The organism is Luteibacter jiangsuensis (genome assembly GCF_030812295.1).
GTDB classification, from domain to species: Bacteria; Pseudomonadota; Gammaproteobacteria; order Xanthomonadales; family Rhodanobacteraceae; genus Luteibacter; species Luteibacter jiangsuensis_A.
Window position 1 is genome coordinate 453,344 of the sequence record NZ_JAUSSK010000005.1, and the last position, 57,671, is coordinate 511,014.

General features: G+C 65.4%; 46 protein-coding genes (2 of these 46 running past the window's edge). 29 read left to right on the forward strand and 17 right to left on the reverse strand.

Going from position 1 to position 57,671, the window contains the following annotated elements; translation table 11 throughout:
- The 3 genes from secD to tgt form a co-directional block, all read right to left on the reverse strand.
- Nucleotides 1-1,661, reverse strand: the 5' portion of a protein-coding gene (gene secD / locus J2T07_RS18320) for a protein translocase subunit SecD (RefSeq protein WP_306852034.1). It extends 214 nt beyond the left edge of the window; 1,661 of the gene's 1,875 nt are visible here — the first part of the coding sequence; its start codon is at nt 1,659-1,661; its stop codon lies off the left edge, out of view.
- 61 nt (nt 1,662-1,722) lie between these two features.
- Complete coding sequence (gene yajC / locus J2T07_RS18325; protein ID WP_306852036.1) at nt 1,723-2,070, reverse strand: preprotein translocase subunit YajC; 348 nt, start codon at nt 2,068-2,070, stop codon at nt 1,723-1,725.
- Between the two features lie 175 nt (nt 2,071-2,245).
- Complete coding sequence (tgt, locus tag J2T07_RS18330; protein ID WP_306852038.1) at nt 2,246-3,376, reverse strand: tRNA guanosine(34) transglycosylase Tgt; 1,131 nt, start codon at nt 3,374-3,376, stop codon at nt 2,246-2,248.
- 128 nt (nt 3,377-3,504) lie between these two features.
- Here tgt and J2T07_RS18335 point away from each other — a divergent pair, with 128 nt between their 5' ends.
- The 3 genes from J2T07_RS18335 (at nt 3,505) to J2T07_RS18345 (ending at nt 14,816) form a co-directional block, all read left to right on the forward strand.
- Entirely contained in the window at nt 3,505-13,185 is a 9,681-nt protein-coding gene (locus J2T07_RS18335) for a Tc toxin subunit A (protein WP_306852039.1), read from the forward strand.
- Between the two features lie 213 nt (nt 13,186-13,398).
- The gene (locus tag J2T07_RS18340) at nt 13,399-14,556 is read left to right on the forward strand and encodes a flagellar hook-length control protein FliK (RefSeq protein ID WP_306852041.1); all 1,158 of its coding nucleotides are present in this window, start codon (nt 13,399-13,401) and stop codon (nt 14,554-14,556) included.
- Nucleotides 14,553-14,816, forward strand: a complete 264-nt coding sequence (locus J2T07_RS18345) for a flagellar biosynthesis protein (RefSeq protein ID WP_306852042.1) — start codon at nt 14,553-14,555, stop codon at nt 14,814-14,816. The genes J2T07_RS18340 and J2T07_RS18345 overlap by 4 nt, the downstream gene beginning before the upstream one ends.
- 106 nt (nt 14,817-14,922) lie before the next feature.
- Here the strand turns inward: J2T07_RS18345 and murD are convergent, their stop codons facing one another.
- From murD to J2T07_RS18365, 4 genes are all read right to left on the reverse strand, one after another.
- Nucleotides 14,923-16,275 carry a UDP-N-acetylmuramoyl-L-alanine--D-glutamate ligase gene (gene murD, locus J2T07_RS18350; protein ID WP_306852044.1) on the reverse strand — a complete coding sequence of 451 codons (1,353 nt, stop codon included), beginning with the start codon at nt 16,273-16,275 and terminating at the stop codon, nt 14,923-14,925.
- Entirely contained in the window at nt 16,262-17,611 is a 1,350-nt protein-coding gene (gene murL, locus J2T07_RS18355; protein ID WP_306852047.1) for a UDP-N-acetyl-alpha-D-muramoyl-L-alanyl-L-glutamate epimerase, read from the reverse strand. The genes murD and murL overlap by 14 nt, the downstream gene beginning before the upstream one ends.
- Complete coding sequence (locus J2T07_RS18360; protein WP_306852050.1) at nt 17,608-20,220, reverse strand: bifunctional aspartate kinase/diaminopimelate decarboxylase; 2,613 nt, start codon at nt 20,218-20,220, stop codon at nt 17,608-17,610. The genes murL and J2T07_RS18360 overlap by 4 nt, the downstream gene beginning before the upstream one ends.
- Before the next feature lie 86 nt (nt 20,221-20,306).
- On the reverse strand, nt 20,307-21,074 hold the full coding sequence (locus J2T07_RS18365; RefSeq protein ID WP_306852053.1) for an RNA methyltransferase: 768 nt from the start codon (nt 21,072-21,074) through the stop codon (nt 20,307-20,309).
- Between the two features lie 134 nt (nt 21,075-21,208).
- Here J2T07_RS18365 and J2T07_RS18370 point away from each other — a divergent pair, with 134 nt between their 5' ends.
- Nucleotides 21,209-22,012, forward strand: a complete 804-nt coding sequence (locus tag J2T07_RS18370) for an inositol monophosphatase family protein (RefSeq protein WP_306852055.1) — start codon at nt 21,209-21,211, stop codon at nt 22,010-22,012.
- A 137-nt stretch (nt 22,013-22,149) separates the two neighbouring features.
- Nucleotides 22,150-23,193: a metallophosphoesterase gene (locus J2T07_RS18375; RefSeq protein WP_306852056.1), complete on the forward strand. Its 1,044-nt coding sequence runs from the start codon at nt 22,150-22,152 to the stop codon at nt 23,191-23,193.
- A 2-nt stretch (nt 23,194-23,195) separates the two neighbouring features.
- Here J2T07_RS18375 and hda read toward each other — a convergent pair whose 3' ends face one another.
- The 3 genes from hda to J2T07_RS18390 all read right to left on the reverse strand — a co-directional run bounded on the left by hda (nt 23,196) and on the right by J2T07_RS18390 (nt 26,111).
- Nucleotides 23,196-23,891, reverse strand: coding sequence for a DnaA regulatory inactivator Hda (hda, locus tag J2T07_RS18380; RefSeq protein WP_306852058.1), 696 nt, complete (start codon nt 23,889-23,891; stop codon nt 23,196-23,198).
- Nucleotides 23,888-25,051, reverse strand: a complete 1,164-nt coding sequence (locus J2T07_RS18385) for an AI-2E family transporter (protein ID WP_306852060.1) — start codon at nt 25,049-25,051, stop codon at nt 23,888-23,890. Before J2T07_RS18385 ends, hda begins: the two co-directional genes overlap by 4 nt.
- A gap of 73 nt (nt 25,052-25,124) precedes the next feature.
- Nucleotides 25,125-26,111, reverse strand: a complete 987-nt coding sequence (locus J2T07_RS18390; protein WP_306852061.1) for a DUF2066 domain-containing protein — start codon at nt 26,109-26,111, stop codon at nt 25,125-25,127.
- Nucleotides 26,112-26,248: 137 nt separating this feature from the next.
- On the opposite strand from J2T07_RS18390, the gene purM reads away from it, so the two are divergent.
- The 3 genes from purM (at nt 26,249) to J2T07_RS18405 (ending at nt 28,850) form a co-directional block, all read left to right on the forward strand.
- Nucleotides 26,249-27,286, forward strand: a complete 1,038-nt coding sequence (purM, locus tag J2T07_RS18395; RefSeq protein ID WP_306852063.1) for a phosphoribosylformylglycinamidine cyclo-ligase — start codon at nt 26,249-26,251, stop codon at nt 27,284-27,286.
- Between the two features lie 8 nt (nt 27,287-27,294).
- Complete coding sequence (purN, locus tag J2T07_RS18400; RefSeq protein WP_306852065.1) at nt 27,295-27,942, forward strand: phosphoribosylglycinamide formyltransferase; 648 nt, start codon at nt 27,295-27,297, stop codon at nt 27,940-27,942.
- A 206-nt stretch (nt 27,943-28,148) separates the two neighbouring features.
- On the forward strand, nt 28,149-28,850 hold the full coding sequence (locus tag J2T07_RS18405) for a DUF3108 domain-containing protein (protein WP_306852067.1): 702 nt from the start codon (nt 28,149-28,151) through the stop codon (nt 28,848-28,850).
- A 103-nt stretch (nt 28,851-28,953) separates the two neighbouring features.
- Here the strand turns inward: J2T07_RS18405 and murA are convergent, their stop codons facing one another.
- Together murA and J2T07_RS18415 are read right to left on the reverse strand one after the other, a co-directional pair.
- The gene (murA, locus tag J2T07_RS18410) at nt 28,954-30,213 is read right to left on the reverse strand and encodes a UDP-N-acetylglucosamine 1-carboxyvinyltransferase (RefSeq protein ID WP_306852069.1); all 1,260 of its coding nucleotides are present in this window, start codon (nt 30,211-30,213) and stop codon (nt 28,954-28,956) included.
- Between the two features lie 56 nt (nt 30,214-30,269).
- Nucleotides 30,270-30,509 (reverse strand): BolA family protein, encoded by a 240-nt coding sequence (locus J2T07_RS18415; protein ID WP_306852072.1) that lies wholly within the window; start codon nt 30,507-30,509, stop codon nt 30,270-30,272.
- 177 nt (nt 30,510-30,686) lie between these two features.
- Between J2T07_RS18415 and J2T07_RS18420 the strand changes: the two genes are divergently transcribed.
- From J2T07_RS18420 to ptsP, 12 genes are all read left to right on the forward strand, one after another.
- Nucleotides 30,687-31,700 (forward strand): KpsF/GutQ family sugar-phosphate isomerase, encoded by a 1,014-nt coding sequence (locus tag J2T07_RS18420; RefSeq protein WP_306852074.1) that lies wholly within the window; start codon nt 30,687-30,689, stop codon nt 31,698-31,700.
- 55 nt (nt 31,701-31,755) lie between these two features.
- Nucleotides 31,756-32,304, forward strand: coding sequence for a KdsC family phosphatase (locus tag J2T07_RS18425; RefSeq protein ID WP_306852076.1), 549 nt, complete (start codon nt 31,756-31,758; stop codon nt 32,302-32,304).
- Nucleotides 32,301-32,900 (forward strand): LPS export ABC transporter periplasmic protein LptC, encoded by a 600-nt coding sequence (lptC, locus tag J2T07_RS18430; protein WP_306852078.1) that lies wholly within the window; start codon nt 32,301-32,303, stop codon nt 32,898-32,900. The genes J2T07_RS18425 and lptC overlap by 4 nt, the downstream gene beginning before the upstream one ends.
- Nucleotides 32,863-33,444: a lipopolysaccharide transport periplasmic protein LptA gene (gene lptA, locus J2T07_RS18435; protein WP_306852079.1), complete on the forward strand. Its 582-nt coding sequence runs from the start codon at nt 32,863-32,865 to the stop codon at nt 33,442-33,444. Before lptC ends, lptA begins: the two co-directional genes overlap by 38 nt.
- A gap of 4 nt (nt 33,445-33,448) precedes the next feature.
- Nucleotides 33,449-34,168 carry an LPS export ABC transporter ATP-binding protein gene (gene lptB / locus J2T07_RS18440; RefSeq protein WP_306852081.1) on the forward strand — a complete coding sequence of 240 codons (720 nt, stop codon included), beginning with the start codon at nt 33,449-33,451 and terminating at the stop codon, nt 34,166-34,168.
- 99 nt (nt 34,169-34,267) lie between these two features.
- Nucleotides 34,268-35,749 carry an RNA polymerase factor sigma-54 gene (locus J2T07_RS18445; RefSeq protein ID WP_306852083.1) on the forward strand — a complete coding sequence of 494 codons (1,482 nt, stop codon included), beginning with the start codon at nt 34,268-34,270 and terminating at the stop codon, nt 35,747-35,749.
- Between the two features lie 118 nt (nt 35,750-35,867).
- Nucleotides 35,868-36,218, forward strand: coding sequence for a ribosome hibernation-promoting factor, HPF/YfiA family (gene hpf / locus J2T07_RS18450; RefSeq protein WP_306852085.1), 351 nt, complete (start codon nt 35,868-35,870; stop codon nt 36,216-36,218).
- A 114-nt stretch (nt 36,219-36,332) separates the two neighbouring features.
- Entirely contained in the window at nt 36,333-37,283 is a 951-nt protein-coding gene (gene hprK, locus J2T07_RS18455; protein WP_306852087.1) for an HPr(Ser) kinase/phosphatase, read from the forward strand.
- A 19-nt stretch (nt 37,284-37,302) separates the two neighbouring features.
- On the forward strand, nt 37,303-38,184 hold the full coding sequence (gene rapZ, locus J2T07_RS18460; protein ID WP_306852194.1) for an RNase adapter RapZ: 882 nt from the start codon (nt 37,303-37,305) through the stop codon (nt 38,182-38,184).
- Nucleotides 38,185-38,221: 37 nt separating this feature from the next.
- Nucleotides 38,222-38,614, forward strand: coding sequence for a PTS sugar transporter subunit IIA (locus tag J2T07_RS18465; protein ID WP_306852089.1), 393 nt, complete (start codon nt 38,222-38,224; stop codon nt 38,612-38,614).
- A complete protein-coding gene (locus J2T07_RS18470; protein ID WP_306852091.1) occupies nt 38,607-38,876 on the forward strand; it encodes an HPr family phosphocarrier protein in 270 nt (89 codons plus the stop codon). Before J2T07_RS18465 ends, J2T07_RS18470 begins: the two co-directional genes overlap by 8 nt.
- Before the next feature lie 32 nt (nt 38,877-38,908).
- Nucleotides 38,909-40,663, forward strand: coding sequence for a phosphoenolpyruvate--protein phosphotransferase (ptsP, locus tag J2T07_RS18475; RefSeq protein WP_306852094.1), 1,755 nt, complete (start codon nt 38,909-38,911; stop codon nt 40,661-40,663).
- Between the two features lie 291 nt (nt 40,664-40,954).
- Here the strand turns inward: ptsP and J2T07_RS18480 are convergent, their stop codons facing one another.
- Nucleotides 40,955-43,426: an acyl-CoA dehydrogenase gene (locus tag J2T07_RS18480; protein WP_306852097.1), complete on the reverse strand. Its 2,472-nt coding sequence runs from the start codon at nt 43,424-43,426 to the stop codon at nt 40,955-40,957.
- 54 nt (nt 43,427-43,480) lie between these two features.
- On the reverse strand, nt 43,481-44,359 hold the full coding sequence (locus J2T07_RS18485; protein ID WP_306852100.1) for an alpha/beta fold hydrolase: 879 nt from the start codon (nt 44,357-44,359) through the stop codon (nt 43,481-43,483).
- 139 nt (nt 44,360-44,498) lie between these two features.
- Between J2T07_RS18485 and J2T07_RS18490 the strand changes: the two genes are divergently transcribed.
- From J2T07_RS18490 to J2T07_RS18510, 5 genes are all read left to right on the forward strand, one after another.
- On the forward strand, nt 44,499-45,089 hold the full coding sequence (locus J2T07_RS18490) for a TetR/AcrR family transcriptional regulator (protein ID WP_306852103.1): 591 nt from the start codon (nt 44,499-44,501) through the stop codon (nt 45,087-45,089).
- Nucleotides 45,090-45,187: 98 nt separating this feature from the next.
- Nucleotides 45,188-46,981, forward strand: a complete 1,794-nt coding sequence (locus tag J2T07_RS18495; RefSeq protein ID WP_306852105.1) for a phosphoenolpyruvate carboxykinase (GTP) — start codon at nt 45,188-45,190, stop codon at nt 46,979-46,981.
- A 154-nt stretch (nt 46,982-47,135) separates the two neighbouring features.
- Nucleotides 47,136-47,723, forward strand: coding sequence for an RNA polymerase sigma factor (locus J2T07_RS18500; RefSeq protein ID WP_430539377.1), 588 nt, complete (start codon nt 47,136-47,138; stop codon nt 47,721-47,723).
- The gene (locus J2T07_RS18505) at nt 47,720-48,139 is read left to right on the forward strand and encodes a hypothetical protein (RefSeq protein WP_306852108.1); all 420 of its coding nucleotides are present in this window, start codon (nt 47,720-47,722) and stop codon (nt 48,137-48,139) included. The genes J2T07_RS18500 and J2T07_RS18505 overlap by 4 nt, the downstream gene beginning before the upstream one ends.
- A 24-nt stretch (nt 48,140-48,163) precedes the next feature.
- A complete protein-coding gene (locus J2T07_RS18510) occupies nt 48,164-49,072 on the forward strand; it encodes a DUF4097 family beta strand repeat-containing protein (RefSeq protein ID WP_306852111.1) in 909 nt (302 codons plus the stop codon).
- Between the two features lie 58 nt (nt 49,073-49,130).
- Here the strand turns inward: J2T07_RS18510 and J2T07_RS18515 are convergent, their stop codons facing one another.
- A complete protein-coding gene (locus J2T07_RS18515; protein WP_306852113.1) occupies nt 49,131-50,084 on the reverse strand; it encodes a hypothetical protein in 954 nt (317 codons plus the stop codon).
- Between the two features lie 261 nt (nt 50,085-50,345).
- Here J2T07_RS18515 and J2T07_RS18520 point away from each other — a divergent pair, with 261 nt between their 5' ends.
- On the forward strand, nt 50,346-53,240 hold the full coding sequence (locus J2T07_RS18520) for a bifunctional diguanylate cyclase/phosphodiesterase (RefSeq protein ID WP_306852118.1): 2,895 nt from the start codon (nt 50,346-50,348) through the stop codon (nt 53,238-53,240).
- Between the two features lie 6 nt (nt 53,241-53,246).
- Here the strand turns inward: J2T07_RS18520 and J2T07_RS18525 are convergent, their stop codons facing one another.
- Nucleotides 53,247-54,167: an Hsp33 family molecular chaperone HslO gene (locus tag J2T07_RS18525; RefSeq protein ID WP_306852121.1), complete on the reverse strand. Its 921-nt coding sequence runs from the start codon at nt 54,165-54,167 to the stop codon at nt 53,247-53,249.
- A gap of 106 nt (nt 54,168-54,273) precedes the next feature.
- Between J2T07_RS18525 and mtgA the strand changes: the two genes are divergently transcribed.
- The 3 genes from mtgA (at nt 54,274) to J2T07_RS18540 (ending at nt 56,474) form a co-directional block, all read left to right on the forward strand.
- A complete protein-coding gene (gene mtgA / locus J2T07_RS18530) occupies nt 54,274-55,014 on the forward strand; it encodes a monofunctional biosynthetic peptidoglycan transglycosylase (protein WP_306852124.1) in 741 nt (246 codons plus the stop codon).
- Nucleotides 55,015-55,022: 8 nt separating this feature from the next.
- Nucleotides 55,023-55,967: a glycosyltransferase family 2 protein gene (locus J2T07_RS18535; RefSeq protein ID WP_306852126.1), complete on the forward strand. Its 945-nt coding sequence runs from the start codon at nt 55,023-55,025 to the stop codon at nt 55,965-55,967.
- A 78-nt stretch (nt 55,968-56,045) separates the two neighbouring features.
- A complete protein-coding gene (locus tag J2T07_RS18540) occupies nt 56,046-56,474 on the forward strand; it encodes a CBS domain-containing protein (protein WP_306852129.1) in 429 nt (142 codons plus the stop codon).
- On the opposite strand, the gene J2T07_RS18545 is transcribed toward J2T07_RS18540, so the two are convergent.
- Nucleotides 56,471-57,671, reverse strand: the 3' portion of a protein-coding gene (locus J2T07_RS18545; RefSeq protein WP_306852131.1) for an NTP/NDP exchange transporter. Its footprint extends 77 nt past the window's final position; 1,201 of the gene's 1,278 nt are visible here — the last part of the coding sequence; its start codon lies beyond the right edge, outside the window — the gene reads right to left on this strand; the stop codon is at nt 56,471-56,473. The genes J2T07_RS18540 and J2T07_RS18545 overlap by 4 nt on opposite strands.

Genomic DNA, 57,671 nt, shown 5'->3' on the forward strand with positions numbered 1-57,671 from the left:
CCGGTGCGGATGGCGGCCAAAGGCGATGAACCGTTGCGCAGTTCTTCGCGGATGCGTTCGCAGATCAGCACGTTGGCGTCGATCGCCATGCCGAGGGTGAGCACGATACCCGCGATGCCCGGCATCGTCAGCGTGACGCCGATCATCGACATCACGGCAACCAGCAGCACCAGGTTGAAGAACAACGCAACGTCGGCGACCAGGCCGAACAGCTTGTAGTAGATGGCCGCTGCCACCAGGACGAGGCCTAGGCCGAGCATCACCGCCTTGAAGCCCTTGTCGATATTGTCGGCGCCGAGGCTGGGGCCGATCACGCTCTCGCCGACGATGTCGACCGGCGCGGCGAGCGAGCCGCCGCGGAGCAACAACGCGAGTTCCGACGCCTCGGTATCGCTGGGCAGGCCGTTGGTCGAGAACTGCTTGCCGAACGGCGAGCTGATGTTGGCGTAGTTGATCACTTCCTCGGTGATCTTCGGCGTCTTCACTTCCTTGCCGTCGACCATCTTGGTCTCGACCGTGCGCGTGATATAGAGCACCGCCATTGGCTTGCCGACGTTGTCGTTGGTGAAGTCCTGCATCTTGCGCGCGCCGGCGCTGTTCAGCGTGACGCTGACGTTCGGCGTCCCGTTCTGCTGGTCGCGGCCGGACACCGCGCTGGTGAGTTCGTCACCCTTGGCGATGACCTTCTTGCTGAGCAGGTAGGGGCGCCCGTCGCGGCCGTAGTAGAGCTTGGCGTCAGGCGGCACACTGCCCGAGCGCGCGGCATCCACGGCTTGCTGCGGCGTGTACAGGCCCGCACGGTATTCGAGGGTCGCCGTGGCGCCGATCAGCTTCTTGGCCTCGGCGGTATCCTGCACGCCGGCGAGCTCGACGATGATCTGGTTCGCGCCCTGCTGCTGGATGAGCGGCTCGGACACGCCCAGCGCGTTCACGCGCTGGCGCAATGTGGTGACGTTCTGGGTGATCGTGCTCTGCGCCAGTTCACGCAGCTTGGCCGGTTTCACCGTGGCATTGAGGATGTAGCGGCTACCGGTGGTGGGGCCGTCGGCGACGGTGAGATCCGGATAATCCGTGGCGATGAGGGACGCCGCCTGCTGGCGATCGGCGTCCGAGCGAAGCACCACGCTGACGCCCTGGCCGCGCGCGTTGCGGTTCACGGCGTCGTAGGAGACATTCTTGTCGCGCAGCAACGAACGGATGTCGTCGGCATAGCGGGTTTCCTGCGCATCGATCACGGCGTTCTGATCCACTTCCATGAGGAAGTGCACACCGCCCTGCAAGTCGAGACCCAGCGGCATCGAGTTCGCGTTGATAGCGCGCAGCCATGAAGGGACCGTCGAGGCGAGGTTCAGCGCCACCGTATAGTTATCGCCGAGCCCCGCGCGCAGGACATCGGACGCCTTGGCCTGCGCATCGACATTGCCGAAGCGGGCCAGCAGGCGCGTGGCCTTCGCATCGATCTCGATCGACGACGGCGGCACCTTGGCCGCGGCAAGCATACCCTCGACCTTTGTCTTCAGCGAAGCGTCGACCGCGGAGCCACGATTGCCCGAGATCTGCACGGCGGGCTGTGGCGGGAAGACGTTCGGCAACGCGTACACGATGCCGAACAGCAACACGATCACGACCAGCGCGTACTTCCAGCGTGGAAAATCACTCATGCCTTACATTCCATGAAAGCGGCCGTGCCGGCCGCGGCTGACGCTATGGCGGTTGGAAACCTTACGACTTCTTCAGGCTGCCCTTCGGCAGCACCTGGGTGATCGAGCCCTTCTGCACCTGGACGACGGTACCAGGGGCGATCTCGACGCGGACGAACGACTCGCCCACCTCTTCGATGCGGCCCGCCAGACCGCCACCCATGACCACCTCATCACCCTTGGCGAGGGCGGCCAGCAGCGCGCGGTGCTCCTTCTGCCGCTTCATCTGCGGGCGGATCATCATGAAATAGAAGATGCCGAACAGCACCGCCATCATGATCAACGGCGAAAAGCCCAGGGCGCCCTGAGGGGCGGCTCCGGCGGCGGGAGCGGTGGCCTGTGCAATGGCGGCGAACGTCGGAAGGCTCATCGGATTTCTCGCAAGTCATGGAACAGCCAAGGAAAAGCGGCCGTTCACGGAAAAAGATCGTGGATTATGCCACGCACCCCGGCGGTTATGTACCGCGCCGCGCCAAGGGCGGCGACGCGGGACACGACGGCCCCGCCAAGGCTCTTGGGGCGGCGGGGGACGCCCGCAAGGGGGATCAGCCGTCGATGTCGGCCTTCCGCCTCGCCGAATAGAACGCCGCCACGAAGTCCTCCAGCCCGCCCGCCTCGATCGACGCACGCAGGCCGGCCATGAGCCGCTGGTAGTGACGCAGGTTGTGCATGGTGGCCAACTGGCTGCCGAGGATCTCGTTGCAACGGTCCAGATGGCGCAGATAGGCGCGGGAGAAGCCGCCCGCGCAGGCATAGCAGTCGCAGCCCTCCTCGATGACGCGGGTATCCATCGCGAATTTCGCGTTGCGGATACGCAGCGTACCCCCTGCGGTGAACAGGAAGCCGTTGCGGGCGTTACGCGTGGGCATGACGCAGTCGAACATGTCCACCCCTCGGCGCACCGCCTCCACGATATCTTCCGGCCGGCCCACGCCCATCAGGTAACGCGGGCGGTCCTTCGGCAGCATGGGCAAGGTGAAGTCCAGCGTGTGATTGCGCTCGGCCTCGGGCTCGCCGACAGCGAGACCGCCGACCGCATAGCCGTCGAAGCCGATCTCGACCAGCCGCTCGGCCGAGCGCTGGCGAAGATTCTCAAAAGTGCTGCCCTGGACAATCCCAAAGAGGGCATTGGGGTTCTTAAGGTCATCGAACGCCTGCCGCGACCGCTCGGCCCAGCGCAGGCTCAACTCCATGGAGTCGGAAGCGACCTTTTCCGTGGCCGGATAAGGGGTGCACTCATCGAAGATCATGGCGATATCGGAATCCAGCACCTTTTGGATCCGCATCGACTCCTCGGGCGAGAGAAATACTTTCGAGCCATCCACGGGAGAGGCGAACGTGACGCCTTCTTCGGTGATCTTGCGCTTATGTGCGAGTGAAAAGACCTGAAAACCACCCGAATCGGTCAGAATGGGCTTGTTCCAGCCAATGAATTTATGCAGTCCCCCGAATTCCCCGACGATCTCCAGTCCCGGACGCAGGAACAGGTGGAACGTGTTGCCGAGGATGATCTCGGCACCGATGTCGACGACATCGCGTGGGGTCATGGCCTTCACCGAGCCATAGGTACCCACCGGCATGAAGGCGGGCGTTTCGACGGTACCGCGGCCAAAGCGGAGACGGCCGCGCCGCGCCGCGCCGTCGGTGGCGAGGAGGTCAAAGGGAAGCTGGGTCATTTGCCTATTCTAGCGTTCAAGGCAGCCCGCCGCCTGCGTGCGCCTACAACCAACGGCCAGGTGCCCCCGCGCGCCCCGGGGGCGTAGCGTCGAAACAGCATGGAACGCGATGGCCTCGCCGGCCGGGTGTGCGTAAGCACAGACCCCCTGTCAGGCAGCGCACGCACTCAGCGGCTCATCGACAAGGAAGCGATGCTATGTCCAATCAGACCCTCTCCGGCGCCAACGCCGCGAACTACCTGACCCTGTTCACCTGGCCCAAGGCGGTGCAACCCGGGGCGCTCAACGACAACACGAACCCGCTCGCCTATGTTCACGAGCTTTTCCAGCTCGCAATGAAACTGGAGGCCGGCGCCGATGCCTCCCGGGCGCGGCCGCTCGGCCTGCGCCGTCCGGACATCGGCGACATGCCCATGGACGAACGATCCCTCAAGCAGACATTCCCCTCGTTGCGATTCGCCATCGACTGCCTTGAGGACACCGTTCGCAAAAGTGAATTCGCGCCTTCGTCGACCATCCACGAAACGATCGCAAGCTCGGTCTTTCCTGCTTCCCTGCCGTTCCACTTCGCCTGGGAGCAGGTCAAGGCCGTACTCCGCCATCGTAAATTGTTCATCTGGGACATCGTTCGCAAGTCGGATGCCGACTACCCCAACTTCACCTTCGGCAATGTCACGTCCACGTCGCTTCGTGCCGCCATGACGCTGAGCAGCGGGTTCGCACCGGAGTTGCGGGCACTGCTCACCGCCAACCCGTCCAAGGCTGCCGATAGCACGACATGGATAGCCACCACGGCCGGCGACAATACGACGCCCACGATCGGAGACCTGGCGGTCGCCGATCGCTTTCGTCGGCGCCTGGGACTCAGTCGCAAGCAGCTGCGCCAGATGCTCGCCGTGTACCAGCCGGGCAAGGCCACCGAAAAAGGCATCGTGGACCGCCAGCCCGCCGTCACACGCAGCGCCCATGTATCGAAGAGCGACGCGCCGGTGTCGAGCGCCGACTTTGGCGCAGCGTTCATCAACGATGGCGGCGAAGCGCTTTATCTTCGATATGAAGATGACGACGAATCCAATCCTCTCCGCATCGAGGGACTGACGAATGGCCACGTCGACCGGATACTTCGGATACTGCGTCTTCACCACGCGACGAAGCTCTCCTTCTCCGACATCGATATCCTCGTAACGACCGCCTTGCGCGCCGAAGGACAGAGCAAGGGCCTCCACCTGACAGACACCACGCTGCGTGCCCTGGGCCTCTTCCAGCACCTGCGCGAAAAATACTCCGTCACGGCATCTCAGTTCGCGTCGTTCATCGGCGACATACCCTCATCGGCGAGCGGGCGCGAGCGCGCCTTCTACGACACGCTGTTCAATCCCTCCGGCATCGAACCGCGCAGCGACTCCGAGTCGGTCTTCACCATCGACGGCACGACGTTCGACCCCGCCTCGGACGGTCGTCCCGACGCCATCGCCGTACGTCAGCTGAGCCAGGCATTCAGGGCCGATGAAGCGACCGTCCGCTGGGCCCTGGCGTGCGTCGTCGAAGCCCAGGCGCTGAGCGCCCCCACGCGGAGCCTTGCGGTCGTGTCCGCCTGCTATCGCCTGATAGCACTTCCGCGCGCGGTCGGCCTGAAGCCCAGCGAAGCACCGATGCTCGTGGCGGCACTCGATCGAGAGAATCCGAGTGTCCTGCGCCAGCTGGCCGGGGTTCCCTCGCTGGATGCCGCCGTGACCACGTCGACGGACGCGCTCGATGTCATCGCCATCGTCATGAACGCCGCGGAGTGGGCGACGAAACACAAGCACAGGATCGATGCACTGTGCCTGCCGCTATTCATCCCGTCACCCTCGCAGCCCACGGAGCCGTGGATCACCGCCACCAACGACGCGATTGCCGCGCTCGAACCGGTCAAGGGGGAGCGGGCCGATGACGACGACATCGTTGCAGCGGCGATCCAGCAAGGTCTTCAACTCAAGGACTCGGCGCTCTCGCTGCCTCTTCTCAAGTGGACCAATCGAACACCGGAAAGCTTCGCCGCGACGCTGCGCGCACTCGCCCTATCGAAAGAGGTGGTGCTGACAAGCGAGGGGACGAAGGACGTAAGGGCTTGCCTGGGACCCGACGATCTTCGGATATGGAGCGACCTCGAGCGGCATGCCGCCATCGCAAAACTCTTCGGGCTCAGCGTGGCCGCGCTCAGCGCCATGGTCGACCATCCCGCGCGGTTCAATCTTGCCAGCGCGCATGGGAACGCCATCCGCTCCCTGGACTTCACGACGCTCTATCAGGTCAGCCGCTACGCCGACTGGCTGGCGACCATGCCTGCCGGTAGCAACGAAGACGATGCGATCGACTATTTCCGCCAGGTACATGAAAGGCGAACCCTCGGGTCGAAAGAAAGCGCAGCCATGCTGGCAGGGCTCACCGGGTGGCAGCAGAGCGAGATCGAAACCATCGCGCGCCGGATCGACAGCAAGAACATCCCCGACACGGTGGAAGACCTTCGCGATGTCGACTTCACCATGCGCCTTCACGAACTCGCGATCGCCAGTGAGCTATCCGTCGATGCGTTGTTCGATATCAACGAGCTGAAAGTCGCCACGACTTACGCGGCATTCGAAAAAGCCGCGGCTGCACTCCTTGCAGCGTGCTCGGGACAGGACGCCCTGGCAGTCGAGGGTTCGCACGGGGAAGCCTGGCGCGATGCACTGGTCGCATGGATGCTTGAGCAGGAATCCACCGACTTCGACGTGGACGCGCTTTCGGACCAGGTCCTTCTGGATGTCATGGTCGGCCGAGAACCCACCACGTCCAGGGTGGCCTCGACCATCGCGAGCCTGCAGACCTATATCCATCGCATGCTGGCAGGACTGGAACCGGGGCATGAAGGCAGCGCAGCGATCACGCAAGACGTACGCGACACATGGAATGCGTCGCAAAGCCAGTACGGGCGTTGGCGCCTGCTGCGTCAACTGCGAAATTATCCCGAAAATCGCCTCGATCCCACGTCCCGATCACGCAAGACGAAGGCGTTCGCCGACCTCGAGAGCCTGCTCGCCCAGGGAAAGTTCAGTGGCGACGATATCGGCACGGCCATCCTTGCGTACATGACGGCGGCCGAAGCCACGAGCAATGTGCAACCCCTGACGGCATACCACGACGGCGTCGATCCGCTCAACGACACCTACCATTTCATCGGCAAGTCGAACGTTTCGCCTCCGCAGTACTACTGGCGCACGCTGGACATGTCCATGCGAGACGCCGACGACGCCTCCAGCATGCTTGGCTTTACCGCGTGGGAGGAAATCTCGGTTCCCCTCACCGGTGTCATCGCCACGACGCCGCTTCCACCCAGGGACACGAGCGCGCCCGCTGGTGTGCCCACGTCCACGGCGAAAGCCATGGGTGAGGACCTGCGAAGCGGCATCGACACGATCCGGCCGGTCGTCGTCGATGGCCGGCGCTATGTCGTGTGGGTGGAACGGGACACCACGGGCGTGCCCATGGGAAAGAACCAGAAGACCAGCCCCTACTTCGGGCTCCGCGTCTGTTACTGCTATCGGCAACTGGATGGGCTCTGGGGACCGCCAAATGTACTGATCTCACTCGATGGACTGGATAGCGACGGCAACTTCAGGGGCGACACCCCCAAGGTGGACGCCGAAACCTTCCCCGTCGTGGATGCCAACGAGAGTGCCACCGGCAACGCCTGGCTCAAGACAAGGAAGTTCGCACCGGGCCTCATCGTGATGGTCAACGCCAAGGGCGACCGCAAGGACGATCCCTGGTTCACCGTCCTGCTCGTCAGGGCGAACAAATGGTGGCATACCGGCACCCAGACATGGAATCGAGATAGCGACTACTTCATCGCGTCCAGGGACATGCTTCTTCTCGAGGAAAAGCAACTGGATCGCAGTACCGGCACCACGGCGACCGGCGACGCATGGCGAAAGGTGGAGAACGCCCTGGTGGCCGATTGGACGACGCTGTTCATGGACCCACGCGTCGTGCAACATCAATACATCGGTAAGTTGATGACGATCGTCGAGCAGGACGCGCAGAAAGCACAGTATGCGATCGTCGATTCCGCGGCCGCGGCCAGGCTGGCCCAGCGTTGCAAACTCGACGTGGCCAAGCTCGGCACCGGCATGCTCAAGGCGACGATGCCAGAGAATCGGGACTTCATCGAACTGGTTGCCGGGTTCGACGGCACCTGGAAGTACGACGGGACGAACGCCGCAGTCGGCGCGACCCACGTTCCGGTTTCTTCCGGCACATCCAATCAGCTGACTTTTGTGGGCGTCGCCAAGTCGCCATACGAAGGAAAAAAATACGGTGTCAAAGCGACTGCCGATCTCCGAAATGTCATAAATGATGACGACGAAGTGGAAATTCATCTTTCTCTCGAAGCACTTGACTCCACCTATGCCGATATCGAAACCATCTGGGTGGCTGAGGATCTCGGCGAACTGGGCGATGGTGCCGTCGACAGGCGGCTCGTGTTTTCCACAGGAACGGAACCGCTTGAGCCGACCGCGAGGCAAAAGCGAGACCTGGCCAAGAATGTTCTTTCGGCTACTTTCATCTGGCACGGAAAATCCGCCAGATTAACTGGCTCGAGCCGAGTATCGATGATTCGAAACCCGTTGCCAACGAGCCAATGTTTCACCGGCATGCTCCTTCATTCAGATCAGGACGCATGCGAAATCACCGTAATTGTCGGCACGTCGGATGTGAGTGGGTATGCAGAAAGCTTGAATGGTGACCTAAGTCTCCGATGGATCGACAATACGATAGGCGATCGGTGTGCGTTACTGCACATCGATTGCGTTACCGACGCAAATTCTGCAATCAGTAACAAGATACTCCTCAGCGACGAAAAACCTTACAAAGTCCGCTTCCCACTGACTGCACTATTGTCGGATCCCGAGCGAATCGAACTAGAAATTCAGGGCCTGGAAGCCATGACAGCTGCGTGCCTTCCTCGGCAGAGAGTGACGCTCAAGCGTCAGGATCAAGAATCCAGCACGATTCGATCAGGCGAATCCCTCACATCGCCACTCACCCAACCTACATATGGGACCGCCCGCCTCGTACTGCGCGGCGGCATCAGCGAAGCTGGGAAAATCACCCTGTCGAGCGAGGACCTGAGCGTACTCACCCGGCTAGGGCTGGACGCGCTGCCGGGATTCGCGAAGAACAACCCGACGGAGTTCGCGAAGTTCAGGACCCGTCTCGTCACCGATGCGCGACCCGGTGACGACATCCTCTTTGAGAAGCCCACTATCACCAGGACGAAGTGGTCCAACTACTACATCACCGACCACAGCAAGGTGGACAACTCGGTGAGCACCGTTGCGGGACGGCGCGTGAAGCATGAAATAGGCGTCTTCGATACCGGCGGCATGACCATCCCGACCGATATCGACTTCCGTAAAGTCATCGAGCTGAAGCACCACTTTCCCGATACCTATATGCGCTTCATGGCCTCGACCATGGGCAAGGACGACATAGTGACCCAGGCCACGGTCACGCTGAATGGCCAGAACCTGTCCCGCGCGCTCATCGCTCGATTCCCCGTGAACCAGGAAGTCGAAGAGTACGTCTTCCATCTCGATGTCCATGTCGACGACAGCACGGAACCCCTCGGCAAGCTCGTCCGCACGTACAAGCTGAAAGCTCGTGGAGGCGATGCGGCCACCGCGGACGACATGGTGCCCAGCACGCGGCTCATACAAAACGCCTACCAGGTGCACTATCTGGATATGACCGAGGCGAATCGCGTAACGCGCTGGTACTCCCGCAAGCTGTCCGTCAACGCCATCCGCCTGAACACGCTGCTCGGCATGCGCTTTGCCGCGCTCGCCATGCAATCCACCCATCGCCTGATCGATTGGGACACGCAGAACCTTACCGAGCCTCGCATGGAAACCGGCGACAAGCCGGACAGGCTCGATTTCCGCAGCGCCAACGGCTTGTACTTCTGGGAACTCTTCTTCCATGTGCCCATGCTGGTGGCCTGGAAACTTCGCGCCACGCGCCAATACGACCAGGCATTCGACTGGTGTACGCGACACCTGTTCGATCCCTTCGACAGCGCAGGCGATTCGACCGCATTCCGCCCGCCGTTCTGGCAAAACCGTCCCCTCGCGGAACTCGGTCCCGCGCTGGCCCACGGCGTAACGACGCTATCCGGTGGTGTCGACGAACTTGCCTATGCGGAGCCAGAGCGGTATCGCAAGGCCGTCTTCATGTTTCTGGTGGAGTTCTGGCGGCAGCAGGGTGACGATTTCTATCGGCAGCTCACGCGGGATGACATCAACGAGGCCTCGAACTGCTATCGAAAAGCGCTTCGCCTGATCGGGGCGCTTCCCGAACAGTTGACGGTGCCCTCCCCTGCGCTCCCCCTGCTGGCGAACGCGAGAGACAGGGACTTCCTCCCGCCGGTCAACGTCGCGGTGACCGACCTTCGCGACCTGCTGCAAGGCCGACTATTCAATATCCGCCACGGGCTGACCATCGACGGCAAGTGGATGGATCTCGACCTGTACGCGAGCGCCGACGATGCCGACTCGCTGGGTAACTGGCGTACGGGCATGCTGTCGGGAACACGACGCATCCCACGAATCCATGTTCCCGCCTACCGGTTCAAGCATGTCCTTCCGGTTGCCAAGGAAGCCGTGACGCAACTGATCGACATGGGAAGGCAGGTCTTCCACAACTACGAGGAAGAGTACAACGCCGGCCTGGGTGTGTTGCAGCAGGCCAATCTCATCAAGCTCTCCGACTTCACCCTGAAACTGCAGACCGAGGCACTGGCCAGTGCTCGCGCGACACGGGAGACATTGTTGGCGAGCAGGGTAGTGACAGAGCAGCGACGTCAATACTATCAGAAGCTTTCGGATCCAGGATGGCTTCCGCAGGAAGTCGCCGCGACGATCTTTGCATGCTTGGCACCCGGAACGAAGCTTATGTCCATTCCTTTCGGCATGACCGGCGCCGGCATCAGTATGCTGCCGAACATATTTGGCATGGCCGTAGGTGGTCACGAAGGTAAGGCTTTACCAACTGAATTCGCATCGCAGATGAATCTCGCGGCGGATATCATGACCATGGCGAAGGACGAATTGCGGTACAACGCCGACATCCAGTATCGGGCGATGGACTGGCAGTTCAATATCGACCAGGCGACCGGCGACATCGAGGTGATCGATCGCCAGATCGAAGAGCAAGACATCCTGATCCGGTCCGCCTCGCTCGCCCTGGAGGAAGTCAGGGCGCGGCAGGCCCTCATGAGGGAGGAATACACCTTCATGACCACCGGCTTCGCCATCGGCCCGACCTATGTCTGGATGATCGCGCATCTGTCCGACATCTACGCGGCAGCTTATGACGCCGTCGTCTCGCTTTGCCTCGCGGCACAGGATGGCTGGCGATACGAGACCGGGGAATTCCTGACCCAGTTCGTCAAACCGGGGGCATGGATGGACAACTGGCGGGGCATGCTCGCCGGGGATGCCTTGCAGCGCGACCTCCTGGAGATGGAGGCCGCCTATCTCCGCCGTCACGAGCGGCGCATGCATATCCGCAAGGTCGTCTCACTCGTGGAGATCAACAAGATGGACGCCGCTGCCTTGTGCGATGAAATCGACAAGGCGCAAGCCGTCGCGTTCGACCTTCCTTCCGCACTCTATGACGCTGACTTCCCGGGTCATTACCTCCGCCAGATCGTCAATGTGTCCGTCACCTTCAAGCTGGCTTCGTCCCATGAGATGCGGAGTATCGCCGCCGTACTGACCCAGACGCGTAACGCGCTCCTCACGACGCCGACGATCGAAGGGGCCACGTATATCTATGACAACAGCCACCCGGAACACAACTCGGTCTTGCTCAACCTCAGGCAGGAACAGAAGGTGGCGGTATCGACGACGAAACCGATCATCGATATCGATGGCTACAGCAGCCTGTTCAGCCTGGTGTTCGGCGATGACCGCTACTTGCCGTTCGAAGGCACGGGTGCGATTTCCCGATGGACACTGTCCTTCCCTGGTGACAAGGCGACTTTGCTGGCCTGCCTGAAGTCGGGTGAAAGGTGGCTGCTGGAGGACATCCTGATCACGGTCGATTACACCGCTGCCGATGGAGGCGAAACGTTCGCGCAGGAGATAAAGACGCTTAGGACGGCATCGATCATCGAGGCGACCCCGGCCGCGCCACCGCCAGCGTTGGGCGACGGCGAGGCATCGACTCCGGCCGCAACGGGATTTTCCGCCCCAAGCGTCGTCGTCGGCAGCAACGGTCCATGTATCGCCATCCCGCCTCACCCGTCGCTGCCGGCACGCACGCAGGTCGCGGCGACATTTAAGGATGGTAGTGGGTCGACCAAGAAGACGGCACCGCAGCTTTGGGATGGGAAAGGACTTAGTGTGCCCATTGCCCAGTCAGTGCTTGCCGCCAACGCAGGGAAACTTCTTATTGCCGGATATGAAGTCGAGGCGGCGGGAATATCGTCCGCGTCCGATTCCACATCCGTCGCCATCCCAGCCACCGACGATCCCGGCGGCCCTGTATACCCCGCACCCGTAATCCCGGAAGTTCGCGCGAACCTTGCCCTCGACCGGCGCGACGCTCCCCATGGTGCCAGCGTCACCGTGGCACCATGGGCATACATCCAGAAAGATCAGCGCATCTGGCTCCGCTGCCTGGGAACCAAAGCCGACGGCAGCCACCACGATCTCGATCTGCGCGTGCCGCCGGCTGGCGTGACGGATGAGGAAGTCAGCAAGGGTCTCAACGTCACCATTCCACTGAGCTATCTCGACGAACTGGGCGACTACGGGCAGATGAGGATCGTGCTGAAGGCCTCGCTCGATGGAAGCGACACGGAGAGCAGGGCCGCGACTTTCCCCGAACTCACCGTCGATCTTCCCCAGTGCAGTACGGCTACCGTTATCTCGGATGCATGGGCAAGACGCGAGTTCGCGCTCGAGCCATCGCTGGAATCGAATTTCGGGTTCGTCGCCACATCGAGCGATGTAGGCCCGATTGAACTCGCTTTCGAGCAGGGCAGCTGGGTGTTGAACATTCCTGCTGTCGACGGTTCTGGAAAGGAACACCGCGTCATTCTCGACGCTGGCCGTTGGCCGTTCTCGCGCGACGGCGGTGGCGCCCCGGCTCGTCGCATCGGCAGCTACAGACCGTCCAAAGATGGCGACGCAGACAAGAGCGCCCGATTCGCCGCGCGATACCTTGCGACGCAAAACACCCACCTCCCACCCGGAAAGTACACGGGAAAGGCGATGATTCATCTCATCGGCTGGCAGAAACCCACCGTCAGGGAGTCCCTCATGGTGGAGGTGGAGGTAGAAGTGACACAGGACACGCCTCTCGCCGAAACGACGGCTGCGGCTCCGGCCGCGACACCACCGACCGCACCTGAGACGGCGCAACCGGCAGCCCGTGACGGATATCCGCCACCACGCATTGAATACGACAACGGGACCGTATACACGATCATTCCAGCCAACCCGGCTTTCGTGCCGGGCGATATGGTCAATATCGCATGGAAGGATGAGCTGAAGGGGGGGCTATTCATGGCAGGAAATCTTTTGGATCTTCAGCCAGACGGTTTGAAATATAAGATATGGGCGGAAAACTGGGCAGCCGCGACAAGAGATTGCGCGGACACATACGCGCTCGTTACCTATACCGTTATTCATGGCGAACTGAGAACCAATTCCCCCGCGCTACGCGTCAAGCTGACGGCTTCCGGTCAGGCCGGCGGCGTGGTCCCCGTGGCCGTATAACCGGGCTCGGGCACGCCAATCCCGGTCCCGATACCAAGGTGACCACGAGATCGGGATTGGCGGTGGTAGCCCTGTCGGTGCTTTCATGGTGTAACCAGGAGGGTTGCCGCATTCTCCCGAAAGCGGACCTCCTAAAGTTTCGCAAGATTCCGCCGATGTCCTGACTTACAGGAGCGTGCCCATTCGGGACGCCGGACGCCGGGAGGACATCCCTTGATCATCCAGCCAACCAGTCTCGCTGCCCAGTTGTGGGCGGGCGCGGCCGCGGGTACGACCGCCGCCGCGGATAGCTGGCGGGTCGGCGCCCTGCTGTCGGCTCGGGTGATGGGCCAGAACGAGTTGGGCAAGCTGCTCCTGGAGATCGGCGGGTTGACCGTGGAGGCTGATACGGCCGGTACGCAACTACCCCAGCAATTCCAGGTACGCGTCCTTACCCAGGGCGCGCAACCCCAGCTCGAGGTGGTTCTCGGCAACACCGACGAGCGTGTCGCCATGCAAGGCCTGCGCGAACGCCTGCCACAACAGAACGGTTACGCCCCCCTACTGGGCATACTCGCCGCCCTCGCTCGCCGACCAATCGCCCGGGCGTTGCCCGCCCCCCTGCGAGCCGCCCTCGCCACCCTCGAAGCGGCGATAAACAAGCCCGCCGATGTCAGTTCGCCCCTGGGCATGAAGGAAGCCATCGCCAAGAGCGGAACCTTCCTCGAGGCCCATCTCGCCGAACCCAGAAGAGAGACACCGGCGGCCGACGATTTCAAGGCCGCCCTGCTCGCCCTGCGCCGCACGCTGGCTGAGATTCCGGCCGGCCGGCCGGGAGCCCCGACACTGTCACGACCGCTCAGCGATACGCCCCCTCCGCTGGCTCAGCGCTCGCTGGTGGCCCAGCCGCGTGCCGCCGAGCTGGCGGTGACGGAAGATGACGTCGACGGACTGGTCAACCAGCTGCGCAGCGATACGCGAGCGGCGCTCTCGCGTGTCGAAATCGCCCAACTCGAGTCGCATCCACATACCGGCCTGTGGATGATCGAGGTCCCCGTCGCGGGCGTCCGTGGCTACGACGTGCTTCAGTTGCGTATCGAGGAAGGCGAGACCGCTCCCGGCGAACAAGAGGGCCCGTGGACGGTCGGTTTCGCCATCGACCCTCCGTCACTCGGTGCCGTGCAGGGTGAGATACAGCTACGCACCCCGCGTGTAGCGGTCCGCCTGTGGGCCCAGCACGTGGAGACCGTCAGCCGTCTCGAAAACGAATTCATGTCGTTGCGCCGACTGCTCGAGAAAAGTGGACTCGTGCTCGACCATTTCACCTGCATGCACGGTCTGCCCGCATCGACCAGCGCCTATAGCGCTGTATTACTGGAAGCGCGCGCATGAGCCAGCCGCCGCCCTCGCCTCGCCGTAGCGTCACGCTGCGCCTTGCATCGCCGACCAGCAGCGGGACGAGCCAGCGCGTGGATGCGGATGCCGTGAAGGCGATGCTGGAGCGTGCGCAGGCACTGGGACTGGCGCCGCAACTCGACCCGCAGATAGCCACGCTGCTCGCGGCGGTGCGTCTGCGCGACGATGTGCCACCGGAGTTGTATGCGGCCCTGGCGGCTGTGGTCGGGACGTTGTTGGCCGCGACGGACGAATAGGTTTTCGCGCGCCGTATCGCCGACAGGGCCGGCTCCCACAAGAGCAGCCCCCGGCCTTTGTCGGACATGAGCTTGCCTGGTGGGAGCCGACCCTGTCGGCGATCGGCTAGCCGACGCCGAGACCTTGGATGCTCGCCGTGCCCGGCTCGAAACCCGCCAGCTCCGCGAAGTACCGCCCACGCTCAGTGTAGTCACGAAACTGATCGAAGCTCGGCGCGCCCGGCGACAGCAATACGCAGCCTTCTCCACCGAGCGACACGCGCGCGGCGGCCACGGCGGCACCGAGGTCAAGGGCGCGGTAGACGTTCGCGATACCGGCCGCCTCCAACGCATCCGCGATGCGCGGACCGTTGCTTCCCTGGCAGACGATCGCTTCCGGCTCGTGCCCGTGCATCGCCTCGACGAAGGGTGTCCAGTCCAGGCCACGATCGTGGCCACCGACGATCAGCGCCGTGCGTTTCGCCCCCACGCTTTCCAGCGCGGCCAGGCTCGCCAGTGGCGTCGTGCTGATGGAGTCGTTGATCCAGGCGAGCCCGTCGCGCTCACCGAGCGGCTGCAGCCGGTGCGGCAAGGGCACGAAGGTCGACAGCGCGGGCGCAGCGGCATGTGCGTCGTAACCCAGGATCTCCAGCGCGGCCAGCGCCGCGCAGGCGTTCACCGCGTTGTGCAGCCCAGGAGCGGACACCCGCTCGGCACGAATGACGTCCTCGCCGCCACGCCGAATCCAGCCGTCGGCCACGTGCCACCCGGCGAGATCACCGAACGTGTGCAATCCCGGATGATCGGCGGCACGCGACAGCAACGTGGGCTGTGCCGCGTTCACAAGCACCCGTTCGGACGCCGCGAGCAGCTTGAGCTTGTCGTCGACATAGCGCGCGCGTGAACCGTGCCAGTCGAGATGTTCCTCGTACAGGCTGGTCACGACGCCGAGGGACACGCCCGTGGCCTCGCCGGTCTGGAAACTCGACAGTTCGATGACCCACAGATCGGCGCCAGCTTCGTCGAGCTCGAGCAAGGGCAAGCCGATGTTTCCCGCCAATGCGGTACGCACGCCCAGCGAACGCGCCAGATGCGCGAGCAAGGCGGACGTCGTGCTCTTGCCCTTGGTGCCGGTGACCGCGATCGTGCGCGCGTCGCCATGCATCCCGAACCACAACGCCGTACCCGAGGTGAAGCGCGTGCCGCGTGCCTTGGCCTCCAGCAGTTCCGGCTTGTACGCGGAAATGCCGGGAGACTTGATGACGACATCGAAGGCAGCCAGCGCATCGGCATCGGGGGCGGTATCGTGCACGCGCACCGAAGGAAACGCCGCTGTTGCCGCATCCATCTCGTCCGCGGCGCAATAGAGTTCGACCGCCTGCCCCGGCAGGCGTCGCGCCAGCGCATTCAGCGCCGCACGTCCCTCCCGGCCGAATCCCCAGACAGCGACCCGCCGGCCTTCGAGATCAGCCCAGCGCATCCAGCGCTCCGAGCAGGCGCCGCGGCACCAGATGCGACGCACCGGGCTTGAGCCACGGCTCGAGCGCCAGTTCGGAACGATCGAGCTGGGGAAGGATTTCGCTGCGGAAGCGCGCGACCAGCGCATCCTCGCTCCACTCCGGTCGCTCGGCCAGGGCCGCCATGGCGGCACGCGCCTCGGCGCCCTCTCCGACGCACTCGAACGGCTTATGGTCCTTGTATTCCAGCAGCGCATCGAACGCGCCAGCCAACTCTTCGTCGTCGAGCAGGTTGCGCCCGAAGATCGACAGCAGTCGCGGCTTGGCCATGAACGGGGCCAGCGCCAGGAAAACGAAATGGCACTTCGGGCACTGGCCGCACCAGCGATCGGCGGGTTTCGGTCCGAGGATGCGGAAATTGCGGTTGCAACTGGAGAAGACGTTGAAATAGTCGCTACCCAGCCGCGCGAACGCGCTGGTCACGGCCAACTCCGACCAGGGCCGCAGCAACGAGCAGTAGTCGAGATCGGCGGCCACGTGCGAGTGCAGGTAGTCGTGCAGGGTTTTCTCGAAACCGAAGCCCTTGCTCCACTGGTGGTTCACTTCCTGGCCGTCGTACTCCAGCGTGGCCACCGAGGCGGAACGTTCGTTGGCGAACACGATCGAATCGTAGCCATAGAGGACCGCCGCCACCACGAGGATCACCGAGTTGATCGCAGTGACGGGGATATGCCCGTTCCACGCGCCGAGACGATTCAGTTCGAACAGGCCCGGTGCCAGTTCGCGCGAGATGTTGAGCGTGGGCAGGCCCGTGCGCGCGGCGCACTCGGCGATCAGCGGCGAGTTACCCACCCAGGCAGCCGTGGCCTCGGCACCGATGGACTTGATCGCCTCGACCGCCACCACCGAATCCTTGCCGCCGCCGATCGGCAGCAGCGAACGTTTCGGCAGGCCGATCGCGGGCACCGCTGCATGCCGCTTGCGCTCGAACGGAAAGGCGATACGTCCGCGCAGGTCCAGGCGGTTGCGGTAGGCGAACTCTGCCAGGCCGTGCAGGTACAGTGCATCGAGCATCGACGCGCCGTCTTCGTCGAGCGCCTCGCCCTCGACGACGATCGTAGCGGGGATGCCCGCCTTGTAGTAGCTGACACCGGCGACCAGATGGAGCAGGCGCAGCGCCGCCGCGAAAGCGGCCTCGCGTTCCGCCGACACCGACGGTGCGCCGGGAAAGGTCACACGCTCGACCAGCTCGGGGCCTTCGTCGAAGGCGTAGACCAACTCGGCCACACCATCGACGAACGTATGGCGGACGAAGCGAAAACGTTCGCTCTGGCGCGGATCGGCAAGCGGGGCGGTCACGGCAGCAGGACCTCGTCGGCTTCGTCACGCAGGTTGTAGCGGGAGGCCATCACGGCGCCATAGGCGCCACCCTGGGCGAGCAGGATCACGTCGTCTTCCTTCGACTCGGGCAGGCGGCGATCGGAACCGAGGATGTCGCCGGATTCGCAGATCGGGCCGACGACCTGGTACATCGTGGTGGCGGGTTCGCCGAAACGGGAGAGGTTGGCGATCTCGTGCCAGGCATCGTAGAGCGCCGGGCGGATCAGGCTGTTCATGCCTGTATCGAGGCCGAGGTAACGCACGTTCGCGCCCTTTTCCTTCTCCTGCGTCACCTTGGCCAGCAACACACCTGCATCGGCCACCAGGTAACGGCCCGGTTCCATCCACAACTGGAACTGCGGATAGGCCTGGTGCACCGAAGTAAGCACGCGGTCGAGCGCCGCCATGTCCAACGCCGTTTCACCGGGATGCGACGGCACGCCGAGGCCACCGCCGATATTGAGCACCGAGATCGTGCCGATGCGTTCGGCCAGCGCGGCGAGTTGCGAGTAGACCTCGCCCCAGTGCGCCGCGTCGAGGATGCCCGAGCCCAGGTGCGCGTGCAGGCCGATCACCCGTACGCCAGCCGCGTCGGCCAGGCGCAGGAAACGATCCACGTGCTCGATCGGTACGCCGAACTTGCTGCCGGTACCACCGGTCTTCACTTTCTCGTGATGACCGAGGCCACGGCCGAGGTCCACGCGCAGCATGATGTCGCGCCCGGCGAACATCTCGCCCCAATGCTCGATGGGATGCAGTGCATCGATGGTGATCGTCGCCCGTGTCTGCAAGGCCGCGGCGAAATCGCGACGGGCCGCGAAATTCGGCGTGAACAACAGTGGGACGTCGTCCGGCACCGCGGCCGAGACCGCCGCCAGCTCGCCCGGTGAGACGCACTCGAAGGCGAAGCCTTCCTCCGCCAGCACCTTGAGAATGCCCGGATGGGTGTTCGCCTTTACGGCATAGTGCGCGCGATCCACGGCCTTCAACGACTTCACACGGCGTGCCTGCGCGCGCACCGTCGGCAAGTGGTAGACGTAGCGTGGGGTACGTTCCTGGGCCAGCCTCATCAAGGCGGGCCACTCGCCCTGCCACCATGCCGCGCTCGGCAACGCCTGTTCGCCCGCGCCGTAGAGCGCCTGCCAGGAGGGTCCGAAGACGACGCTGTCGTCCGTACGCAGCGCACCGGCGCCGATCAGCAGTTCGTGCAGGCGAGGCAGCATGTCATCCACCACATCCTCGTCGACGACGAAGGTCAGGTTGAGGTTGTTCGACGACTGCGAGATCAGGTGCACGCGCAACTGGCCGAACTCGGCCAGCACGCCCGACAGCTTGTGCAGCATCGAACGCATGCCGCGGCCGACGAGGGTGATGGCCGCGCAGGGCGCGATCACCTTCACCCGGCAGACGCGGGCCAGATCCGCCGCCAGCGCGGCGATCGCATCGGAGTCGAGCAGGTTCTCGGTGGGATCGAGCGATACCGTGACGTTGGTTTCCGCCGAGCCGATCAGGTCCACCGACAGGCCGTGGCGCTTGAAAGCGTCGAACACGTCGGCGAGGAAGCCGACCTGCTGCCACATGCCGACCGATTCCATCGATACCAGGGTGATGCCCTTGCGTGCGCTGATCGCCTTGATGCTCGGCGCATGCTCGCGCACTTCCGGGCCGATCGAGGTACCTTCCAGCTCGGGCCGGTTGGTGTCCTTGATCAGGAGCGGTACGCGCGGTTCGCGCAGCGGGGAAAGGCAGCGCGGGTGCAGTACCTTGGCACCGGTGGACGCGATTTCCTGCGCCTCTTCGTAGTCGAGCCGCTGCAACAGGCGCGCCCCGGCGACCTGGCGCGGGTTCGCACTGAACATGCCGGCCACGTCCGTCCATATTTCCACGCGCGACGCCGCCAGCAGCGCACCGAAATAGGCTGCCGAGGTGTCCGAACCGCCGCGCCCGAGCAAGACCGTGCGCCCGCTTTCGTCCTGTGCGATGAACCCCTGCGTGATGAACACGTCGCCGCGCTCCGCCAGCGCCGCCGACAGCGCCGCATCGTGGTGCGGCTCCACCATGGCCGAGAGCAGGCGCGTGCGTTCGTTCTGGTTGGGCAACACCACCGAATGCAGGCATTCGCGGGCGTCGACCCAGGTGGTCGCCAGCCCGTTGGCGGAGAGGAAAGCCGCGCCGAGTGCACTGGACATCAGCTCGCCATGGGCCTGCACGCGCGCCTGCCAGGCCAGTTCGCCCAGGTCCACGGCGCCCGCCTCGGCCAGCATCGCCAGATCGGCAAGCCGCGCACCCAGGGTCTCCGGCATCGGCAGGGACATCTCGGCGAGCAAGGCATGGTGGCGATCGGCCAGTGCGGCGGCCGCCTCCGAGCGGCGTTTGGGTTCCGTGTGCGTGCAAAGCTGTTTCAGGCCGTCGGTGATGCCGGACAGGGCCGAGACCACGATCAGCACGCGCGCGCCTTCGGCGCGGCGGCTGGCGGCCAGTTCAAGGATATTGCGCCAGCGTGCGGCGGTGGCCACGGAGGTGCCGCCGAACTTCATGACGATCCAGGGCGCGTTGAGGGGCAACGGCGCGTTTGCGTTTTCGCTCACGGGACTCTTTGGGCTGCTGGGGGAAGCGTTGGCCGGCCAAACCGGCAAATCCCCCGAAGTGTTGCGCCGCAACGGCAAAAACGCAATCAATCGCCCTTGTGCGCGATCTGGGCCATGCGCTGCGCATCCGCGAGGATGCCGTGCAGGATGCGCAGCTCGCGCGGCTCGGGGCGGGCGCGCAGGAAGAGCTTGCGCAGCTTCAGCATGATCGTGGTCGGCGAGCGGCCCTTGTGGAACTCGATGTCATCGAGCGCCTGGCCCAAGTGGGTGAAGAACCGCTCCATCTGCTCGGCATCCGCCGGTGCCTCATCGGGGTCGAGCCCTGCCGCCGCCGGAGCACGCGGCTCCTCCGCCAACAGCGCCGTGCGCAGCTCGTAAGCCACCACCTGCACCGCCTGTGACAGGTTCAACGAGCTGAAATCGTCGACGCTCGGAATCCGCACCATGGCGTGGCAACGCGCCAGTTCGTCGTTTTCCAGTCCCGTTCGTTCGTTGCCGAACACCAGCGCCACCTGCTCGCCACGGCGGGCGGCGGCGATCGCCTGGGCCGCCCCCTCGCGCGGATCGAGTTCCGGCAGGTTCACGCCACGACGCCGGGCGGACAGGCCGAGGGCGAAGGTGGCGCCGGCCAGGCCGCCGACCAGGTCGTCGTGGATCGCGGCATGGTCCAGGACATCGTCCGCACCGGCCGCCAATGCCGTCGCCTCGGGGTCCGGGAAGCGGTGGGGCGCCACCAGGGTCAGCCGGTCGAACCCCATCGTGCGGATCGCGCGCGCGGCCGAGCCGATATTTCCCGCATGGGAGGTGCGGACGAGGACGAAACGAAGGCGGTCATGGAGATCGGAAAGAGCCATGGGTGGCGGACGATTGGCGGGAGGACCGGAAAGTCTACAACGGCAATGACTTGGGCGAGGCGCGGCAGGGTGGTAAACTCTGCGGCCGATGCGGCTTCGACCGCCTCCCTCGTTCTTTTACCAAGCCGATCCCCATGCCCAGACCCGCCGTCAATGTCGCGGCGCGCGCCGCGCGCTCCGCAGGAAACATCATCCTGCGCTATATGAATCGCATCGAAGGCCTTGCGGTCGTCGAAAAGCAGCGTATGGACTTCGCCTCCGAGGTCGACCGCCTCGCCGAAGCCGAGATCGTCAAGGAACTCCGCCGTGCCTATCCCACCCATGCCATCCTGGGCGAAGAGTCCGGGCAGATCGGCAAGGGCCCGCTGACCTGGGTCATCGATCCGCTCGACGGTACGCACAACTACTTGCGCGGTATCCCGCACTTCTGCGTCTCGATCGCCCTGGTCGAGAAGGGTGAACCTGTCTATGGCGTGGTCTTCGACCCGCTGCGCGACGAGCTGTTCACGGCGAGCAAGGGTGATGGCGCCTACCTCAACGACCGCCGCATCCGCGTCGGCAAGCGCGAAGGCCTTGCCGGTGCGCTGATCGCCACCGGCTATCCCTACCGGGCGCGTAACCACCTCGACGCGCAATTGGCGATGACGGCGGCGCTGCTCAAGGACGCCGAAGACATCCGCCGCATGGGTTCGGCCGCGCTCGACCTCGCCTATGTGGCCGCCGGCCGCGTCGACGGTTTCTTCGAGCCTGGGCTCAACGTGTGGGACATCGCCGCGGGCGCCCTGCTCGTGCGCGAGGCCGGCGGCGTCTACGGTGATTTCGCCGGCCGCGAAGGCCTGCCGGAGAGCGGCAACATCATCGCCGCCAATCACAAGGTGGCCGCCGCGATGACCGAGGTCATCGGCGCCAATGCCACGCCCCGCCTCCTCGGCGTGTAATCGGAAGGCCAGCGCCATGGGATAACCCCTCGCGCTGGCCCCTCCATACGCCTACATACGCGCGTGGGCACCGCCTCCTAATCTGTCTCTGGCGAACCGGATGTTCGCTTCCCCTACGACGGATCAAGGAAAAACCCGTGTCATTCCCCACTCGAAACCCTGGCCGCCTCTCGGCGGTGCTCGCGCTCGCCATTGCTTCGACCTGCCTCTCCCCTGCAGCCACGGCCGAAATACGCACGATGATCGTCACGTCCGATCCCCAATACCCGTGGACGGCGAAGACGGATGCCCGCATACCCCAGGACGATGCCGAACGCGACGCGGAATCCGAGGCGTTGATCGAAGAGCAGTACCGCAGCATCGTCGCTTACCGCGCGGCCCGCCCGGGGCAGGACATCCCCGTATTCATCAATGGCGATCTCACCGCCTATGGCCACGGAGCGCAGCGCAGCACGATGGAGCGCCTGCTGCGGATCCTCGGCGACAACGTCCACCTCGGTCTCGGCAACCACGATTACGAGAACAACATCCGTAACGACCAGGGCGAGGGCTGCTACAACAACGGCTGCGCGCGGGACAGCATCACCGACCTCGTTCGCCATGTGACGAAGAAGCGAGGCGTCGTCTCGTTCGACTTCTCGGCCCAACCAGGTGCATTCAGCACCCGGTATGTGGGCAGCCTCGCCTACGCCGTGCGTGCACCGGGCCTGGATCGCGTGCTGCACATGCAGCTCCACAACCACCCGACGTATGCGGTTTCGTTCGATACCACCGAGGGCATCATTCCTGCACGGTACGACATCGAGTCATCGGTGCCATGGCTTTACAACCTGCTTGGCGAGCACCTGAACGTACCGCCCTTCGGCACCCCTTCGGATCGTGCCTATGACTTCGCCATCGTCCACATGCACAACCCCGACACTTTCAACGGTGACTTCGCCCGTACCGTTTCAGGCGTCGACGTAGCGGCCATATTTGCAGGGCACCTGCACCGTACCCTCGGGTATTACAGGAACATCGGCAGCGTGCCGGTCTATCTCAGTGGCTCCGCTTCGCAGCGCACTTACCTGGTGGTGGAACACGATACCAACGAGGCGGTACTTCGGGTATATGGCGTGCGCGACAACGATCCGGAGCGCAAGACGCTGATCGACACCGTGCCCACCCGGCGCGCGGACTGAACTCAGTCGTCCTTGAGCAGGTTGCGCAGGAAAGGCACCGTCACTCGCCGTTGCGCGGCGAGCGACGCGCGGTCCAGGGTATCGAGCAGGTCCAGCAAGGTACCCAGGTCGCGCGCATGATGTGCGAACAGCCAGTCCAGCACCACGTCGTCCAGCTCGATGCCACGCGCCGCGGCTTGCTCACGCAGCACACCGCGGCGCTCCGCGTCGGCCAGCGGTTTCAGCACCGCCTGGGTCAACGAACCCAACCTCGAACGCAGGTCGGGCAAGGCGATATCCAGCGATACCGGCGCACCCGTCGCCGAGAACAGCAGCGTGCATCCGTCCGCACGATATCGGTTGAACGTGTCGAACAACGCATGTTCCGCATCGTCCTCGCCGGCGATGGAATCGATGTCGTCGATCGCCAGCACATCGCTGCCCGCCATGCCACGAATCGCCACCGCACGCGATCCCCGTAACCCGGCCAACGGCAGGTATTGGGCCGTGCGGCCAGCGTCGATCGCCGCCTGGCACGCCGCGATCAGCAAATGGGTACGGCCACTGCCCAATGGCCCGGCCAGGAACACCCATGGTGCGGAGGGATCCACCGCCGCGGCCCGCACGGCTTCCACCGCCACCGCGTTATCGCCGGGATGGAAATGCTCGAAGCGCTGGCGTCGCGGCCAACGCAATGCGAGGGGGAGCTGGGGTGTCATGGATGGCCATCGCCGGGCAACGGCGGCTGGTCGCGCCGCGTATTCACGGTGACGTCGACATCCACGTCGACTTCCACCTGTTCGGTGGACGCGTCCGCGGCCGGTTCCATGTAGAGGTCGCTCTCGCGGTAGCGCGCGAAGACATAGCGCATCAGCACCACCACCACGGAGGCCGCAGGCAATGCCAGCAGTACACCGAGGAACCCGAACAGGTGACCGCCCGCCAGCACGGCGAAGATCACCGCCACCGGATGCAGACCGATCTTGCCGCCGACCAGGCGCGGCACGAGCACATAGCCTTCGAGCAACTGGCCGATGGTGAAGACCACCGCGACGAGGATCACGTGCGCCCAGTCGCCGTATTGCACCAGCGCCGCGATCAGCGCCGCGACGAAGCCGATCATGAAACCCAGATAGGGAACGAAGCTGAGCAGACCCGCGACCATGCCGATCAGGGGACCGATGGAAATGCCGACCAGGGTGAGGCCCAGTCCGTAAAACACGCCCAGGGCCAGCATCACCAGCAACTGACCGCGGACGAAGGCACCGAGCACCTGGTCCGATTCGCGCGACAGGTGGACCACGGTCGGCTCGATCGAGCGTGGCAGCAGGCGCCGGATGTGCGCGATCATCGTGTCCCAGTCGCGCAGGAGGTAGAACGCCACGACGGGAATCAGCACGGCATTGGTGATCCAGGTGACCACGCCCATGCCCGACTGGGTGACCTTGGCGACGGCCTTGGCGGCAATGCTCCCCACCGAGCCCATATGCTCGCGGATCGTCGCCAGCAGGCTGTCGGTATCGAATACGTTCGGGTCCAGCCGCAGGCGCGTCTGAATCCACGGCAGGGCCGTGCCGCGCACCCAGTCCACGTAGCGCGGGAGGTTCTCGGCGAGGTTCTCGAACTGGTGCTGGATCAGCGGGATCAGCAGGAGCACCACGCCGACGAAGACCAGCGAGATCACGGTGAACACGATGCTCACCGCCCAGGTGCGCCCCATGCCCAACCGCTGCAGGCGGTCTGCGAGGGGGTCGCCAAGGTAGGCGAGCATGGCCGCGATGGCGAACGGCATCAGCACCGGCGCCAGCAACCAGATCACGAAGACGATGACGGCGGTGATCGCAAGCAGCTGCCAGCGGCGCGAGGTGTCGTGGTTCATGCGAGTCCTGGTTCGTCGTAGGGGGTGCGCCGCCATCGTCCGGAAGCGGTGCCGGTGCGATGGTCGTCGATCGTCACGGAATCCAGCGCACGGCGAGGTCGGCGCCATCGTGTGCGTCGGCGCCCAGTATGTGACCACCCGCCGCGTAGGCCGCCACCAGGCGTGCCAACGGCGCGCTGGCATTGACATTGAGTAGCACACCGTCGGCAGTGGCTCCCACGGGCGCCACGGATTTGACCGCGGGATCGTTCTGGAAGGTCGCCAGCAAGCCGGCGTAATCGGCCGCCGAACGCAGGCCGCTCACCCAGACCTTCCCGCTGGAACTGCCGCCCTGAATGGCTGCGAACTGCCGGTCGAGCTTGTCGGCCATGGCGTTCGCACCATTGGCGAGCAGCGCGGCGCGGGCCTCGCCACTATCTTTCCAGGTGCCGGTACGGCCGGCGGAAACGAGGGTCCAGTCGGCCTGGTCGTCGCCGATCTTGCCGACCAGGACCATGGCGGTGTTGTACCGACGGGCCACGGTCGCCACGGCGCCGGGATCGCCCTGGGCGATGGCCGCCGGATCCGGGAGCGAATCCGCCTTGGGCACGACGATCTGGTAACCGCGGGTATCGGCCATCTGCGCCAACGGCACCAGGTCCTGCTGGCCGAGAAGCGCCCCACCCGCATCGCGGACGATCACCAGGACGGGCGGCTTCGGCGCCGCGACCGACGCGTCGCCCACCGCGAGCACCCGGCGGATCGCACCGGGATCGAAGACGATATCGAGGCTCAGCGGCGCCCCATTGGCGCCACCGGTGCGGGCGTACTGGTATTGCTGGACGAGCCCGCCAGGCTGTTTCATGGCCTCCGCATAGCCGGGTTTCCCGCGGGGGTCGGCCCCATTGGAAGCACGGGCGAGCACCTGGGTGAGCCCCGTGGCGAAGGCCTGGTCGCGCACGGCGGCGCTGGTATCGGCCACCGGCACCGTCACCGTGTAGATCGACGTCTGCGCCATGGCGGAGCCGGCGCAGGCCGCCACGAGGAGCATCCAAAAGACGAGGAAACGGGCTGGGCGCATGGTCATGGCATCCCTTTGTGAAGGCGGGAAGTCTGCCCAAACCTTGGCATGGCGTCCATCCAGGGTATGTGCAGGAACCGGCCGCGCCATCGCTTGCTGCTATCATGCGCGGTTTCCAATACGTGCCGGAACCGCTTATGTCCTCCGACCAGGGCTCCCTCACCTACCGCGACGCGGGCGTCGACATCGATGCCGGCAACGCCCTCGTCGAACGCATCAAGCCGATGGTCAAGCGGACCTTCCGGCCCGAGGTGATGGGCGGACTCGGCGGCTTCGGCGGGTTGTTCGACCTGTCCGGCCGCTACAGGGAGCCGGTGCTGGTTTCAGGCACGGACGGCGTGGGCACCAAGCTCAAGCTCGCCCAGCAGCTTGGTCGTCACGACACCATCGGCATCGACCTCGTCGGCATGTGCGTCAACGATGTGCTCGTGCAGGGTGCCGAGCCGCTTTTCTTCCTCGACTACTTCGCCACCGGCAAACTCGACGTCGATACTGCCGCCTCGGTCGTCGGCGGCATCGCCCGCGGTTGCGAACTGGCGGGTTGCGCGTTGATCGGCGGTGAAACGGCGGAGATGCCGGACATGTATCCGCCCGGCGAGTACGACCTCGCCGGCTTCACCGTCGGCGCCGTGGAAAAGTCCGCGATGAACGACGGTTCGTCCATCGTCGCGGGTGACGTCATCCTCGGCGTGGCCTCTTCCGGTCCGCATTCGAACGGCTACTCGCTGATCCGCAGGATTCTCGAACGTGCCGGATCGCCGCTGGACACCGAGGTCGGTGGCGTAAAACTGGTCGACGCGCTCATGGCGCCGACCACGATCTACGTGAAGCCCATGCTCGAGTTGATCGCCAAGGTGGACGTGCACGGCATGGCCCACGTCACCGGCGGCGGGTTGAAGGAGAACATCATCCGCGTGGTGCCCGACGGCCTCGGCCTGTCCATCGACGCTTCCTCGTGGGAGTTGCCGGCGGTTTTCCAGTGGCTACAGCGCGAAGGCAACGTGGCTCCCGAGGAAATGTGGCGCACGTTCAACTGCGGCATCGGCTTCACGGTGCTGCTCGCGCAGGACCAGGTGGATGCGGCGAAGGCATTGCTTGCCGGTCACGGCCTGGATACCTGGGTCATCGGTTCGGTCGTCGCCGCATCGGGCGACGAACGCGTCCACATCGCCTGACGCCTCTCGTGGAACGCCGCCTGCGTATCGCCGCGCTCGCCTCCGGACGCGGCAGTAACCTTGCCGCGCTCATCGCCGCCCGTGAGGACGGCCGGTTGCCGGTGGAATTCACGCTCGTGGGCAGCGACAAGGCCCAGGCCGGAGCATTGGGGATAGCCGCAGCGGCTGGCATTCCCACCATCGCGCTGAACCCGAAGGACTACCCCACGCGTGCGGACTTCGATGCGGCGCTGTTCGGCCATGTCGCCCGGAGCGGTGCCGACCTGCTCGTCCTCGCCGGCTACATGCGGATCGTCGACGCGAGCATCGTGGCCGCATGGGAAGGCCGGGCGATCAATGTCCATCCCTCGCTGCTGCCCAAGTACCGTGGCCTGCATACGCATCGCCGTTGCCTCGAGGCGGGCGATGTGGAGCACGGCGCCAGCGTGCACTTCGTCACCGCCGAGCTCGACGGAGGCCCCGTGGTCGCCCAGGCCCGCATTCCGGTGCATCCGGGCGATACCGAGGCCGACCTGGCCGAACGCCTGCTGGTCGAGGAACACCTGCTGCTGCCCGCCGTGGTCGGCGCGATCGCCTCGGGCCGCCTGCGCTGGGATCGCGGCCCGGTGTTCGATGGCATGCCCCTGACACAACCGCTGGCCCTGACCGACCTCTGATACCCCGCCCAGGGGTAAGCCCCATGTGGGAGCCGATTCATCGGCGATCCCGCTGCAGCGGGCCAAGTTGAAGCAAGCACCCATCGCCGATGAATCGGCTCCCACAATACAAACACAATACAAATCGGGCTCCCTTCGACCGCCCGATCCCTCTTTGGCTGCCGGCCGTCGCCCCGCATTCAGCCGCCCCGGCTAAACTCGGTGGCATGACGACCACGACCTTCCTCCGCGCCGGCCTCGCGCTGGCCCTCGCCCTGCCCGCCGCCGCTTTCGCCGCCGACGTGCCGCAGTCTTTCACCGCCACTTATCAGGTGCTCAAGGATGGCGGCCCGCTAGGCGAGGCCACCGTCACGCTGAAACCAGCGGGCAACGGACAGTTCGAGTATTCGAACCAGACCAAGGGAACCTCGGGGCTCGCGGCCATGCTCGGTGCCAATGTGGCGGAGACCTCGCACTTCACCTGGTCCGGACAGGTGCCCCAGGCGGTGAGCTATCACTACCAGATGGATGCCGCGGTGAAATCGAAAACCCGCGACCTCACCGTGCAGGGCGGTACCGTGCAGGTGCAGGACAACAAGAAGAGCTTCAGTTATGCCGCTGTACCGGGCATGGTCGAACGCAACACCTTGCCGCTCGCGCTCGGGCTCGCGCTACGTGCGGGCCAGCAGCAGGTCGCCCTGCCGGTGGCGGTGAAGCAGGCGGTGGAGAACCAGCGGTTCACGGTCTCGGGCAAGGAAAAAGTCACCGTGCCCGCCGGCTCGTTCGACGCCATCCGTGTGGATCGCACCGATGCGGATCGCGGCTTCAACGCGTGGTATGTACCGGCGAAATTCCCGGTCCCGGTGAAGCTGGCGCAGAAGGACGGCGGCGACCTCACCATGGAGCTGGTGAAGTTCGAGGGCCGCTGATCGCCGACAGGGTCGGCTCCCACCCAGGCTCGCAAGCCTGGTGGGAGCCGGCCCTGCCGGCGACTTGAGCGCCGGCGATCAAAACGCCGGCAAATTCAGCCGATCAGCTCGGCAAGCGGCGAATCTTCGCACCCAGTACGCCGAGCTTTTCCTCGATGTTCTCGTAGCCGCGATCGATGTGGTACACGCGATCGACGGTGGTGTCGCCCTCGGCAACGAGGCCGGCCAGCACCAGGCACGCCGAGGCGCGCAAGTCGGTGGCCATGATCGGCGCGCCGCTCATCTTCGGCACGCCGGTGATGATCGCGGTGTTGCCTTCGAGGCGGATATCCGCACCCAGGCGCTGCAGTTCCAGCGCGTGCATGAAGCGGTTCTCGAACACCGTCTCGGTGATCACGCCCACGCCTTCGGCCACGCAGTTGAGCGCGGTGAACTGCGCCTGCATGTCGGTGGGAAACGCCGGGTAAGGCGCGGTCACCAGGTTCACGGCCTTCGGCCGGCGCCCCTGCATGTCGAGCTCGATCCAGTCCTTGCCCGTGCTGATGTGCGCGCCCGCTTCCTCGAGCTTTTGCAGCACGGCATCCATGGTATCGGCGCGTGCACCACGTGCGCGGACCTTGCCGCCGGTCATCGCGGCGCCGACCAGGAAAGTACCGGTCTCGATACGATCCGGCAGGACCTCGTAATGGGCGCCATGAAGGCGCTCGACGCCCTCCACGATAAGCGTGGAGGTACCGATGCCGTCGATCTTCGCACCCATCGCGATCAGGCAATGCGCCAGGTCGACGACCTCGGGTTCCTGCGCCGCGTTCTCGATGACCGTGGTGCCTTCCGCGAGGGTGGCGGCCATCAGGATGTTCTCGGTACCGGTGACGGTGACCATGTCCATGACGATGCGCGCGCCCTTCAGCCGGCCGGCTCTCGCCTTGATGTAGCCGTTCTCCACGGTCACCTCGGCGCCAAGCGCCTGCAGGCCACGGATGTGCTGGTCGACCGGACGCGATCCGATGGCGCAACCACCCGGCAGCGAGACCTCGGCCTTGCCATGCCGCGCGATCAGCGGACCAAGCACGAGGATCGATGCACGCATGGTGCGGACGAGGTCGTACGGGGCGACGCAGGAATTCTCCGGACGCGGGTCGATGTGCATCTTCATGCGGTCGTCCAGGACCACGCGAACGCCCATGCGACCCAGCAATTCGATAAAGGTGGTGACGTCGTGCAGGTGCGGCACGTTGCCGATGCTGACCGGTTCGTCGGCGAGCAGGCAGGAAGCGAGGATGGGCAGGACGGCGTTCTTGGCGCCGGAAATGCTCACCTCACCGTTGAGCGGCTGGCCGCCGCTGATAAGGATCTTGGCCATGGAAAGGGAATGCCTTGGGAAAGGAAACGGGCGGAGGATGGCGCCTGGCGCGCTGTTCAGCGGCGGCCGGCGGCTTCTTCAGGTGTGAGGGTCTTCAGGCCGAGGGCGTGGATGGCTCCGCCCATGAGGTCGCCAAGGGTGGCGTAAACGAGGCGGTGGCGGGCCAGGGGCAGCTTGCCGGCGAACTGTTCCGAGACCACATCGGCTTCGAAATGGACGCCGTCGTCGCCACGAACGTCTACCCGCGCGCCGGGCAGGCCGGCTTCGATCAATGCCTGGATGCGCGCAGCGTCCATGGGTTCTCCGGTGATGGGGGGGGCGCCGCGCCGGTGAGGGTTCCGAAACGGACCCTGAACCACCCGTCGATGGCAGCGACTATAAAATGAGAATATGTAATGGTAATGGAAATCCGGTGTCGCAGAAATGGACATCCCGGGTAACCAGGGACTGCCCCACCCGGACAATGAGGTCACATGAACGCCCGCACCGCCCCGCCCGCCGACGCCCTCCATGTGAACGCAGACACCGTCATCCGTAGCGCCCGCAACGTCATCAAGACCGAGGCGGCGGCCATCCGCGCCCTGGAAGCGAAAGTCGATGCGGCCTTCGTCCAGGCCTGCCAGATGATCCTGGCCTGCAAGGGCCGGGTGGTGGTCTCGGGCATGGGCAAGTCGGGCCATATCGCGCGGAAGATCGCCGCGACACTCGCGTCCACCGGCACCCCGTCGTTCTTCGTCCATCCCGGCGAGGCCAGCCACGGCGACCTCGGGATGATCCAGCCGGACGATATCCTGCTCGGCATCTCCTATTCGGGAGAAACCGACGAACTCCTCTACATCCTCCCGGCGATCAAGCGGCAGGGCATCGGCCTGATCTCGATCACCGGGAATCCCAAGTCATCGCTGGCCACCCAGGCCGACCTCAACCTCGACGCCAACGTCGCCTCGGAAGCCTGTCCCCACGGGCTGGCCCCGACCGCCAGCACCACGGCCGCCCTGGTCATGGGCGACGCGCTGGCCGTGGCGTTGCTGGAAGCACGCGGTTTCACCTCCGACGATTTCGCCCGCTCGCATCCGGCCGGCAGCCTGGGCCGCCGGCTGCTCCTGCACATCGCCGACGTGATGCACTCGGGCGACGACGTACCCCGCGTACGCCTGGAAGCCACACTTAGCGAGGCCCTGGTCGAGATGTCGCGCAAGCACCTGGGCATGACCGCGGTGGTCGATGCGGAGAACCGCCTGCTGGGCGTGTTTACCGACGGCGACCTGCGCCGCGCGCTGGACGACGATGGCGTCGACCTGCGCAGCGCCTCCGTGGCCCAGCTCATGACCCGCGGGCCCAAGACGATCGGTTCCGACAAGCTCGCCGTCGAGGCCGCCCAATTGATGGAAAAGCACCAGATCAACGCCTTGCTGGTGGTGGATGCCGGCGGCCATGCCGTCGGCGCGTTGAATATCCACGACCTGCTTCGTGCCCGCGTCGTCTGAACGACCGGGCCCCGGCGCGCTCCCGGCGCGCCGCATCGTCCCCATATAGCGAACCATGGCCTACACCCATTACACCGAGATTCCCGCCGACGTGGCCGAGCGCGCCTCCCGCGTGCGCGTGGTCGTGTTCGACGTCGACGGCACGCTCACCGACGGGCGCCTCTGGTACGCCGAGGATGGCCGTGAAACCAAGGTCTTCCACGTGCACGATGGCCTGGGCCTGAAAGCGCTGGAGCGCAACGGCGTGAAGGTCGCGATCATCACGGCCCGGATCAGCCATCCCGTGTCGCTGCGCGCCGAGGAACTGGGCATCGCCCACGTCTACCAGGGCCAGAAGGACAAACGCGCCTGCCTGGCCGGCTTGCTCGAGGCATTGCGCCTGGCGCCGGAGGAATCCGCCTTCGTCGGCGACGACCTGCCCGATCTTCCGGCCATGGGCATCGCCGGGCTCGCCGTGGCCACCGCCAATGCCCATCCCTGGGTGGCCGAGCGTGCCCATTGGCGCACGCGCCTTTCCGGCGGCTACGGCGCCGCCCGCGAAGTGGCCGACATGATCCTCGCTGCCCAGGGCAAGGCCGAGGCCGAGCGGGATCGCTGGCTGTGAGCGTGTTCAACCTGCTGAAGGACCGTGGTGCGACGGGCACGGCCGGCATCCTTGCCGTCGTCCTCGGCGCCAGCGTACTGCTCTACTACTGGGCGGCGCCGGAGAAAAAGGTTCAGGACTTCGTGGGCCCGCCACGCTCCGGCTACGTGCTGACCAATTTCGACCTCGATTCATACAACGAGGAAGGCAAGCCCGCGTTCAAGCTGATCGCGCCACACCTCGAGCGGCGCGAGGGCGACGACTCGCTCTACATCAACGCCCCGGATTTCGTCCTCCCTTCGACCAAGGAAGCCGACATCCCGCCGTGGAAGGGCCACTCCCAGTACGGTTGGGTGAACAAGGACGGCAGCCTGCTCAAGCTGCAGGGCAAGGTCCACATGGAGCGGCCGGCCTTCGGCACCACCCAGGCCGCCAGCATCGACACCTCCGAGGTCACCGCGTGGCCCAAGGAGAACCGCCTGGAAACTGCCGAGGCGGCGCGGATCGTGCAGGGAAGCTCTACAATGGATGGCGTTGGCATGCGCGCCAATCTCGACACCAAGCACCTGGAGCTCCTCGATGCAGTCCATAGCACGTACCTGCCGCGCAAGCGCTAAGGCCGCCCTGTTCGCGGTGCTCGGCATGGCACTCGTGGCCAGCCTGCCCGTCGTGGCGAAGCAATCCGACCGCAACGAGCCGGTCGACGTCCACTCGAAGTCGTTCGACGGTTCGCAGCAACCGGCCGGCAAGGTGATCTGGACCACCAACGTGATCCTCACCCAGGGCACGCTGAAGATCACCGGCGACAAGGCCACCGGCTACCTGGATGCCGACAACAACATCACCCGCGTGGTGGTCGACGGCAAGCCGGCCACCATTCACCAGCTCGACGAGCAGAACGAGCCGATGGACGGCCAGGCGCTGAACATCGACTACAAGGTCGACCAGGACTTCGCCGTCCTCACGGGCAACGCCAAGGTCAAGCAGCCGGCCAAGGGCAGCGCCGAAGGCGACAAGCTCACCTACAACACCAAGGACAGCACGATGACCGGCGAGAGCAATGGCGCCGCCCCCGTGCACATGACCTTCCAGCCGAAGAACAAGCCTGCCGCCGCCCCGGCGACGCCCGCGGCGCCGGCACCCGACACGAAGAAGCCCTGACCCGATGCTTTCAGCCCAAGGCCTGCAGAAGCGCTTCCGCGCGCGCCAGGTGGTTCGCGATTTCGCCTTTTCCATCCGTGAGGGCGAGGTGGTCGGCCTGCTCGGCCCCAACGGCGCCGGCAAGACCACCTGCTTCTACATGGTGGTGGGCCTCATCCAGGCCGACGCCGGCTCCATCAAGCTCGACCAGCAAGACATCACCGGACTGCCGATGCATGCGCGTGCCAAGCTGGGTATCGGCTACCTGCCGCAGGAAGCCTCGGTGTTCCGGCGGCTCAGCGTGTCGGACAACATCCTGGCCGTGCTGGAATTGCGCGAAGGCATGACCCAGAAGCAACGCGAGGACGAGTTGGAGAGCCTGCTGGACGAGCTCAAGATCTCGCATATCGCGGAGCAAAAAGGCATCAGCCTGTCCGGCGGCGAACGCCGCCGCGTGGAGATCGCCCGCGCCCTCGCCGCGCGCCCTCGCTACATGCTGCTCGACGAACCGTTCGCGGGCGTCGACCCCATCTCGGTGGGCGAGATCCAGCGCATCGTCCGCCACCTGAAGGAGCGCGGGATCGGCGTGCTGATCACCGACCACAACGTGCGCGAGACCCTCGGCATCTGTGATCGCGCGTACATCCTGAACGACGGCGAGGTGCTTTCCCGCGGCACACCGCAGCACATCCTGGCCGACGAAAAGGTTCGGGAGGTGTATCTGGGCCGTGAATTCCGGATCTGACAGCATCCGGTTTCCTTTCGCGAAGCCAGCTCGGCGCGCCGCTGGTTTGCGGGGCCCGTAAGGGGTTACGATGGATCGGGAACCCCAAGCGTCGTAGGCATGAAACCCGGACTCCAGTTTCGCCTCCATCAGCAGCTCACGCTGACGCCGCAGTTGCAGCAGGCCATCCGCCTCCTGCAACTGTCACAGCTTGAGCTCGAGGCCGAACTCCGCCAGATCGCGGAAAGCAATCCCTTGCTCGAGTTCGCGGAAGACGCCGAGTCCGAAACGGAGCCGGCCGCGGAAGACGGCTACGAGACTCCGGAATTCCCCTCGCGCGAAGACATCCCGGTCAAGGCGTCGAAGGAGGATGAGGAATCCACCGTCACGCCGTCCGAGGAACTCGCTCCGGAATGGGACGATGACCGCTTCCACGGCGAGGCTGGCGACTACGCCGGTGCGTCCTCCCGCAGCGGCAGTCTCGACGAAGACGGCTTCGAGCCACAGAATGCCGCGCCGGAAAGCCTCCAGCAGCACCTCGAGTGGCAGCTCAACCTGTCACAGTTCTCGCCCCGCGACCATGCCATAGCCACCGCGATCATCCACGCGCTCGACGAGGACGGCTACCTGCGTGATGGCGTCGAAGCGGTGGAAGCCGCCTTGCCCGCCGAGCTGTATGCGACCGCGGAGGAGATCGAGGCCGTGCGCCAGCGCGTGCAACGCTTCGACCCCACCGGCATCGCCAGCCTCGACCTGCGCGACTGCCTGTTCTGCCAGCTTTCCCAGTTCTCGCTCGACACCCCGCATCGCGAACTCGCCATACGCGTCGTGAACGAGGAACTGGAACTGCTGGCACGCAACGACACCGCCAAGATCGCCCGCCGGCTCAAGGCGCCCGAGACCCACGTGGCCGCCGCGGCGGGCCTCATACGCAGCCTCGACCCTCGTCCCGGCGCCGCCCTGGATGCCACGCCCGTGGAATACGTGGCACCCGACGTCTACGCCCGGCGCGAGAACGGACGCTGGCAGGTCAGCCTCAATCCCGACTCCCAGCCCCGGCTGGGTCTCAACCAGCACTATTGCAACCTCATCGCGCGCGCCCGCGGCGACGACGCCACCTGGATGAAAGGCCAGCTGCAGGAAGCGCGCTGGCTGCTCAAGAGCCTGCAATCCAGGGCCGAAACCTTGCAGAAGGTGGCCGATGTGATCGTCCGCCGGCAAAGCGCGTTCCTCGACTATGGCCCCGAGGCCATGCACCCGCTGGTGTTGCGCGAAGTGGCCGAGGAAGTGGGCATGCACGAGTCCACGATCTCCCGGGTGACCACGCGCAAATACATGCACACGCCGCGCGGCACCTTCGAGCTGAAACATTTCTTCTCCAGCGGCGTCGCCACCGAGGACGGCGGCACCGCGTCCGCCACCGCGATCCAGGCCATGCTGCGTAAGCTCATCATGGCCGAGGACGCACGCCGCCCCCTGTCCGACCAAGCCCTGGCAGAGGAACTGCATCGGCGCGGTATTCAGGTGGCACGACGTACGGTGGCCAAGTACCGCGAGGCCATGCGCATCCCCAGTTCCAGCGAACGCGTCCGCGCCAGCTGACACGCAAGGAACCCCAACGGAGGTCTACGGTCCCATAGGTTCAAGGCTAGAGGAACGGTACCCCTCCGTTCCGCTCTCGTCGCCACAAGGCGGCACCCTCAGCAAGAAGGAGGCGTCAATGCAAATCCAGATCAGCGGCCAGCACATCCATATCACCCCCGCCCTGCGTGAGCGCGTGGAACAGCAAGTCGGCCGCTTCGAGCGCCTTTTCGACAACATCAAAGCCCTCGACGTGGTCCTTTCCGTCGACAAGAACGAGCACAAGGCCGGTGGCACCCTGCATTGCGCGGGCACGCGCCTGCACGCCGACGGTATTGCCCGGCTCGAGGACGACAACAAGAACGACACGATGTACACCGCGATCGACGCGATGATCGCCAAGCTGGCCGACCAGCTGAAGAAACACAAGGAAAAGCTGAAGGACCACCACAACCACGAGGTCCGCGACGGTCGCGTCGCCAGCAGCTGAAGTCCGGCCCGGCAAGGGATCCTGGTGGGCCGGGCCGCTTTCCACCCTTATGGCACAATATAAGCAAGCCGGCCCGCCCCGCGTGCCGGCTTTTCTCTTGTAAGGGACCCAAGCGTGGACCGGCTTACCGCCAGACAACTCTTCGACGGGGTACACGAGCGCATGGCCTTGCGCTGGGCCGCCGGCATGCGCGGCGAATCGCGCGTGCTCGAACCCAACGCCAAGCAGAGCCGCCGGCCCTCGCTGGTCGGGTACCTCAACGTGATCTACCCCAACAAGGTGCAGATCATCGGCACCGAGGAACTCAACTTCCTCGACGGGCTCGATTCACGCCAGCGCTGGGAAGTCATCCACAAGATCGCCGCCTACCAGCCCGCCGCCCTGATCGTCACCAAGGAACAGTCCATCCCGGCCGACCTGCGCGAGGTCGCCGAGGAAACGGACACGCCGCTGTGGCAGAGCACCAAGCGCGGCCATGAACTGCTCACCTACCTGCAGTACCACCTGGCCCGTACCCTGGCGCCGCGGGTCACCCTGCACGGCGTGTTCCTGGAAGTGTTCTCCATAGGCGTGCTGATCACCGGCGAGCCGGCCTCGGGCAAGAGCGAACTGGCCCTGGAACTGATCAGCCGCGGTCACCGCCTGGTGGCCGACGACGCCACCGAGTTCACCCTCATCGCCCCGGATGTCATCGACGGTGCCTGCCCCGAACTGCTGCAGGATCTCCTCGAGGTGCGCGGCCTGGGCGTGCTGAACATCCGCGAGATGTTCGGTCATACCGCGGTGAAACCGTCGAAGTACCTGCGCCTGGTCGTCCACCTCAAGCCGCTGCGCGAAGGCGAGGAAACCGACGCCATGACCCGTCTCACCGGCGATGTCAGCCGGCGCAACGTACTCGACGTCGACGTGCCCAAGATCACCATTCCCGTCGCGCCGGGCCGCAACCTGGCGGTGCTTGTCGAGGCCGCCGTGCGCAACCATGTATTGAAGGCCAAGGGTATCGACCCCGCGCAGACCTTCATCGACCGCCAAGCGCACCAGATGCGCCGTTTCTCCCCGTGGTAACCCCGTGAGCGACGAAGTCATGAGCCCCATCGTCGATCCCGATGCCATCCACCTGGTGGTGCTTACCGGCATGTCCGGCGGCGGCAAGACCGTCGCCCTGCGGGCGCTGGAGGACCTCGAGTTCTATTGCGTCGACAACATGCCGGCGGAACTGATCCCGCAGCTGGTCGCCGCCGTGAGCCAGGGCGAACATGGACCGCGCAAGCGCATCGCCGTGGGTGTGGACGTGCGCAACCGCCGCGTCGACCTTTCGCGCATGCCGCACGTACTGTCGGAGTTGTCTTCCGCCGGCGTGCATGTGCACCTGATCTTCCTCGATAGCCGCGACGATGTCCTCATCAAGCGCTATTCCGAGACACGACGCCGGCATCCGCTGGCCGCCGAAAAACTGTCGCTGGCCGATTCCATCGCCCAGGAACGAAAGCTGCTCCGCCCGCTGGTCTCGATCGCCGAGAAGGTCATCGACTCCAGCGACCTGAACGTGCACCAGCTGCGCCGCCTGTTCGCCACCGGGTACGCCGCCGCCTCCGACGGCACGACGCTGCTGTTCGAGTCTTTCGCCTACCGGCGTGGCCTCCCTTCCGATGCCGATTTCGTCTTCGATGCGCGCTGCCTGCCCAACCCTCACTGGGACCCGCGGCTGCGCCCATTCTCGGGAAAGGACCTTCCCGTCCGGGAATTCCTCGACGCGAACCCCCTGGTGGGCGAATACTATGCCGACGTCGCCCGCTGGCTCGACACCTGGTTGCCGCGCTTCGAGGGCGAGGATCGAAGCTATGTCACGGTCTCCATCGGCTGTACCGGCGGTCGTCATCGTTCGGTATACCTGGTGGAGAAACTGGCCCAGCACTTCCGCTCGGAACGCGGCAACGTACTGACTTTCCATCGCGAGCTCGAGTGATCATGATCCAGCCCAAGCCATCACGAGACACCGGGCGATGAGCGTCGGCGTCCTCCTCATGACCCACGAAGCCGTCGGCAAGGCGCTGATTTCAGCGGCGCGGCACGTCATGCCAAAGCTGCCGCTGGACATCGACGCTGTCGAGGTACCGCCCAGCGCGGACCCGGACGTCATGCGCACGCTCACGGCAAAGCACGCCCGCGACCTCGACCACGGCGACGGCGTGCTCGTCCTGGCCGACCTTTACGGCGCCACGCCCTGCAATATCGGCCTGTCCCTGAGTGAACTCGGCGTCCACCTGCGCTGCGTCTCGGGACTCAACCTGCCCATGCTGCTGCGGGTTCTCAATTATTCGGAAAAATCGTTGCCCGAACTGGCCGAGATCGCGGCCAGCGGGGGCCGCGGAGGGATATTCATCGACCATGCTTGAACGAGACATCGTGGTATCCAATCGGCTGGGCCTGCACGCGCGCGCATCAGCCAAGCTCGTCCAGCTGGTTTCAGGTTTCAAATCGACGGTCTGGCTCGTCAGCAAGGGGCGCGAAGTGAACGCGCAAAGCATCATGGGCGTCATGATGCTGGCCGCCGGCATGGGCACCGCGCTGACTGTGCGCGCCGAGGGAACGGACGAAGAAGCCGCCCTTGCCTCCGTCATCGACCTGTTCGACCGCAAGTTCGACGAGGGTGCCTGAAGCATGAACCACGCGCGCAGAACGAGGGCCGCATGAGAATCGTGTTGACCGGCACGCCGGCCGCGCGGGGCATGGCCCTCGGCCGGGCGCGCCTGGTCCAGCCGAACATCCTCGCCGTGGACATGCGGATGCTCGAGGACAAGGAGATCGGGCCCGAGGTCGAACGCCTGCACCAGGCCCTCGACACCGCCCGCACCGAACTCCATGAGTTGCGCGGCAAGCTTCACGGCGCCCTTGCCCGCGAAGTCGGCGACTTCATCGATGCGCATAGCCTGCTGCTCGATGACGAGGAACTGCTGCGTGGTCTCGACGAACTCGTCACCGTGGGCCACTACACCGCCAGTGCCGCGCTGAAGATGCAACGCGACCGCCTCGCGGCGGTGTTCGACGCGATGAACGACCCCTACCTCAAGAGTCGCGGCGAAGACATCGACCAGGTCATCGGCCGCGTCATGTCCGCGCTCAATCAGCAGTCCAGCCGCGAGGAGCGGAAACTCGCCGCCCGGGTCGGCGAGATCGTCGTCAGCGACACGATCGCGCCGGCCGACATGGCCGCCATGGCCGGGCAAGGCATGCTCGGCGTCATCGCCAGCGCGGGCAGCATCTACTCCCACAGCGCGATCCTCGCGCGCAGCTTCAACCTGCCGATGCTCGTCGGCACCCGCGACGCCCTTGCGACCGTCAACGACGACGACCTGGTGCTCATCGACGCCGAGCACGGCGAGGTCATCGTCCACCCCACCGCGCAAGACCTCGCGCGCTATCGCCAATGGCAACGGCAGGCGGCCGCCGAAGGCCGCCGGCTCGCCGCACTGGCAACGGCTCCCACGCTCACGAAAGACGGCGCCCATGTGCGCCTCTTCGCGAACGCGGAACTGGCCGGCGACGTGACGCTCGCCCGCTCGCGCGGAGCGGATGGCGTCGGCCTCTATCGTTCGGAATTCCTGTTCCTGCGCCAGCGGGGCCTGCCCTCCGAAGACGAGCAGTTCGCCGCCTATCGGGACGTCGTGCTCGGCATGGGTGGCCTGCCCGTCACCATCCGTACGCTCGACCTCGGCGCCGACAAGGCGGACGCCGCCGGGCTGGCCATCCGCGGCGAGGACAATCCCGCGCTGGGCGTCCGCGGCATCCGTCTCTCCCTGCGCTATCCGGACATCTTCAGCGTGCAGCTGCGCGCGATCCTGCGCGCGGCCTGCTATGGGCCGGTGCGGATCCTGGTTCCGATGATCACCCACCTCGGCGAGATGACCGACGTGCGCCGCCTGATCAAGAAGGCACGCGAAGACCTTGCAAGGGCTGGCCAAGAGCTCCCGGAGCGACTCGATGTCGGCGCCATGATCGAAGTACCGGCCGCCGCGATCGGTGTCACCTCGATCCTGGAGAAAGCCGACTTCCTCGCCATCGGCACGAACGATCTCGCCCAATACGTGCTCGCCGCCGATCGCAACAACGATGCGCTCGAAGGCATATACGACCCCCTGCAACCCGCGTTCCTGCGCCTGATCGCGCACGTGATCGCCAGCGCGCGCCGGGCGAAGAAACCGGTAAGCCTGTGCGGTGAAATCGCGGGGGATACCCAGTTCACCGCCCTGCTCCTGGCCATGGGACTGGAAGAATTCAGCATGCATCCGGGCCAGCTCCTGCAGGTCCGCGATCGACTCACCCAGCTCGACTGCGGCGCCCTCCGCCGTGCGGCGCCGCGTCTGTTCCGTGCGCATTCGCGGGACGAAGTGGAGGCACGGCTGCTCGAAGTCGTAGCCCTGCAAGACGGCTGCGCCGAAACCTGATAGCTGGGAAGCCGCTTGGCGGGAGCTGCTTGGTGGGAAGCTGCTTCCTGTGAGAACCACCTGAGGTGGGAGCCGACCCTGTCGGCGATGGGGTGCTTGCCGCAACCTGGCCCGCTGCCGCGGGATCGCCGACAAGGTCGGCTCCCACCAGAGCGGCGTCCACCAGCAAAAGGTTCGGCTCCCACCGTCAAAAGCTCGGGTACCACCAAGCAAGAGGTTTGGGTTACACCAAACAGCAAAAAAAGGCCGCGATCGCTCGCGGCCTTTTCATCTTCCAACGGTGCGCACCAATTACGCGGCGCGTACCGGCTTCATGGCCTCCGCGTTGCGCACCACGTTCGCCCGCAGTTCCTCGCTGTCGAAGTCGTCCACCGAGATGAATTCGGCAACGCCGTCGCGGACGCGCTGCAGCAGCTCACGTTCGGCGGGCGTGATGGCACCGAGCTTCTCGGCTTCCGCCAGCTGCTCGTTGTATGTATGCGAACGCAGCTGGCCGCCCTTGAACGCCTTGAGGAACTTGCGTTCCACCGGCTCCGCGGCGATGACGTCCGGCAGGATCGCGTTCATGCGGCCCACCGTGTTGTTCGCCGTCGGAGTGAGGTAGCTCCACGTGGTGAGGCGATCGCGGGCTTCGTTCGGCGCCGTGATCAGCGCGGCGACGCGGCGGCCCAGGCGGTCCGACGGCGGCACTTCGCGGCGGCCGAACGGGAACACCAGCGCACGCAACAGCCAGGCCACGGGACGGACCGGGAAGTTGCGGATCACGCCGTCCAGCGCCATCTGCATCTTCCACACGCACTCATGGAAGGCCCAGGCCAACAGCGGACGATCCGCTTCGGGACGGCCGGTGTCCTCGTAACGCTTGAGCATCGCGCTGGCGATGTACAGGTAGGAAAGCGTGTCGCCGAGGCGGGCCGAGAGCTTCTCCTTGAACTTCAGCTTGCCGCCCAGCACGCCCATCGACACATCGGCGCACAACGCCAAGGCCGCGGAGTAGCGGTTGAGTTTGCGGTAGAAGCGGCGGGTATAGGCATCGCCGGCGGTGTCACCGATCTTCGCTGCGGTGATGCCGAGGACGAAGCTGCGCACCGCATTGGAGAAGCCAAAGCCGATGTGGCCGAACAACGCCTTGTCGAAGGTGGTGAGGCGCTCGCGGTAGTCGACGATGTTCAGCGCCTGCATTTCCTTCAGCACGTAAGGATGGCAGCGGATCGCGCCCTGGCCGAAGATCATCAGGCTGCGCGTCATGATGTTCGCGCCTTCCACCGTGATGGCGATCGGCACGCTCTGCCAGCCTCGCCCCATGTAGTTCTTGGGACCCAGGATCACGCCCTTGCCGCCGTGGATGTCCATCGCATCCGACGCGATCTGGCGGCACCACTCCGTGGCGTGGTACTTGGCGATGGCCGAAGGCACCGCCGGCTTCTCGCCGCGATCGACCGCGGCGGCAGTGGCGCGTGACAGCGCCTGCGTGGCATAGGTGAGACCGCCGATGCGAGCCAGCGCTTCCTCCACGCCCTCGAAGCGGCCGATCGCCAGGCCGAACTGCTTGCGCATGCGGGCGTAGGCACCGGTGGCGGCCACCGCCATGCGCGATGCGCCGGTGGCGTTCGACGGCAGCGAGATCGCGCGGCCGACCGAGAGGCACTCGACCAGCATCCGCCAGCCCTGGCCAGCCATGTGCGGACCGCCGATCAGCACCGACAACGGCACGAACATGTCCTTGGCGTGGACCGGGCCATTCTGGAACGGCGTATTGAGCGGAAAGTGACGGCGGCCGATCTGCATTCCCGGCGTCTCGCGCGGAAGCAGCGCCAGGGTGATGCCCAGGTCTTCCTTGTCGCCGAGCAGCTTGTCCGGGTCGTACATGCGGAACGCCAAGCCGACGATCGTGGCGACCGGCGCCAGCGTGATGTAGCGCTTGTCGAACGTCAGGCGGATACCGACCGTTTCCTCGCCGTTCCACATGCCCTTGGTGACGATGCCGAAATCGGGAATCGACGTGGCATCCGAGCCGGCGTACGGACCCGTCAACGCGAAGCAGGGAATTTCACGCCCATCCGCCAACCTCGGCAGGAAGTGGTTCTTCTGCTCGTCGCTGCCGTAGTGCATCAGCAGCTCACCCGGCCCGAGCGAGTTCGGCACGGCGACGGTGGAAGCCAGTGTCTGCGACATGCTGGACAGTTTCTGCAGCACCGCCGAATGGGCCAACGCGGAGAAGCCGAGACCGCCGTAACTCTTCGGAATGATCATGCCGAAGAACTTGTTCTTCTTGATGAACTCCCAGACGTTCGGCGGCAGGTCGGCCAGTTCGTGGGTGATCTGCCAGTCGTCGATCATGGCGCAGAGCTCTTCGACGGGACCGTCGAGGAAGGCCTGCTCTTCGACCGAGAGCTCCGGCTTCGGCTGGCGAAGCAGCTGCGACCAGTCCGGCTTGCCCGAGAACAGTTCGCCCTCGAAACCGACCGTGCCGGCCTCCAGCGCGGTCTGCTCCGTGTCGGAGAGCTTCGGCGTCACCTTGGCGAACATCGACAGCAGCGGCGCGCTGATCTTCTTCCGGCGGAAGTCGACCATCAGCAGTGGCACCGCCACGACCGCGAGCAGGATGAGGAGCACGACGGTGGTCGCCAGCGCGCCGGCGAGGAAACCCACGACGAGGATCGTCGCCGCCGTCGCGACGGCCCACGTCTTCAGGGACGTGCGGTGGTAGGCACAGGCACCGGAGGCGATGAGCGCCGCCAGCACAACTAGGATCGCAGACATCGGTATCACCTCGTCACAGTCGGGTCGTTGCTACGTGTTTCGTGGAGCGGTGGATCAAAGGGTTTCAAGGAACGCAGCGATCTCGCGGGTGAACGCGTCGTTCGCATCGCCCGCCACCATGTGCGTGGCGTCGGGCAAGGCCACGTGGCGCGCATGCGGCACGAGGCGGAGGAATTCGTCGACGGTGTGACTGGAGACAACGTCGCTGCGTGTGCCGGACAGCAGCAACACCGGCACCTTCACCCGTGCGGCGGCCGCGAACAGTCGCGGCTGGTAACGCTCGCTCTGCTGGATCGGACCATCGAGGAGCGCGGGGTCCCAGTGCCAGCGTAGGCGCCCGTCGTCGTCCTGACGGAGCAAGGGTTTCAACTGGGCTTCGGTCTTGCGTTCGCGCCGATGCGGCAGATACGCCTCGATCGCCGAGGCGGCCTCGTCGTAATTCGCGAAACCATTCGGATGCGCGCGCATGAAACCGAGGATACGTTCCACGCCGGCGGTTTCCCACCGTGGTGTGATGTCGACCAGGACCAGGGCCGAGAAGGGTTCCCTGCCCTCTTCCGCCTCACCCGCGGCCAGCAAGCCGAGCAGGCCACCCATGGATGCGCCGACCAGCACCGGGGCGCGGCCATCCGCCGACGGAGCGCTGTCCGCCACTGCCAGCAGGTCGGCCACGAACTGCTCCATGTGGTAATCGCCACGTGGCACGCGTTCGCTTTCACCATGGCCGCGCGCATCGAACGTGGTGGCGTCGAATCCCTGGGCCGCCAGGGCCCGCGCCGCGCCGTTCCATGCATGGCGGGTCTGGCCGAAGCCGTGCGCGAACAGCAGCGGCGGCAAGCGCTCGCCGCGCCAGTGCTGGGTGGCCAGCGCGACGCCATCGAACGAGACGAGGCTGGCGCGAGCCGAATGGACAGGGGACGGGATGGCTACCATACGGTTGAGTATGTAACCCGCGACGGGGTGCGTCAATACGCCAGCGTACGGTCATGTAACGGCTGGCAAGTCAAGGTCTTATGCAACATATTCGACGCCTCCCAATTGCAAACCGCCGCGTCTCCGTTACCATGCGTCGATGAACGACGGTGCCAAGAACGAACGAGTCCGCCTCTCCGCCGAAGATTGGGAAGACGGCGCACTAGCCCTCATCGCCGAGCAAGGTGTCGGCGCCCTCGCGGTCGAAGCCCTGGCGAGGCGCCTCGGCGTCACCAAGGGTAGCTTCTACTGGCATTTCCGCACCCGCGAAGCCCTGCTCCAGGCTTCACTCGAGCGCTGGGAAGAATACGGCGAACGCGAGGTGCTGGCGGAGATCGAACGCATCCCCGACCCGCTGAAGCGCTTCCCGGAACTGTTTCGCCGTGTCGCGCACGAATTGCAGCCGCATCGCGTGTATGCCGCCTTGCTCAAGGCACTCGACCACCCACAGGTGGTGCCGGTGATGTCGCGCGTCTCGCAGCGGCGCATGGAGTTCCTCACGCGGCTCTACCAGGAAGCGGGCCTGGAGCCGGTCGTCGCCCTGCACCGCGCACGCCTCACCTACGCGGCGTACGTCGGGTTCCTGCAGTTGAACTTCACCCTCGGCCTGCCCCGCCTCAGCCACGAGGAGTTCGACGCCTACGTCGAACACATGATCGCCACGCTCACTCCGGCGCGATCCACCGACTGATCCTGAATGGCACGCGCGCTTTTGCTGCGCCGTGCCTTGCCAATACCAGGCCACGCAAACTACTGTCTCCGCTTGCGTTTAACTGGAGACCACCAAGGATGCGATCGCACGGCAGTTCACTGGAAGCATTGAATCGATGGGTCGACGAGGTCGCCGCGTTGACGGAGCCCGCCTCCGTTCACTGGTGCGATGGCTCGGAAGCGGAGTACGCCGAACTCGTCCAGACGATGCTATCCAGTGGCGACCTCCTCCCGCTCAACGCGGAGAGCAACCCCCGCAGCTACCTGCATCGCTCACACCCTTCGGATGTCGCGCGCGTGGAGCACCTGACGTTCGTGTGCACACCGGACGAGGAGGACGCCGGCCCGAACAATCACTGGATGGCTCCAGCCGATGCGCACGCGAAGATCGACGCTCTGTTCGCCGGTGCCATGCGCGGCCGCACGATGTATGTGATCCCGTATTGCATGGGCCCGATCGATTCGCCGCTCGCGCGCTGCGGCGTCGAGATCACCGACAGCCCCTACGTGGTGGCCAACATGCGCATCATGACGCGCATGGGCACGCCGGCGCTCGCCCGCATCGAGCGCGAAGGCCAGTTCGTGAAGGGCTTGCACTCCACGGGTGACCTCGACCCGGAACGCCGTTTCATCATGCATTTCCCCGAGGAACTCTCGATCAAGTCGATCGGCTCGGGCTATGGTGGCAATGCGCTGCTCGGCAAGAAATGCCATGCGCTGCGCATCGCAAGCTACCAGGCGCGTCGCGAAGGATGGCTCGCCGAGCACATGCTCATCGTCGGGATCCAGAATCCGCAGGGCGAAAAGCACTACATCGCCGCGGCGTTCCCGTCGGCATGCGGCAAGACCAACCTCGCCATGCTCATTCCCACCGAGGGCTACCGCAAGGCGGGCTGGAAAGTCTGGACCGTGGGTGACGACATCTGCTGGATGACCCCAGGAAAGGACGGACGCCTGTGGGCGATCAATCCCGAGGCCGGCTATTTCGGCGTGGCCCCCGGTACCAGCGCGAGCACCAACCCCACCGCGCTGGAAACGCTCGGCCACGATGCGATCTTCACCAATGTGGCGTTGACCGCCGACAGCCGTCCCTGGTGGGAAGGCCTTGGCGAAGGTGAGCCGGTAATGGACTGGCAGGGCCGTCCGTACGACACGGCCAACGGTCCCGCCGCGCATCCGAATTCGCGCTTCACCGTCAGCGCGCAGCAATGCCCGAGCTGGGCACCCGAGTCGGAAGAAGCCGCCGGCGTGCCCATCTCGGCGATCGTCTTCGGTGGCCGCCGCCCGTCGTTGGTACCCTTGGTCTTCGAAGCGAAGGACTGGGCGCACGGTGTGCTCGTGGGTGCGGCCATGGGTTCGGAGACCACCGCCGCCGCGACCGGAGCCGTCGGTGTGCTTCGCCGCGATTCCATGGCGATGAAGCCGTTCTGCGGCTATAACTTCGCCGACTACTTCGCCCATTGGCTGTCGTTCGACAAACCCGGGGCGAAGCTGCCGCGGATCTTCCACGTGAACTGGTTCCGGAAGGACGCCGACGGCCGGTTCATGTGGCCAGGCTACGGCGAGAACCTGCGGGTGCTGGACTGGATGATCCAGCGCGTCGAAGGGTTGGCCAAGGGCGTGGACACGCCGATCGGCACCGTGCCCGCGAAGGGCGAGCTGCGTACCGACGGGCTTTCCCTGGCTCCGGGCAAGCTCGAGGAACTCCTGCACGTCGATGTCGAAGGCTGGCAGGAAGAACTGCGCGCCATCGGCCTGTACCTCGACGGCTTCGGCGAACGCATGCCGGAGCGGCTGAAGGCCGAGCGCGAACGCGTCAGCAAGGCACTCGATGCCGCCTACGCGGGAAAGCGCGCGGCGCACGTGGCCTGACCTGCCGGCGATACGGCCCTCTCCCCCAAGCCTTGGGGCGGGCCGTATCGCCGCTGAAGCGGCTCCCACAAAGGCCGGGCCTGCCTTTCCTCCTTAGCGGGACCGCCCCTTCTCGTTAAACCGTTTCTCCCTTGCCCGCATCCAAGCTGGCAAGATGAACGCCCTATGCATCGCCGCCACGTCCTTCATGCAGCCTGAGCTGCCCGCCGCCACGTCGGACGACGACACCGTGCGCGCGGCCGTGGCCGGCGACCGCAAGGCCTTCGAAACCCTTTACCGGCGCCACGCCGACCGCGTGTACGGTGCGGTGCTACGCCTGGCGGGCTTCGATCACGCGCGTGCGGAGGACCTGACCCAGGAAGCCTTCGTCCGCGCCTGGCAGAAGCTCGACGGTTTCCGTTTCGAAAGCGCGTTCGGCACGTGGGTGTATCGGCTGGCGGTCAACGTGGCGCTGATGTCCATACGCGCCCGCAACGCCGACCCGGTCAGCATCGTCGACGACGAGCACCTGCCGGAGATCACCGACATCGACAATCCCGTCCGTGCGTTCGAGCGCGGCGAACTGGAAAAGGCCATCGCGTGCTTGCCGCCGCGGGCCCGTGCCGTCCTCGTGCTTCACGACGTGGAAGGTTGGAAACACGAGGAGATCGCCGTCGAGCTTTCGATGGCGGTGGGCTCCTCGAAAGCGCAGTTGCACCGTGCGCGCGGACTCCTCCGCCGCGCGCTGGGAGATAAACCATGAACGAACTCGACTACCTGCGCCAGATGCGCTCCCTCAACCGTCCGGTCGTGCCCCATCGCGACCTGTGGGCCGGTATCGAAGCCCGTCTCGACGAGGCCCCGGGCGCTTCCGCGGTACGACACCGGCGGGCGCGTCCCTGGCTGATGGCCGCGGCCATCGCCGGCGTGGCCGTACTCGGTGGCGGCCTCGGACTGCACCTGGTCTCCCCCGACGACAGTGCCCGCATGGCCGCCGGGTCTGCCTGGAAGCCTTCCGATCCGCGTCTCTCCGGCGCGGCGGTCGAACTCGACGCCGCACGCATGGAACTCACGCAGGCCATGCAGGATTCCCCCGATTCAGCCGCGTTGCAGCGCCTGCTGCTGCGCACCGAACGCCAGCGCGACCGTCTGCGCAACCTCGAAAAGCAAGCCGGCTAAACGCGAACAGCCAGGACACTAACCATGAAAACGCTCTATCTCACTCCCCTGCTGCTGGCGCTTTCGATCGGCGAGGCCCTTGCCTCGACGCCGATCAACCTGTCGAAAGATATCCGCCCCAACGCGAAGATCAGCATCGAAAACGTCAAGGGTGAAGTCACCGTCACCGCCTGGGACAAGAACCAGGTGCAGGTCTCCGGCAGCCTCGGCGACGGCGCCCGCCCGCTCGAACTGGAAGGCGACGACCACAATGTGGAGATTCGCGTCGAGGGCGACGAGAAGAAAGGCAACTGGTTCAGCTGGGGCAACGACTCGCGCATGCAGCCGACCATCCTCAATGTGCGTGTGCCGAGAGCCGTGGAAGTCCATATCAACGTGGTCAGTGCGCCGGTCAGCATCGACGGTCTGGATGGCGGCAAGATCGATGTCGAATCGGTTAGCGGACGCATCCGTGCGAACCTGCGCTCGCCCCGCGTCAGCATGCAAACGGTGAGTGGCACGATCGACCTCGCTGGCCGTGCGGGGGAAGCCGAGCTGCAGACCGTGTCCGGTGACATCACGGCACCGAACGTCGGTGAGAAGATCGAAGCCCAGACGGTCTCGGGCCGCATGACCATCGGCGGCGGCCCCTGGAAGGAAGCCAGTTTCAGCACAGTGTCCGGCGACACCCAGGTCAGCGGGGCGCCGGCACGCGGCGGCAAGCTCGATGTCGATTCCATGAGCGGCGACGTGCAACTCCAGTTGCCAGCCGACGCGTCGGCGCGGCTCGAAGCCTCCACCTTCAGCGGCGACCTGCGCAGCGACTGGGGCAACCCCTCGCGTGGCGACGACGGCCCGGGCAAGGAACTGAAAACCACCATTGGTGGTGGTGACGCCTTTATCCACGTCGAATCGTTCAGTGGCGACGTCCGCGTCCGCGGGGCGGGGCGCTGAAAACGAAGAAGCCGCCCCTGGGGCGGCTTCCTTCTTTCAGGGTGAGGCGATTCCGCCCTTAAAGATCCTGGTGGTACTGCACGTAGGGCGTACGCGACTGGTCCGGCTCCGGACCCGCCGAGCTGCTCGGCGCATTCCCCGACGACCACACGTTCTGTGCGCCGACGGACAGTTCACCGCGCCAGGGCAGACGCCAGGTCACGCCGAGGTCGATCGCGCTCCAACGACGGTCCGGGTTGATACCGTTCACGGCATTGGCTTCCGGCTGCATCGTGCGCCCGGTGATCGAACCCGACAAGGGACCGCGGTCGACGCCGAAACTCAGCGCCTTCTGGTCCACCGTGCCGATGCCGAGGAGATTGCCTGGCAGCAGGCGAATCCGGCCGATGCTCGCGCCCAGGTCGATTCCACTCCGTGCACCCAGGTCGACACGGCCATGGGCATTCAATTCGGTGCTGGAAGACAGCGCGCTGAGCGGCAACCCCGAAGCGGTCGCGAGACCTGGCACCACGCGAGGCAAGGCCGCGCCCGTGCCAGTCGGACGGCTGGAACCGACCCCGACGCCCACGCTGTAACCCGTCCCGCGGAAGGTCGCGCCTACTTCGCTGCCAACGATGCGCGGAGGTGCACCCGGGGCGCTGCAGCGGTCGCTATGGCCTGCCGAGATACTGCAGGATTCCACCGAGTTGATCCAGCCCTGGCCACTGACGCTGGCGTGGGCCTGGACGCGGGGCCCCAGGTCGTATTGCAGGCCGCTGGAAAGGAAGGAACCCGAATCCACCGGCCGCAGGGCCAGAGGCTTGGTCTGATCGGCTCGGTCATCGGACTGGAGGGACAGCGTGCGGCCATCCGGGGCGCGCCACAATGGCAGGCTGCCCTGGTCCGGACGGGCGGACGAGGCCGGTTGCTGGCCCAGCAGTTGGGACGCGGTGGCGTCCGAACCCACCGGCGCGACCTGTCCTGCCGCGGCAAGCGGCATGAACAGAAGCATGGTGAGTAAGGATCTGCGCATCGTGGTCTTTATCGGCAGCGGCTGAGATTCCCCGAGGTCCCGCCTCAGCCTGACGGGAACGATCCGAGTTTAAACCATTTTACTTTTTACTAACACCCCGGGGAGACCCCCTTCAGGATTAGGATTAGCTGCCGTTTATCACGACAAGGGGAGATTCGGGGCGCCCAGGCGCAGGCCCCGTGAGATTGGCTTTCACGCCCATCGCACGGCCGCGTTAACACATATAGACTGACCCGACCACGACCGGAACCTCGTCAGGCGATGACTTTCGCTCCATCCCACAGCCCGACCCTGCAGGCGCCTGGTCACGGCGAGGTAGAGCCGTTGCAGGACGCCGTGGAGAGGTTGCTGCGCGCTGCGGACTCGGAGGCCGTGCGTGCGGAGTGCGAGGCCTTCGTCCAGTGCATGCTGCCGGAGGCGAAGGTGGCCTGGCGACCCGTGGCAAGTAGCGAGGTGGCCGCGCCAGGGGTGCTCGAGCTGGCCATCGATCCCCAGAGCGAGCGGATCCTCGAAATCGTGACCAGCGACGCCGACATGTCCGCCGGAGGCGACATGCTCGCCTGGCTTGGCAGGCTCGCCTCGGCGCGCCTGCGCCAGCTCGCCGAAACAGCCAACCTCTACGAGGCGATCTCCCGCCTCGCTCTCGCCGAGCGGCTCCAGCGTGCGCTGTACGCGATCGCCGAGCAGGCCGGCGCCGAGCACAACATGAAGGACATGATGAGTGCGTTGCACGGCATCGTGGGCAGCCTCATGTATGCAGAGAACTTCTTCATCGTCCTTTACGACGCACAGAACCGCACGGTGCGTTTCCCGTATTTCGTCGATACGGAAGACCAGGACATTCCCGATCCCGAAGGCGTCCGCACCATCGAGGCCATCGAGAACACCCTCACCTGGAACGTGTTGCAGACCGGCCGTTCGATGATGGGGGCCAGCAGCGAACTGGAGAAGAACCTGCCCGGTCCGCGCGTACCTATCGGGCCGCCCAGCGATGACTGGCTGGGCGTGCCGATGAAGCGCGGCGAAGACGTCGTCGGTGCCCTGGTCGTACAGAGCTACCGTGACGACACGCACTACACGGAAAACGACCGCGAGCTGCTCACCTACGTGGCCCAGCACGTGCAGACCGCACTCGAGCGCCGGCAGGCCCACGAAGAACTGGAGCGCCGCGTCACGACGCGAACGGCTGCCCTGCGCGAAGCCAACCGCGTGCTGCGCCAGCAGGTCTTGCAACGCCAGCGTGGCGAACGCCTGCAAGCGGCGTTGTTCCGCATCGCGGAACTGGCCAACACGTCCGACAGCATCGAGAACTTCTACGCCGCCGTGCACAGGGTCATCGGCGGCCTGCTGTATGCGCGCAACTTCTACATCGCGTTGCTCTCGGAAGACCAGAACAAGCTGACCTTCCCCTATTCGGTCGACGAACTGGATGGCGTGCGCGAACCGCGCGAGCTGGGCCGCGGCCTGACCGAATTCGTGCTGCGCAACGGCAAGGCCTTGCTCGCCGACCGCGAGGAGATCGACCGCCTCAACCGCGACCACGTGCTCTCCCCGAGCGGCGCGCGTTCCCTGCACTGGCTGGGCGTACCCCTGATCTGGAACGAGAAGTCGATGGGCGTGCTGGCCGTGCAGAGCTACACACCCGAGCACACCTACAGCGCGCGCGACCAGGAATTGCTGACCTTCGTCAGTTACCACATTGCCAACGCGTTGCAGCGCAAGTACACCACCGAATCGCTGAAGCAGGCCTACGCCAGCCTCGAGCGTCGGGTGACCGAGCGTACGCGTGCGCTGGCCCTGGCCAACCGCGACCTGCGCGAGCAGATCGCCGAGCGCGAGCGCGTCGAGCGCCGCCTCAAGTACGAGACCCTGCACGACTCGCTCACCGGCCTGCCCAATCGCACCTTGTTGCTGCAGCGGCTCGAGCAGGCGCTGAACCACTACCGTGAGAACCCCGCCGACCTGTTCGCGGTGCTCTTCATCGACCTCGACCGGTTCAAGGTCATCAACGATTCGGTCGGTCACCTTGTCGGCGACGATCTCCTGTTCCAGGTGGGCGGTCGTATCCGCGCCTGCCTGAAGACTCGCGATGTCGTAGCACGCCTTGGTGGCGACGAGTTCGCCGTGCTCGTCGAGGGCATCGTCGACCCACAGTCCGCGACGCATATCGCCGAACGCATCATCGCCCAGTTGCAGACCCCGTTCCGGCTTGGCGCGAAAGAGATCTTCACGTCGGCATCCATCGGCATCGCCCTGCCCACGCCCGAATACACCCGGCCGGAGGAACTGCTCCGCGACGCCGATTCGGCCATGTACAGGGCGAAAGATGAAGGCCGGCATCGTGCCGCGGTGTTCGACGACCGTCTGCGCCGCGAAGCGCTTTCGTTGCTGGAACTGGAGGGCGACTTGCGCCGGGCGCTCACCCGCAATGAGTTCGTGCCGTTCTACCAGCCCATCGTGGACCTGGAAGACCACCGCGTGGTCGGCTACGAAGCGCTGCTGCGCTGGCGCCACCCCGAGCGTGGCTTGCTATCGCCGGGCGAATTTCTCTCCGTGGCCGAGGATACCGGCTGCTCCGAGGCGATCGACTGGCAGATTTTCGAGCAGGTGGCACGCCAGGCCCGCGCACTGGTGGGCGACGAAGGCTTCATCAGCATCAATGTGTCGGGCAGTCACTTCCGTTCGCCGGACCTGGACCAGCGCCTGCTCGACCTGCTCATCGAGCACAAGGTACCGGCCCGCTCCATCCGCGTGGAAGTGACCGAGCGCGCGCTGCTGGAGAACCCGGCCCAGGTGAAGCGCATCCTCGAGAACCTGCGCGACCACGGCGTGGGCATCGCACTGGACGATTTCGGTACCGGCTATTCGTCACTCAGCTACCTGCACCAGTATCCGATCGAGACGCTGAAGATCGATCGCTCGTTCGTCATCGAACTGCCCGCCGAAGACAGCGAGGCGCACAGCACGGCGGTGGTCCGGGCGATCCAGGCCCTGGCCGATTCGCTGCGCATGCAGGTGATCGCGGAAGGCATCGAGACGGAATCGCAGATGCGCGCCCTGCGCCGGATCGGCTGCCGTTTCGGCCAGGGCTTCCTCTTCGCCCAGCCAGCCCCGGCCAGCAAGTGGCTGGGCTCGCCGCTGTCGCTGGACGCCTGACCCCGCTTACTGCAGCGTCGAGGGCGATGGCGGCGTTTCCACCTGGGTGAGCAGGCGCTCGGCATCCACGCGGTCGAACGTGTAGCGCGTGGCGCAGAACTCGCAGATCACCTCGATCTCGCCGTCGCGGTCGTCCAGCGTGGCTTCGACCTCCTGGCGCCCGAGCGCACGTAGCATGCCCTCCACGCGCTCTTGCGAACAGGTGCAGCCGAAAGCCAGCGGCTTCGGCTCGTAGAGGCGCACCGATTCCTCGTGGTAGAGACGGTACAGCAGTTCCTCCGGCCGCGTGGCGAGCATTTCACTGGCACTGAGGGTAGCCGTGAGATGGCCCACGCGCGACCATGCCTCGTCGTCGTCCTCGGCGGCGCTGTGGCCGCCCTCTCCCGGCACGGGCTGCAACATCAGGCCGACGGCGTGCTGGCCATTGGCGGCGAGCAGGATACGTGCGGGAAGCTGCTCCGAGCGTTCGAAGTAGTTTTCCAGCGCCTGGCCGATCGACTCCGTGTCGTCCAGTTCCACGACGCCCTGGTAACGGCCCCGCTCAGCGTGCCCGATGGTGATGGCGAGCATCGCCTCGGGCAGGCCACCGAGTGCGAGTCGCGCGGGCAAGGCCTTGGTGTCGTATCGTGCGAGGCCGCGCAGACGGCCCTTGTCGCTGCATTCGGCGAAGAGCAGGTGCAGCGGCCCCTGGCTCTTGAATTCCAGGGAGAGGGATCCCTCGAACTTGATGTTGCCCGTGAGCAGCGCGCTGGCGGCCACGGCCTGGCCCAACGTGTCGCGCAAGGCGGCCGGGTAGTCGGCACGCGAGGCGATCTCGTGCCAGCTGGCGCCGAGGCGTACCAGTACACCACGCACGCCCGCCTTCTCCAGCATGAAGCGGTGCAACACGTCTTCGGACGCAAGGGTTTCGACGATCGAATCGGTCACGGCGGTCTCCTGGTGATCCGACGGAAGATGGGGACTCGCTGGAGCGCCGGCAAGCCCGTGAAGGTCCAGGCCCTTATACTGCGCCATCCTTCGTCACCGCGCCGCCATGAGTCCGACGCCCCGTTCACCGTTCCGCCGGATCGCCCGCCTCGTGGGCCTGTTGCTCGTCTCGTGGCTGGCGTTGTCGTGCCTGGTGGTGCTGGTCCTGCGCTTCGTGCCCCCATGGACCAGCGCGATGATCATGGAGCGCCGCGTGGAGGCACTGATCGGTGGCGAGAAGGATTTCGCCTACCGCCATCGCTGGGTTCCGTGGGATCGCATTTCGGCGCAGGTCGGCATCGCGATGGTGGCGGCCGAGGACCAGAAGTTCCCGTTCCACCACGGATTCGACGTCGACGCGATCCAGGACGCGATCGATGCCGCCGATGAAGGCAAGCGCCTGCGCGGCGCCAGCACCATCAGCCAGCAGGTGGCCAAGAACCTGTTCCTCTGGAATGGGCGCAGCTTCGTGCGCAAGGGCATGGAGGCCTATTTCACCGTACTGATCGAAGCGTTGTGGCCGAAGCGGCGCATCCTCGAGGTCTACATGAACATCGTCGAGCTCGGTAACGGCGTCTACGGCGTCGGCGCGGCGAGCGACGCCTTCTTTCACACCACGCCCGACCGCCTTGGCGTGGTCCAAGCCGCGCGACTCGCCGCCGTATTGCCGAATCCGCGCCGCTTCCGTGTCGACGCACCCAGTGCGTACATGCAGCGGCGGACGGCATGGATCGCCCAGCAAATGGGCCAGCTCGGCGGCCCTGCCTACCTCACTCGCCCGGCCCCCGTCGCCGGCCGTGTCCGCTGAGACCGCACATGCCTTTCTCCCTCGCCATCGTCGTTCCCGCCTATAACGAAGCACAGGTGATCGACAGCTTCCATAGCCGCCTGGGCGCCGTCCTTGACGCCATCGACGCGACCGCACACATCGTCTACGTCGACGACGGCAGCCAGGACGAGACATGGGCGCGCCTGTGCGCGCTGGCCGACCGGGATCCACGCGTGGAAGCCATGCGGCTGTCACGCAACTTCGGCAAGGAAGCCGCCTTGACGGCCGGCCTCGACCACGTCGATGCCGACGCCGTGGTCGTCATCGACGCGGACCTGCAAGATCCACCCGAGGTCATCCCCGCGCTGATCGAGCGCTGGCGCGAAGGCAACGACGTGGTCTATGCGACGCGCGGCGAACGCGATGGTGAGACGCGCACGAAGAAATTCACTTCTGCCGCGTTCTACCGTGTGATGGAGCGTGTCTCCGACACACCCCTGCCAAGGGACACCGGGGATTTCCGCCTGTTGTCGCGGCGCGCCGTGGAGGCCCTGCGTGAACTCCGCGAGCGCCAGCGCTTCATGAAGGGCCTGTTCGCCTGGATCGGCTATCGGCAGGCGGCCGTCACCTACCACCGCGACGCGCGCTATGCCGGCAGCACCAAGTGGAACTACTGGCGGCTGACCAACCTCGCCGTCGAAGGCATCACATCGTTCTCGACGGCGCCCCTGCGCATCGCGACGTGGCTGGGCGTCTCCGCCGCCGGCCTGGCCTTCCTCTATGGCCTGTGGGTGTTGCTGAAGGTCCTGATCTGGGGCGATCCGGTCCGGGGCTACCCCACGCTGATGGTGGTGATTCTGTTCCTCGGCGGCGCCCAGTTGCTCGCACTGGGCGTCATCGGGGAATACGTAGGCCGCACCTATTCGGAGTCCAAGCGCCGCCCGCTCTACTACGTGGAATCGCGCCGCGGAGGCCGTCCGCCCTTCACCTGATCGTTACCCTGGCCGGCCCGCGGCGGCAGTAGACTGGAGCCCGAGCGGCAGGCGCCGCGTCCATCCGGGGAGTCGAGCATGCAGCAGGTCAAGCATCTCCTGGCGACGAAGGGCACGGCGGTATTCGCCGTCGCACCGGAGGCGCCGGTCTATGAAGCGATCCAGCAGATGGCCGAGAAGAACGTCGGCGCGCTGGCGGTGATCAGGGGAAGCGAACTGGTCGGCATCGTTTCCGAGCGCGACTACGCCCGGAAGGTCATCCTCAAGGATCGTTCCTCGCGCGACACGCCCGTGGCCGACATCATGACGACCAGTGTGGTGACGGTCGCGCCGGACGCTTCCGTCGACGAGTGCATGCGCCTGTGCACCGATGGCCGCCTGCGCCATTTGCCCGTGCTGGACGGCGGCCGCGTGGTGGGCATGGTGTCCATCGGCGACCTGGTGAAGGCCACCATCTCGGAGCAGAAGGAAACGATCAACCAGCTCGAGAGCTACATCGTCGGCTAGGTGTCCTTCGACTCCGGCTCGAGGTCCGGCGAGGTGGCGGCGCGCCGGGCCACCTCGGTGGCGACGGCGGCCAGCGCCGAACCGATCAGGCCTATGCCCGCGATGCCCACGCCCACGGCATGCAGGCCGTTGAGCCCGCTGGTGATCAGCAGGTCGCCGAAACGCCATACCGCCGTCTCGATGAAGTTCTTGCCCTTGTAGCGCGCCTCGCGGGGCATACGCGTGTACAAGGCATCCGAAGCGGGCTTGGTCATGCCGTAGGTCATCCCGCGTGTCACCACCTGCACGATGACGATCAGCGGCACGGCGACGCCAAAGAGCACCGCGTCCGAAGGGCCGTGCAGGGTCAGCATCAGGAGCAACCCGAAGTTCACCACGGAGGGCAGCACCAGCGCCCAGAGCGGGCCGAAGCCGCGCATCAGCAGTGGCGTGAGGGTGAGTTGCAGCAAGGCACCGAAGCCGTTGATCCACAGGTCGAGGTCGGCGTAGAACGCGGTACGTGCCGCATTGTCCGCGAAGTGGGCCTTCGTGTAGTCGGCCATCAACGCGTACGCCATCGTGGCGATGCCATCGCTCAGCAGCATCAGCAGGGTCATGTAGCGCAGGAAGGGCTGTGAGAACGCCGCCTTGGCGCCCTGCAGGATCGAGCCGCCCAAGGGCGCGCCACCGCTACGATCGTTACCCGCCTGGTCCGTGGGCAGCGCGAGGAGTGCCCCTAGCGCCAGCAGCAAGGTGGCTGCCGACACCACGAGCATCGACGGCACACCCAGCCGCAGCACCAGCGAGCGGGTGAGCAAAGGGCCTACCAGCGCCCCGGCCATGCCACCGAAAGCGATGAACGGAAAGACCAGGCGCGCCTGTATGCTCCGGTACACGTCCGCCATGACGCTCCAGAAGAGCGAGACGACGAACAGGTTGAAGACGCTCACCCAGACGAAGAACACCCGCCCCAGCACCACCGCGCCTATCCGGTCCTGGGCTGCGAAGGCAGGGACGAAGGCCACCAGGCAGACGATGAAGGACAGGTAGCTGCCCAAGAGCATCTGCTTGCGTGGAAAGCGCGCGACGAGCCAGCCGAACACGGGTGTCAGCGCCAGCATCACGACGAAGACGATGGCGTAGAACATCGGCAGCGACGACGAGCCAGCGGCACCGACGAGCTGGTCGCGTACCGGTCGCAGGACGTAGTAGGAAGTC

Excerpts from the sequence above, each read along its gene's own strand:
- yajC (WP_306852036.1), bottom strand. The coding sequence starts at position 2,070 with ATGAGCCTTCCGACGTTCGCCGCCATTGCACAGGCCACCGCTCCCGCC.
- tgt (WP_306852038.1), bottom strand. The coding sequence starts at position 3,376 with ATGACCCAGCTTCCCTTTGACCTCCTCGCCACCGACGGCGCGGCGCGG.
- J2T07_RS18345 (WP_306852042.1), top strand. The coding sequence starts at position 14,553 with ATGAGCCAGCCGCCGCCCTCGCCTCGCCGTAGCGTCACGCTGCGCCTT.
- murD (WP_306852044.1), bottom strand. The coding sequence starts at position 16,275 with ATGCGCTGGGCTGATCTCGAAGGCCGGCGGGTCGCTGTCTGGGGATTC.
- J2T07_RS18365 (WP_306852053.1), bottom strand. The coding sequence starts at position 21,074 with ATGGCTCTTTCCGATCTCCATGACCGCCTTCGTTTCGTCCTCGTCCGC.
- J2T07_RS18370 (WP_306852055.1), top strand. The coding sequence starts at position 21,209 with ATGCCCAGACCCGCCGTCAATGTCGCGGCGCGCGCCGCGCGCTCCGCA.
- hda (WP_306852058.1), bottom strand. The coding sequence starts at position 23,891 with ATGACACCCCAGCTCCCCCTCGCATTGCGTTGGCCGCGACGCCAGCGC.
- J2T07_RS18385 (WP_306852060.1), bottom strand. The coding sequence starts at position 25,051 with ATGAACCACGACACCTCGCGCCGCTGGCAGCTGCTTGCGATCACCGCC.
- J2T07_RS18390 (WP_306852061.1), bottom strand. The coding sequence starts at position 26,111 with ATGCGCCCAGCCCGTTTCCTCGTCTTTTGGATGCTCCTCGTGGCGGCC.
- purM (WP_306852063.1), top strand. The coding sequence starts at position 26,249 with ATGTCCTCCGACCAGGGCTCCCTCACCTACCGCGACGCGGGCGTCGAC.
- J2T07_RS18405 (WP_306852067.1), top strand. The coding sequence starts at position 28,149 with ATGACGACCACGACCTTCCTCCGCGCCGGCCTCGCGCTGGCCCTCGCC.
- murA (WP_306852069.1), bottom strand. The coding sequence starts at position 30,213 with ATGGCCAAGATCCTTATCAGCGGCGGCCAGCCGCTCAACGGTGAGGTG.
- J2T07_RS18415 (WP_306852072.1), bottom strand. The coding sequence starts at position 30,509 with ATGGACGCTGCGCGCATCCAGGCATTGATCGAAGCCGGCCTGCCCGGC.
- J2T07_RS18420 (WP_306852074.1), top strand. The coding sequence starts at position 30,687 with ATGAACGCCCGCACCGCCCCGCCCGCCGACGCCCTCCATGTGAACGCA.
- J2T07_RS18425 (WP_306852076.1), top strand. The coding sequence starts at position 31,756 with ATGGCCTACACCCATTACACCGAGATTCCCGCCGACGTGGCCGAGCGC.
- lptA (WP_306852079.1), top strand. The coding sequence starts at position 32,863 with ATGCAGTCCATAGCACGTACCTGCCGCGCAAGCGCTAAGGCCGCCCTG.
- lptB (WP_306852081.1), top strand. The coding sequence starts at position 33,449 with ATGCTTTCAGCCCAAGGCCTGCAGAAGCGCTTCCGCGCGCGCCAGGTG.
- J2T07_RS18445 (WP_306852083.1), top strand. The coding sequence starts at position 34,268 with ATGAAACCCGGACTCCAGTTTCGCCTCCATCAGCAGCTCACGCTGACG.
- hpf (WP_306852085.1), top strand. The coding sequence starts at position 35,868 with ATGCAAATCCAGATCAGCGGCCAGCACATCCATATCACCCCCGCCCTG.
- rapZ (WP_306852194.1), top strand. The coding sequence starts at position 37,303 with ATGAGCCCCATCGTCGATCCCGATGCCATCCACCTGGTGGTGCTTACC.
- J2T07_RS18465 (WP_306852089.1), top strand. The coding sequence starts at position 38,222 with ATGAGCGTCGGCGTCCTCCTCATGACCCACGAAGCCGTCGGCAAGGCG.
- J2T07_RS18470 (WP_306852091.1), top strand. The coding sequence starts at position 38,607 with ATGCTTGAACGAGACATCGTGGTATCCAATCGGCTGGGCCTGCACGCG.
- ptsP (WP_306852094.1), top strand. The coding sequence starts at position 38,909 with ATGAGAATCGTGTTGACCGGCACGCCGGCCGCGCGGGGCATGGCCCTC.
- J2T07_RS18480 (WP_306852097.1), bottom strand. The coding sequence starts at position 43,426 with ATGTCTGCGATCCTAGTTGTGCTGGCGGCGCTCATCGCCTCCGGTGCC.
- J2T07_RS18485 (WP_306852100.1), bottom strand. The coding sequence starts at position 44,359 with ATGGTAGCCATCCCGTCCCCTGTCCATTCGGCTCGCGCCAGCCTCGTC.
- J2T07_RS18490 (WP_306852103.1), top strand. The coding sequence starts at position 44,499 with ATGAACGACGGTGCCAAGAACGAACGAGTCCGCCTCTCCGCCGAAGAT.
- J2T07_RS18495 (WP_306852105.1), top strand. The coding sequence starts at position 45,188 with ATGCGATCGCACGGCAGTTCACTGGAAGCATTGAATCGATGGGTCGAC.
- J2T07_RS18500 (WP_430539377.1), top strand. The coding sequence starts at position 47,136 with ATGAACGCCCTATGCATCGCCGCCACGTCCTTCATGCAGCCTGAGCTG.
- J2T07_RS18505 (WP_306852108.1), top strand. The coding sequence starts at position 47,720 with ATGAACGAACTCGACTACCTGCGCCAGATGCGCTCCCTCAACCGTCCG.
- J2T07_RS18510 (WP_306852111.1), top strand. The coding sequence starts at position 48,164 with ATGAAAACGCTCTATCTCACTCCCCTGCTGCTGGCGCTTTCGATCGGC.
- J2T07_RS18515 (WP_306852113.1), bottom strand. The coding sequence starts at position 50,084 with ATGCGCAGATCCTTACTCACCATGCTTCTGTTCATGCCGCTTGCCGCG.
- J2T07_RS18520 (WP_306852118.1), top strand. The coding sequence starts at position 50,346 with ATGACTTTCGCTCCATCCCACAGCCCGACCCTGCAGGCGCCTGGTCAC.
- mtgA (WP_306852124.1), top strand. The coding sequence starts at position 54,274 with ATGAGTCCGACGCCCCGTTCACCGTTCCGCCGGATCGCCCGCCTCGTG.
- J2T07_RS18535 (WP_306852126.1), top strand. The coding sequence starts at position 55,023 with ATGCCTTTCTCCCTCGCCATCGTCGTTCCCGCCTATAACGAAGCACAG.
- J2T07_RS18540 (WP_306852129.1), top strand. The coding sequence starts at position 56,046 with ATGCAGCAGGTCAAGCATCTCCTGGCGACGAAGGGCACGGCGGTATTC.